Source organism: Oceanobacillus sp. B139/18, from assembly GCF_055524595.1.
Map to the genome: position 1 here is coordinate 230,685 of NZ_JBVFXI010000004.1, position 57,671 is coordinate 288,355.

Consider the following 57,671-nt stretch of genomic DNA (forward strand, 5'->3'; position numbering starts at 1 on the left):
GATGTAACAATTCTTCTTTGATATAAGTGTGTAGCGATTGGTTTCTTTCCATAGATTCCGTACTCCTTTAGCGACACTTTTAAAAAATCATACCCTTTTAAGTGTAAAAGTACAAGGGATAAAGCAATGAATAGGACTAAAGACACGAAAAAGTGATTTTATCCATAGCATTCTTTAAGAAATCAGTATCTAAATTCTTATGAAAGTTTCTACTATAAAGATAGTTTACTAGATAATTGATAAAAACACAATTGTTACAACAATTATATTTTATTTTATATAGACAAATAAAAATTTGTATGATACATTTAAAACAGGTAATACAGATAAAACAATTAAAGCGATTACAAAATAGAATTAAAGGAGCAGTCGATTATGTCTTTAAAAGTAGTAATTATCGGTGGAGGTTCCAGTTATACGCCAGAAATTTTAGAAGGACTTATCGAGCGGCAGCCGACACTTCCTGTTTCAGAAATTGTTCTGGTGGATGTGGAAGCCGGGAAAGAAAAGGTAGCTACAATTTGTCAATTAGGAAACAGGATGATAGAAGAGGCGGGTGCAGCTATTGAGTTAACTTGGACGCTGGACCGGAGAAGTGCTTTAAAAGGAGCAGATTTTGTCTCGACACAGATTCGGGTTGGCGGATTAGCAGCAAGAGCCCAAGACGAGCGAATTCCGTTGAAGCATGGAATGATTGGGCAAGAAACAAACGGTGCTGGCGGAATAATGAAAGCGTTTCGAACGATTCCAGTATTAATGGAAGTAGCTAAAGAAGTCCAGGAGCTTTGTCCAGATGCGTGGATGATTAATTTTACCAATCCGGCAGGTATCGTTACGGAAGCGCTGCTGAATCATTCGGCACATAAAAAGGTTATTGGTGTCTGTAATATTCCATTTAATATGCGACATTCTACGGCTGAACTATTACAGGTCCCTCCTGAGGATGTATGGATTCAATTTATCGGGCTGAATCATTTTGTGTTTGGAGACAAGGTCTATGTCAGCGGAGAGGATCGGACAGAAGATGTATTCCAAAAGCTGCTTCAAAAAGAGTTTGATTACAGTCCGGCGAATATTATGCCATTAGATTGGTCGGAAACATTTATTCAATCTGCCAGACTGCTGCCGAATCCATACCATCAATATTACTTTCAATCAGAAAAAGTATTGGAAAAAGATCTAAAAGCTTATGAAGAGAATGGGACACGTGCGGAAGTTGTTCAAGCGTTAGAAGAATCTCTGTTTGATCTATATAAACAAGAAAGTCTCCGAGAGAAGCCAAAAGAGCTGGAACAGCGCGGCGGTGCATTTTACAGTCAAGTTGCCTGTAGTTTAATGGATTCTATTTATAATAACAAAGAAGATATCCAAACGGTAAATACGTGGAATCATGGCACGATTCCTGATTTACCTTATGACGCAGTGATTGAAGCAAATTGCGTGATTACAAAGAATGGTCCGAAGCCGATTGCGATTGGGGAAATTCCTGCACCGATGCGGGGGATGATTCAAAATATGAAAGCAATGGAAGAGCTGGTAATCAAGGCGAGTATGTCAGGAGATTACAAGGACGCCTACAATGCCTTTCTGGTAAATCCGTTAATTCAAGATGAGAAAAAAGCAAAAGTGGTTTTAGATGAACTGTTGGAAGCACATGAAGATTACTTGCCACAATTTAAACGCTAGGGGGAAGAAAAATGAATAATACATTTATGCAAAAATTTATTGAAATTGCCGGCCGCATCGGCTCACAACGTCATTTAGTTGCTGTTCGTGATGGTTTTGTAGCGATTATGCCTTTAATTATTATCGGTTCGTTAGCCGTATTGATTAATAATTTCCCTGCCTTTGGAAGCTTTGATATGGTGAAGATTTTAAATAATATTTTTGGGGAAGGGAACTGGCAGACGCTGGGCGGAAGTGTTTGGAATGGAACATTTGCCGTAATTGGACTACTCATTTCCTTTACAATCGCTTATAATTTAGCTAAGTCATATGAAATAGATGGATTATCGGTAGGTTTAATCTCTATTGCTTCCTATATTATCTTAGTACCAGAAACAGCAGATTGGGGATTGAATTTTGCCTGGCTGGGTGCGCAAGGATTATTTGTAGCCATTATTATTGCGCTGCTGATAACCGAGTTATTCCGTCTTCTGGTGAAGGCGAATATTACAATCAAAATGCCGGATGGCGTTCCGGAAGGGGTAACCCGTTCCTTTGCTGCATTGATTCCAGCAATGATTATTCTTGCATTAGTCGGTTTATTCCAGGCACTTATCAGTGTATTCGTAGGAATCAGCATGTTTGAGGTTATCTTTAATGCAATACAAGAACCGCTGCAAGGTCTGGGAAATACATTACCTGCAGCACTGGTTGTTTCGTTCTTAAATCATTTGCTTTGGTTCTTTGGTTTACACGGTACCAATATTATTGGATCGGTTATTGAGCCGGTTTATCTGCCGTTGATTGAGCAAAATGCAAGCCTTTTCCAGCAGGGGATGTCTGCGTTTGATGTACCGAATGTTGTGACCAAGCCATTTTTAGATTCTTTTGTCTTCATGGGAGGTTCAGGTACAACGATTGCGCTCTTGATAGCTATCTTTATTGTGATAAGAAGAGAAAAGAACCATCCATATCGGGAGGTCGCCAAGGTATCTGCTCCAGCAGGGTTGTTTAATATCAATGAACCGGTGATTTTTGGGCTGCCGATCGTTTTAAACCCAATTTTCTTGATTCCGTTCATTCTTGTACCAGTTACATTAACCGTTATTTCTTATATCGCGTTATCCACAGGACTGGTACCAAAAACAGTGGCTATTCTGCCGTGGACGACTCCACCGATTCTAAGCGGATATCTGGTAACGGGCGGCAGCGCCAGAGGAATTATTCTTCAGCTTATTAACCTGACTGTTGCGGTGGTTATCTATATCCCGTTCATTATGGCAGGCGTACGTGCGATGAAAGAGAAAATGGGAGGTCAATAAAACATGACAATGACAAAAGAAGAAGTGCAAATGCTTTCCTTTCAAATTATTTTACATGCAGGGAATGCCAAATCCGATGCAATGGAGGCGTTATTGCTAGCTAAAAAAGGGGAATTTGAAGAAGCGGCTAAAAAAATGGATGCAGCGGATGAGGCATTTGCAGAGGCGCATTATATGCAGACAAGCCTGTTGCATGACGAGGCGAATGGGAAAGCAACTCCGCTTTCCGTAATCCTGATTCATGCGCAGGACCATTTAATGAACGCATTAACGGTGAAGGATTTAGCCGTTGAAATGATAGATATGCATCAAAAAATAATTCGTCTGGAGGAGAAATAATATGAAAATACGTTTAGTTTGTTCAGCGGGGATGTCTACGTCGATGCTTGTAAAGAAAATGAAGGAAGCAGCAGAAGCACAGAATGTAGCTGCTGATATTGAAGCGGTTGCAGAATCGCAGCTGAAGAATCATTTAGATCAGTTAGATGTTGTTCTTATCGGGCCCCAAGTTCGCTATCTAGAGGGGAAAATCAAAGAAAAGGTAGAACCTCAAGGTGTTAAGGTAGCTGTCATTGATCAGATGGCATACGGAATGATGCAGGGGGATAAAGTTCTGAAGCAGGCCATTGAATTAAATGGAGAAAACTAGAATAGATATAAAAACTCGTATCTGCGTCTTTGCAGGTACGAGTTTTTGTGTTTGAAGATATTTTCAGCGTACCAGTACATTACCCTTCCACTATAAACAATTCCGTTCTATGATAGAGAAGCAGCTAAAAAGATGGAAGGTTCTTTTGTTACATCAAAAAATAGATGAACAGCTTATTTTAAAATATAATAGAACGATAGCTATGTATTGGAAAAGATAGAAGGAGATACCTGAATAACGTTGCCTACATCGGGAAAGGTTGAAACATAATTTGAAAATAAAAAAGCAGAACTGAGGAGACAGATCATGAAGCCAAAAGCCATATTATTAGATTTAGACGGGACCTTACTGACAAATGAAAAAGTAATTTCGCCAAGAACAAAGAAAGTATTAATGGCGGCGCAGAGGCAAGGGATAAAGCTTGTTTTAGCATCCGGAAGACCATCAAAAGGGATGAAAGATATTGCGCATGAATTAGAAATGAGTGCTTATCAGGGGTTGATAGTATCTTATAATGGAGCGAGAGTAGTTGAGTGTGAAACAGGGAAAGAATTATTCAGCCAGCCTTTGCCTGTCAAATATACAAAAGCTGTTTTAGAGCATCTGCGGAAATTTACAGTTAAAACAATGATTGACCGGGACGATTATCTGTATGTAGAAGATGTGTATGACAATGTGATTCATTATGAAGGAGAAGCAATCAATATTATTAGATATGAAGCCAGAGGGGCTGGACTGAAATTATGCGAGGTGGATGATCTAGCTGATTTTGTGGATTTTCCAGTACATAAAATTTTAGTAGCAGGAGAGCAGGATTACCTGCAAGCCCATTACCAGCAAATGCAAGAGCCGTTTCAAGGCGAAGTAACAGCAGCATTTTCTGCTCCATTTTATTTTGAATTCACGGACAAGGATATTGATAAAGCCAACGCGATTGAGCAGTCACTTTCTTCCTTAGGGGTTGCGGCAAAAGATACTATCGCATTCGGTGATGGACAAAATGATTATACGATGCTGCAGTACGCTGGCAGAAGTATCGCCATGGGGAATGCAAAGGATGAACTGAAACGTGCAGCAGATGAAATTACTTTAACGAATGAAGAGGATGGCATTGCGGTTGTGCTGGAAAAGTTAATAGACGAATGACTCCGGACAGGATGGTGAGCGGTGATGAGAAAAGCGGTAAAATATATTTTGGTATTTTTGCTGGGGATGCTGACTTATTTCATAATTTCAAGCATTTATTTTGTCTTTTTCGGGTGATTTTATAATTTATCACGGAGAACCGCCCGTAAAATTCCCGCTGAATGAAGTTTCGTTTTATGGTCGCATGAGCGTTTGCAGTTAATTCTTACTGGGCATATGGTATAATAGATTGGTAGACAGAGTGTGTTTGCTGAAAAAATAGGTGTATTTAACTAGGTGTGTATTTCATTTAGTGAAAGCAAACTCTGCCTTTTATAAGAAAAATTATAGAATGGGAGAGAGTTTCTATGAAGGCAGCAAGAATTTATGCCGAAAAAGATGTCCGTGTAGAGGATGTCGAAGTAAAAGAAGTCGGGGCAAAAGATGTGAAAGTAGAAGTAGCATGGACTGGTATCTGTGGTTCAGACTTACATGCTTATTCTCATTTTGTTGGTATTCCGACAGAAGAGCATCCAATATCAAAAAGACAAGCTCCGCTGACATTGGGTCATGAGTTTAGCGGAACGGTGACAGAGGTAGGCAGCAGTGTTACCTCGTTCAAGCCTGGCGACCGCGTTTGTATCGAGCCAAACCTTCGCTGCGGAGAATGCAAGGAATGCCGGGAAGGAAATTACCACCTTTGCAGAAATAGTAATGCCGCATTTATCGGCCTTGCTGATGATGGCGGGTTCGCAGAATACTGTGTCATGGAAGAACAATATTGTCATCAAATCCCGGATCATATGACATTGGAGCAGGCAGCGCTTGTAGAGCCGACTGCAGTAACGTATCATGGGGTTGAGATGGCAGGTGTGAAAGCAGGGGATGCGGTACTGGTTACCGGTGCAGGACCAATTGGCCTATTAACGGTTTTGTCAGCTCGTGCAGCAGGTGCGAGTAAAGTATTTGTCAGTGATGTTTCGAAAGAACGTTTAGCACTAGCGGAGACCTTTGGGTTTGTAAAAACATTAAATCCAGCGGAAGATGATGTGATTGGCACAATTATGGAAGATACGAATGGTGATGGTGTTGACGTGGCATTAGAATGTGCAGGCGTTCAGCCGACATTTGATACATGTCTGGAAGCTATTAAACGTACAGGTACCGTTTGTGTGTTAGCGATTTTTGGGAAAAATCCGGAAATCAATGCCTTTGCATCAACAATTAAAGAAGCTAACATTAAATTTTCCCTGGCATATTCCAATATCTACGATCGTGTGATTAATTTAATTGCCAGCGGACAAATCCCTGCTGAAAAAGTAGTGACGAATAAAATTAAATTAGATAATATCGTAGAAGAAGGATTTGACTTACTTCTTAACGATAAAAGTCAATCTAAAATTCTGGTCAGTGCAAAATAAGAGGATTTATAATTGAAAGGTCCACAGGCGAATCATGTCTGTGGACTTTTGCTTTTCATCTGTTATCGCTGTTCAGCCATCCGGAACCGCCAAAGCAGAGGTTTTTTATAAGAACCTGGTTGTTTAAAGGCTCACTTTATTTCTATATTGGGGTTTTGTTTTAATAAATGATGGATTAATGTCTGCTTATCTTTGGGAGAAATGGCAATAACCTTAAATGAATCGTAATTAATTTCAAGTTTGTCCATAGATAGAGCTGGAGCAGTAAATGGATCTTTCGTTTGCCGAATGCTGCGGATATCATCTATTTTTACTTTTTTCTTAAAAGGTCCGCAAGTTATTTTTAGTGTTTTTTCTTCAACCGTGTAATTGGTTTTGAACCAAATCCATAATAAAAGAATGCCAGTAAAGCCCAAGATGATTACTTTTATCCATTGCTTATCTAAAAATGCAGGAGTCATCCAAACACCGAAGTTTGGGAAGAAAACAGGCGGTATAATAAGAAGCAGAGCCGCTCCCCAGATAACAATTCTCATCCACCAATCTTTTTTTGACGGAAATACCATATAAGGTTCCCCCTTCCTACTACATCTACGTTTGTCAGGATGGTAAGTTTCATTTTTATTTTTTGTGCTATAAGAAAGGATAGTGCAAAGTTTCCTCCCTGTTTTAGTAAAGCGGTCCCATGTGAAGGGTACATTGAAAGCATTCGCGTTTTCCGTTTTCTAAAAAAACTAGATATGGAATTCACCCCAATTGGACGAGGGGATGTTTAGAATCGTTAACGGAAAAATAATGCCCCCATATAATCAACTCCCGCGTACAATCATTCTAAAATAAATATATGGCAAAGAACCCTATAAAACAGAATAGAGTGGTTGTTTTTTTACCGTATCTGTTTTATAGGGGCCAGTTTATGAAGCATGATTTATCTGCATTTTATTTATTTATTTATTTAAACTTTTTTATTGCCACGGAATTAATTTACCTTCCAGCCATTTAAGAACTTTATTAAAGGTCAATCCTAGTAATGATAAAATCAAAACGCCGACCATCAGTTTTGATATAATCATCAGGTTTCCATAGTGGAGAACCATGGATCCAAGCCCCTCCTGAGCAGCAATCATTTCAGCAGATACAAGTAAAAGCAGGGAAGTCCCGGCAGCAAGCTTGAGTCCTGCAAAAATCATCGGCAATGCACCGGGAAGGATCACCTTGCGAATAACATTGAAACGGCTGGAACCGAATGTGACAGCAGCTTTAACCAAGAGCGGGTCAACATTCTTTACCCCGGAAAAGGTATTGATAACAACTGGGAAAAAGACCCCAAGCGCAATAATGGTTACCTTGGATAGCTCGCCAATTCCAAGCCACAGGATAAATAATGGCAGTAAGGCAATTTTGGGAATCGGGTAAATGGAATAGACAATTGGCGTTCCGATAGCATCAGCAGTTCGAAAGAAACCAAGAATTAACCCAACTAAAATACCGAAAACGGAACCAAGCGCATACCCCATTAGAATCCGGTATAAACTGGCGCTCAAGTTACTTATAATTTCCCCGTTAGTGAGCATTTCCCACCCAGTTGTTATAATCACTGACGGGGCAGGAAGAAAGAGCGGGGAAACAAATCCCAGCTGCGCAATCAGCTCCCACAATAGGAGCAATCCAAGGATACCTACAAAAGGAGTGTAGAAAGGAACTTGTTTATCGAGATAAGCAACACGGTTTTTAATGACTTTTCGATTTGTTTTTTGAGATGTTTGTTCTATTGATTTTTCCATAACGAATCACTCCTTCAAGGCTTTCTGGGCATCGTGCCGGATGAGCTCCCAAATCTCTTCGGAATAGCGGTTAAATTGCTGTATATGCTCTTCGCTATTTCGTTTTGTCTTTGGCAGATCAATATGAATAATTTGTTTTATTTGCCCGGGATGCCGGGATAAAACAATAACACGGTCGGCAAGATAGACAGCCTCCTGGATGTTATGCGTTACATAAAGCGTGCTTAGACGGGTGCGATTCCAAATGGTAAGTAATTCTTCCTGCATTAATGTCCTTGTCTGAGCATCGAGCGCAGAAAATGGTTCATCCATCAGGAGTAAATCCGGTTCTACAGCAAGAGCCCGGGCGATTCCTGCCCGCTGTTTCATCCCACCGGACAGCTGTTTAGGATAGGCATCTCTAAAGTCAGCTAAGCCGACCATATCAAGGTAGTGATTACCGATTTCCTTCTGCTCTTTTTTGCTTGCACCCCGTTCTTCCAGTCCATAGACAACATTCTGAAAAACGGTTCGCCAAGGAAATAGGGCGTTTTCCTGGAACACGATGCCAAGTGTTGGGTCCTGTTCGATTCCATCAAAGTATACATCACCGGAAGTAGGCGACAATAAGCCGCCTACAATATTCAAAAGCGTCGATTTTCCACAGCCGCTTGGTCCGACCAGTACGACGAATTCCTCTTCATTGATGGAGAAATTGATATCGTTCAATGCGGTCACTTCATTTTTTTTGGCATCGATAAATTTTTTTATAACATTTTCAATGACGATTTTCATACGGTCACTACTCCAATTCGTTTAAAGCTTGTTCAAGGAACTCGGTATTTACGATATCTTCGGCATTGACATTCGCATCTATTAAGTTTTCCTTTGCGTACCAGTCGATTTGTGTTTGGATATCTTCTGAGAGCAGTACGCCGTCCCGATCCATATAAGGCAGCCCGCTTTCAATCAATTGCGGCTCTTGATCTGTATATTCTGCAATAATATTAATGACTTCCTCATAATTTTCCCCTGGAACGATTTCCCCGTCTTCTTTGACAAGAACAGCCTCATAATAATATTGGGTTGCTTTTGCATAAGCTTTCATGAAATTAACTGCCGTTTCCTCATCCTCTGCAAAGGCATTGGAGAAAAAGATTCCGGATGTCTGATAGTCAAAAGCATCGCCAATTTGTTCAATCACTTTCCCGTAGCCTTCTTCCAGCACAAGCGAAATATTCGGTTCATTTAAAAGGACAGCATCTACTTGTTCACTTTCCAATGTTTCCATTAATCCAGGAATGCTGTTTAATGGAACAAGTTCCACATCATCTGTTGTCAGACCGTGTTCCTCAAGCAATCTCCCGGCCATGTAGTGGTAAGTCGACCCGGTTTGAGTAATTCCAATTTGTTTCCCTTTCAGTTCCTCAACAGATTCGATATCTGAATCATTATGTACTAATAATGCAGTGGAGGAATAGCCTTCCTGTTCTCTTCCTTTATCAGCTACGATTAATAATTCCTCTCCGCCCGCAACCATATTGTATAGGCTTGCAGTAATTCCCGTTGCACCGACGTCAATATCCCCGCCGGTTACAGCGACAGCAATTGGCTGTGCCGCATCGAACCAATTTACTTGAAGATCGATTCCTTCTTCTTCAAATAATCCGTGCTCTATTCCAATAAATAGTGGTGCTGAGCTCGTCAGTTTTAGCATTCCGAGTTCAACAGTAGTTAATCCTTCTGAGTCCGATTGCTGTGCATCATCCGAATTTGTACCAGATGCATTATCTCCACAGGCAGCAAGCAAAACTAGCAATGCTAAGAGTGCCATCCATAACAGACTTTTTTTCTTTCTCATTAATATTTCCCCCTTCATAATTAAGTACCAGCACTTGTCCGAATTTTTGAAAAACCGTATGTATGCTTGATATATAGATAATAGAATAGCACAAATAAGTGCTTAATTCTATACGAATTTTTGGAAAATTACAGAAGGAAGATGCCTCTATTTATCGCCATGTAATAAAAATCAGCAAATCACGTAAGGAGCACGTCCATACGGGCAAGCTCTTTTTTCTATATCTTAAATGGAGGGAGGAATTCTATATGGCGAAGATTTACTTGGATCCTGGACATGGAGGAAGTGATACAGGAGCTGTAGGGCAAGGACTCCAAGAAAAAAATGTCACGCTGGCGATTGCTTTGAAAATACGAAATATCTTGAACAATCGTTATCAGGGGCATCAAATTCGGATGAGCCGTACGTCGGATCGAACCGTTTCATTGACTGCACGGACCAATGATGCGAACCAGTGGGGCGCAGATTATTTTGTTTCCATTCATATCAATGCCGGGGGAGGTTCTGGGTACGAAGACTTTATTCACTCCAGTCTTTCTAATCAAGGAGTAACCGGAAGATATCGGCAAATCATGCATGAAGAAGTCATGAAGCAGGTGAACTTTCAAAATCGAGGGAGAAAACAAGCGAATTTTCATGTACTGCGCGAGTCGGCAATGTCAGCTGTTTTAACAGAAAATGGATTCATCGATCATGCGGCAGATGCAGCAAAATTGAAATCGGATGCATTTTTGGAGCAAATTGCTTTAGGACATGCAAGAGGAATCGCGAGGTTATTTCAATTATCCTCTAAAAGCAGCTCAGGGTCTTCCGGTAATTCCGGCGGCTCCAGTAATAACCAGGGAGGCGCTTCATCAGGTGCAGGCAAAACAAATTCCATTGTAGATTACTTGAAATCCATTGGAGCAGATTCCAGCTTTGCCAATCGTGCCAGGCTGGCTGGCTCTTATGGTATTCAAAATTATACGGGAACAGCTGCACAGAATACACGGCTATTAAATGCCATCCGATCTGGAGGGAATTCTGGTAATACTTCTACCGGTTCCTCAGCCAAACGTGTTCATTTGCCAGCATCTGCATCCACCTGGCGAACGTATCCGTTAAATGTTACTCCTGTAAAGAAAAACAGTGATTGGAGCCTTACACCGTCAGCTTTTGGAGGCTTGACTTATACGATTTTAGCAGAGCCGTATCCAAATGTCGTGACGATTCAAACAGGCCGGGGAAGACGTAATATTTATATTGGACCAGATACGAGCGCACGCAGATTATAAAATAAAACTTCATTCAGCAGAGACGTTGATTCTCTGCTGAATGAAGTTTTATTCTTCCTGATCTATAAAGTATTTTGAAACAGGTTCTAAATTGTCATCTAATTCATAAACAAGTGGAACTCCGGTAGGGATGGAAACATTTACAATATCCTCATCGCTGATATCTTCAAGGTATTTCATTAAACCTCTTAAACTGTTCCCGTGTGCAGCGATAATAACACTTTTCCCTGCTCTTACAGATGGTTTTATTACTTCCTCCCAGTAAGGGATAACGCGTTTGATGGTAGTTTCCAGACTTTCACCGAGAGGGATTTCATCTTCGGGTATTTCTTTATATTTTTGCTCATGTCCAGGATAACGTTCATCTTCTTTTTCTAAAAGCGGAGGAGCTGTATCAAAGCTGCGGCGCCAGATATGCACCTGCTCGGCTCCGTATTTCTCTGCCACTTCCTGCTTGTTTAATCCTTGTAAAGCGCCGTAATGCCTTTCGTTCAGCTTCCAGGATTTATGGACGGGGACCCACAGGCTGTCTGTTTCCTCTAAAACATAATTCAGTGTTTTAATGGCTCTTTTTAAATAGGATGTATAGGCCACATCAAAGTGGAATCCATGCTGCTTCAATGCTTGACCTGCATGCTTCGCATCTGCAGCTCCATGATCTGTTAAATCCACATCTGTCCATCCAGTGAAAAGATTGGCCAAATTCCATTCACTTTGTCCATGTCTGATCAGTACAAGCTTCATATATAATCCCTCACTATCCTTTTACATATAACATACCACTGTTTGGAAGGATTTACACATTATGCGAAGGAATAACTTCTAAAAAATTTCTGAAAAAAACAGGGAAAATTTGCAGAAAGGAGAGAATACGATAAGCTAGTAAATAAAAGAGAGATGGAGGTTGCAGGTAATGGTAAAAGTTAATCCAATTGAACAGCTGCTGGATCAATTTGATACATTAATTTTAGACGGTGCATTGGCAACAGAGTTAGAAAAACTGGATTGTGATTTAGAGGATCCCTTGTGGTCAGCTCGTGTTTTGCTGGACGAGCCTGAAAAAATCAGAAAGGTTCATTATGCTTATTTTGAGGCGGGGGCAGATATTGCAATCACAGCAAGCTATCAGGCAAGTATAGATGGTTTTAAAAAGCGCGGAATAAGTGAAGCGGATGCGAGAGCACTTATGAAAAAAACAGTAGAATTAGCACAACAGGCGCGGGAAGATTACTGGATGAAAAAAAAAGAAGCATTCCGTCCCTACCCATTGATAGCCGGTTCTGTCGGGCCATACGGTGCTTATCTTGCAGATGGGTCAGAGTACATCGGGAACTACGGCGTAAGTGATTCGTTTTTATATGAGTTTCACAAGCCGCGTATAGAAGCTTTGGTGGAAGCGGGAGCGGATTTATTAGCGGTGGAAACCATCCCATCACTTCAGGAAGCTCGAGTTATCTGTGATGTACTGAAAGAATTTCCTGATATTTCTGCATGGATGACGTTTTCGTTGAGAGATGCGGTTCATATAAGTGAAGGAACGTCTCTGAAAGAATGTGCAGAAGTTTTAAACGCATGCAGCCAGATTGCAGCTGTAGGGGTAAACTGTGTGACAACGGAATTTGTCAGTGATGCCGTTCAAGCATTGCATGCCAGTACACAAAAACCTATTATCATCTATCCGAATTCTGGCGAACATTATAATCCGGAAACGAAAACATGGAATGGAGATAACGATGTACATATGGATGCCGCGGCTGCTGATTGGGCTAAAAAAGGAGCGAAAATTATCGGCGGCTGCTGCCGGACAGGACCAGAGGATATTAGAGGTATCCATAAGATATTGAGGGGAAATCAGTAGAGATCAGACTTCTTTTCATCATAAAAGCAACGGACAAAAATAATGGCTTTCCAAACAAGGAGAGTCATTATTTTTTATCTAATCCCCCCTTGACAATTTCAGTAATAAAATGTATAGTTACCTAGGTTAATAGTTACTCTTGTTAATTATGTGTGGAGGTTAGCAAATGGAAGGATTATTTCGGCATTATATACGTACACACCGGTTGTTAATGAAACATTTGAATGACCTTTTAGAAAAATATCAGCTTTCTTATTCCCTGTGGCAGGTTATTGTTTATTTAAAGGATAGCGGTACTTCAACGCTCGTTGATATTTCCAATTATTATCAAGTAGAAAAACCGGGTATTACCAGGCGGGTTCATCGCCTGCAGGAATCTGGCCTGATTAAGGAAGTACCAAGTACCAACCGCAGAGAAAAAATTATTGAGCTGACCTCGGAAGGAAAGCGTGTCTATCAAGTATGCAGAGAAGAGATTACGGCATTAGAGCATAGCATTTCCGAAGGGTTGACAGAAGAAGAGAAGCAAATTGCTTTTCAATTTTTAATGAAAATCCAAGATAATATTTTAAGTAAAGAAGGGTTTCGTAGTGAGTAGTGAATCGAAGTTATGGACAAAAGATTTTATTATTGTGTCCGCAGTTAATTTTTTATTAACACTTGTTTTTTATCTGCTTGTCGTTGTGATGGGAGTATACGCAGCAGAAGAATTTAATGCAACTGCAAGTCAATCCGGACTAGTAGTCGGGATTTTTATTGTCGGTGCACTGATTGGACGCCTGTTTATTGGTCGTTATATTGAAAAATTTGGTCAGAAAAAAACACTGTTTATCGGGGTTATTATATTTATTGTAGCTACATCTTTATATTTCTTTAATTTTGGTATCGGCTTTTTACTCTTTAATCGATTTATTCATGGGATTGGACTTGGTTTTGGAAGTACGGCAACGGGTACGATTGTAGCGCAGATCATTCCGGCAGCACGCAAGGGAGAGGGAATCGGCTATTATAGTATGAGTGCGACCTTATCTACTGCATTAGGACCGTTTGTCGGTCTGTATATGAGTCAGCATACCAGCATGCAAGGAATTTTTGGGCTCTGTTTAGCAATTGGTGTTATCAGTTTCTTTACAGTCTTTTTTGTGAAAATCCCGGTTATTGAGGAAACAAAAGCGGAAAAAGAGATAGAAAAAGAGGAAGAAAAGCATTTTATTGCTCAGTTTGTAGAGCCTAGAGCTGTGCCGATTGCAATTATCACATTGATTTTAGCTCTTTGCTACTCCAGTGTGCTGTCTTTCCTTAATTCCTATGCGATAGAACTGGATTTGGTAAGCGCAGCAAGTGTATTCTTCCTTGTTTATTCCATTGCTGTATTACTTTCCCGTCCTTTTACTGGCCGTTTAATTGATTTAAAAGGGTCAAATATTGTAATGTATCCTGCATTTGTCCTGTTTACGATTGGTATGATTGTTTTAGGGTTTGCACATAGCAGCTTTACACTATTATTAGCGGGTGTATTGATTGGTCTTGGTTTTGGTAATATGCAATCCTGTACACAGGCGATTGCAGTCAAACTGACGCCCCCGCATCGGATGGGGCTGGCAACATCCACTTTCTTCATCTTTTTAGATGGAGGATTAGGCTTTGGACCATATATCCTCGGATTTATTGCGCCAGCCATTGGGTTTAGCACGCTTTATATCGTGTTAGGCCTGGTTGTACTTGTAACAGCAGGGCTGTATACCATTTTACATGGCAAAAAAGCCGCTTCTGCTCAAAAGCAAGCATTAGCATATAAATAAAAAAACCTTCATTCCAAAAAGAGACTCTTTTTGGAATGAAGGTTTTTTACATTAATATCTCAACTTTCACACATTAAAAAGTAACTTCATTTCCATAGAAACAGGAGTTGATCATTCCTTTGATAACACCCTTGACAAAGATATAGAAGGCGAAGTGTAAAGCGCCGCTGCGGCGGAAAGCGGAGTGGTTGTCCGGAGCGAAGCTATGCACCATCACCAATTTTAAAATGGCCGGATAGTTCACCAAAATGCAAGCACGGTAATGGAGAACATGTTCACCCTGGAATAGCAAGATATATATGCTTATTCTTAGGTGCGAAAGTTGAGTTAATATCTAGTATTTTTGAGACGGCTGCTAAAAACCATAATGACATCGAATTTGTCAACGATAGATTTTGGCGAAAAATGTTTTAAGTGTACTGTGAAAATTTGTAGAAAATATACGATAAAAGTCGGTTGCTGTTATGTAAGATAATAAAAGTAAATTGATTCCAATGGATTATGATAAAAATATGAACTTTACTCCTTTTTCTTAAATTCAATGTATAATTATGTAAGGATCTATAGTATAATGAACTCAAGTAACCTTCTTACTGCTATATAAAAATGAATAGATTCTAGTTATATGATAAGTTGGTTTTTAAAATCAGATTTTAGAAAATTTAGTTATTTCATCTAGAACGTAAATAAAAGTGAAAGTAACAGCAGCAGACAATAGAATAGACTATATTTTAAGAGACATTTATTATATAAACGTAAATAAAAACATCGCAGTCATGTGTTATCAATTTATAACATAGAACCATTCCATATATATGCAATATATAATGATGGGTTACAGCGATGTTTTTTTATATCAATTTTATTTGTCTGCGCAGGAATATAGAGTTACTGTTACTTGGCAGTAAGATTGTGCATAGATTTTAATGTAGAAGGGGGCATGTTTATGTCATATCAAGATACCTATGAACAATGGAAGAATGAAGAGACTCTGGATAGAGAACTAAAAACAGAATTAGAGGGTCTTTTAAACAATGAAACAGAATTGGAAGATGCTTTCTCACACCCTTTAGAATTTGGAACTGCGGGTATGCGCGGAATATTGGGCCCGGGCATCAATCGGATGAACATTTATACGGTGAGACAAGCTACAGAAGGTCTGGCCCGATTTATGGAAAGTCAGTCAGAAGAGGATAAAAAAAGGGGAGTGGCGATTGCCTATGATTCCAGACATAAGTCTCCTGAGTTTGCGTTAGAAGCAGCAAGAACACTCGCAAACCACGGGATTCCGTCCTATGTATTCGAATCATTGCGTCCGACACCGGAGCTCTCCTTTGCGGTGAGACATTTAAATACATTTACCGGCATTATGATCACGGCATCCCATAATCCTGCAAATTATAATGGCTACAAAATTTATGGAGAGAGCGGTGGACAAATGCCGCCGAAAGATGCGGATGCTTTAACATCATATGTCCGTTCTGTAGAAAATCCGCTGCAAATAGATGTATTATCCGAAGAAGAAGCGAAAGAAAAAGGGCTTCTGACAATTATCGGAAAAGAAGTGGATGATGCCTATTTACAGGAAGTAGATACAGTAACGATTAATAGAGAGCTGGTAGCGAAAGAAGGAAAAGATTTAAAGCTTGTTTTTACACCGCTGCATGGCGCCGGAAAAATGCTTGGTGAAAAAGCGTTGGAGCAAGCAGGATTTACAGGATTTTCTTTCGTCCCTGAGCAAAGTATTGCTGATCCGGATTTTACGACTGTCAAATCTCCTAACCCGGAGGAACACTCTGCATTTGAATATGCGATTTCCCTGGGGGAAAAAGACGGTGCTGATTTGCTGGTGGCAACAGACCCGGATGCGGACCGCTTAGGTGTTGCTGTGAAGCTGCCGGACGAAACCTATAGAGTTCTCAGCGGTAATCAAATTGGAGCCTTGATGCTGGATTATATTTTAAAAGCGCGAAAAGATGATGGTACACTGCCAGACAATGCAGTGGCATTGAAATCAATTGTTTCCAGCGAGCTTTCCACTGCTATTGCTGAAAATTATCAAACTAAAATGGTTAATGTACTGACAGGCTTTAAATTTATCGCTGAAAAAATTCAGGCATATCAAGAGGACGGCTCGCAGACATTTCTGTTTGGTTTTGAAGAAAGCTATGGTTATCTGGTAAAACCCTTTGTCAGAGATAAAGATGCCATTCAGGCGCTGGTGTTGATTGCCGAAGTAGCTGCTTTCTACAAGCAAAAGGGCGAAAACCTTTACGACGCATTACAAACGATTTTTGAGGAATATGGCTATTATCAGGAAAAAACAATTTCTATTACCATGAGCGGTTTAGAAGGTTCGGCGAAAATAGCTTCCTTAATGAGACAGCTTCGTGAAGAATCTCCGATAACTTTTGGAGGAATAAAGGTTGTCAGCACAGAGGATTATAAATTACAGGAAAAAGTACATGCAGATGGTTCCGTAACTGCGTTGAACACGCCGCCCTCAGACGTATTGAAATATTTCTTGGAAGACGAAAGCTGGATAGCTGCACGCCCTTCCGGAACAGAGCCTAAAATCAAGTTTTATATCGGTGTTAAAGCTGGGAGTGAAGAAGCGGCTGAAGAAAAAATCAAAGCCTTTTCAGCAGCTATTTGGGAAATAACCAATGTAACCAGCTGAAAATCACTTCAGGGACAAGCTTCAAGAGATGTTCAAAAATCATCAGCTCCTTTCGATGAGGGGAGTAATCGAAAGCATCGGCAGCTTTTTGAACACGCACTTCAATAGGTGGTGAATGAAGAAATGCAAACGAATGAGTATTTGGAATTGGAAACAGAAGATGCAATAAAAAGATTTCACTCGGGTGAGAACTTTTATAGTCAGCATGTTTTCGGATATCACCAGGAAGAGCAGGACGGGGAGACAGGATTTGTCTTCCGTGTCTGGGCTCCGAATGCACAGCAGATATGGTTGGTAGGAACGTTTAATGACTGGGACGAATCCTTGCCAATGGAAAAAAATGAAGCATATGGCTATTGGGAAGTGTTCACCGGCAAGCCTTCCGAGAATGATTTGTATAAATACAAGGTGCGTCAGGCAGACGGCAGAGTAGTTTATAAAATTGATCCATTTGCCATTGCATTTGAGAAGCGTCCGGATAATGCAGCTTTGATTCATCATGTTCCGGAGAAAAAATGGAAGGATGGTTTATGGTACGGGAGAAAGAAGCGTTCTAATTTCTTTCAGCGTCCCATAAATATCTATGAGGTACATGCCAGTTCCTGGAAGCATCATGAGGACGGGACGCCTTACTCCTTTGCGGATTTAAAGGAAGAATTAATTCCATATGTCAAGAAAATGGGATATACCCATATTGAATTTATGCCGTTAATGGAGCATCCTCTCGGGGCGTCTTGGGGATATCAATTGATAGGTTATTTTGCTTTAAGCTCTTATTACGGCAAGCCGGAAGAATTTCAAGATTTTGTGGAAGCATGTCATAAGGAAAATATAGGAGTATTTGTGGACTGGGTCCCCGGTCACTGCTGTATTAATGATGATGCTCTTCCGAAATATGACGGCACACCTCAATTTGAATATGAGAATCCGGACCGGGCAGCAAATATTCGCTGGGGCTCTGTTAATTTCGATTTAGGTAAACCAGAGGTACAATCATTTCTAATCTCCAGTGCTCTATTCTGGTTAGAAATGTACCATATTGATGGAATACGTGTCGATGCGGTTTCCAGTATGCTTTATTTAGATTATGACGATGGGCCTTGGGAACCGAACCATGAAGGCGGGAATCGTAACTATGAAGGATACTACTTCCTGCAAAAGCTGAATGCAGTTGTCAAGCTGGCTCATCCGGAAGTGATTATGATTGCGGAGGAGAGTTCATCTGACACACAGATTACTGGATTAATTGAATCAGGCGCATTGGGCTTTGATTATAAATGGAACATGGGCTGGATGAATGATGTGCTGGACTTTTATAAAATGGATCCAGCTTTTCGGAAGGACCATTTTAACTTAATCACCTTCTCCTTTATGTATATGATGCAGGAAAACTATATCCTTCCGCTTTCTCATGATGAAGTTGTACATGGAAAAAGGAGTTTAATGCATAAGATGTGGGGAGACAGGTATAAACAATTTTCGCAATTGCGTAATTTATATACGTATATGATTGCTCATCCTGGAAAAAAGCTTTTATTCATGGGAAGTGAATGGGGACAATTCTTAGAGTGGAAGTACGATGAAGGATTGGAATGGCGTGATTTAGATGATCCAATGAACAACAGCATGCAGCATTTTACTACTAGTTTAAATGCTTTGTATAAAGAACAGCCGGCATTATGGGAACTGGAGGAAAGCTATGACACGATTTCAATTATCGATGCCGACAATCGAAATGATTCGGTTCTTAGTTTTATCCGGAAAAGTAAGAAGAAAAAGGATTTTCTGATTATTATTTTAAATATGACCCCTGTAGAGCGTCAGGATTTTCCGATTGGTGTTCCATACCAAGGGAGCTACAAGGAAATTTGGAATACAGAAATGCAAGAATTCGGCGGGACGTGGAAAGAGCATAATCCTGACCAATTAACGGAGGAAGTTCCTTTTAAGGAATATCCTTATCGTATTAAAACGGTTGTACCGGCATTGGGAGCGTTGATCTTACAGCCTGATAAAATAAAAATACCAAGAAAACGTCCATCTGCTAAGTAATTTTTCATCATGGGAAATATCATTTTTATTGGAATTTTTTGTATCCTCTAAAAATATATTATAGAAACACACCAGGTTTTACTTTTTAACGTAAATTTTTGAAGAAGTAATCGAAAGGGGGACAGGTGAAAGGCTGCTTTCACCGAATATATGAAAAATGAGATGCTAGCAATGATTCTTGCAGGAGGTAAGGGATCGCGATTAGGAAAACTGACAAAAAATATCGCTAAACCAGCTGTTCCTTTTGGAGGAAGATATCGTATTATTGATTTCACATTAAGTAATTGTGCCAACTCTGGGATTAAAAATGTGGGTGTAGTCACCCAATATCAGCCACTCGCTTTAAATAACCACGTAGACAATGGGACAAGCTGGGGGCTGGATGGAATTAATTCCGGCGTCACGATTCTTCAGCCTTATGCTGGTTCAGAAGGCGGTAAATGGTTTGAAGGAACTGCACATGCGATTTACCAGAATATTGCTTATATCGATGAGATGAACCCCGAATATTTACTTGTATTATCAGGAGACCATATTTATAAGATGGATTATGAAGAGATGCTTGAGACACACAAAGCAAATGAAGCTTCTTTAACAGTTGCCGTGCTGGAAGTCCCTGAAAAAGAAGCATCTCGTTTCGGAATTATGAATACAGACGAAAATGACCGGATTATAGAATTTGAAGAAAAACCGGAAAATCCTAAAAGTAACCTGGCCTCGATGGGAATTTACATTTTTGACTGGAGCCGGTTACGGGAGGTGCTGTTAAGCAGCTATTCCAAAGATGACCATATGCTGGATTTTGGCAAGCACGTTATACCCTCTTATTTAGAAGGCGGGGAGAATGTATTTGTCTACCGATTTGCTGGATATTGGAAGGATGTTGGAACCATTGATTCGCTCTGGGAAGCAAACATGGAATTTATTAATCCTGAAATGAATCTGGATATCCGGGATAAATCATGGCGTGTCTATTCCAGAAATACAATTTCACCGCCAAACTTTTTAACAGATACCGCTTCGGTGACAGACTCTCTAATCGTTGATGGATGCTATGTAGCTGGGCAGATTGAAAATAGTATTCTATCGAATGATGTGCAGGTAAAAGAAGGCTCGAAAATAACGGATAGTTTTATTATGCCGGGAGCAAGTATCGGCAGGGACGTAACCATCCATCGGGCAATTATTGGAGAAGGCGCGGTCGTGGGTGACAATACAGTAATTGACGGAACGGAAGAGGTCGGCGTAGTAGGCTATTCTGAAGTGATTGGAGTGACGATGGATGAGGGCTAATAAAATTTGTGCGGTTTTAGGGAATATTCAACGCTATAATGCTTTACTTCCATTAACAAATGAGAGACCACTGGCAACCTTGCCGTTTGCTTGTAAATACAGACTGATTGATTTTCCGCTTTCCAGCATTGTCAATGCGAATATAAATACGGTTTATATGATTTTTAATGAAGGAGAAACACAATCTGTATTTGATCATATCGGCGGAGGGAAAGAATGGAATTTAGACGGCGTGCATAATCGTTTCTTTATCCACCTCTATCAAGACTTTTTGAAATTAAAAGCACATAACCAAAGCTATTATCGTCCGCTGATCGACTATCTTGAAAAATCAAAATCAGAGTATACGGTTTATATGAGCAGTAAAATGATTTGTAATATCGACTTGCGAGCTGTTTTAAAAATTCACCAGCAGCAAAACAATGAAATGACGGTAGTTTATAAAAAGGTAGAATCTGAAAAAATATGCCAGACAGATGCTGTATTATCTCTGACAGATAATGGCCAAATTACCGAAGTGCGCCCATATATGGAGCATTTGCAGACATCCGAGCAGGAGAATCTCTGCATGGATATTTATATCGTCCAGACAGATTGGCTGATTCGGGAATTAAAAGAAGGACAGCAGGAAGGAACTCCCGCGGATATCCAAGATTTTCTGCGTAAAAAAATCCATACCGTAAAAAGCTCTACCTACGAGCATACGGGTTATTTAAGTAATATTTTTGATATCAATTCATACTATAATGCATCACTTGATATGCTGAACCAGCAAAAATTCAGTTCGCTTCTCTATTCTAATCAAAAAATATATACAAAATTAAAAAATGAAGTTCCAACCTATTACTCAGAGTCTTCTGAGGTGAATAACAGCCAATTTGCAACAGGATGTATCATTGAAGGAAAAGTAGAAGGATCCTCTATTTCTCGTGGAACAGTGATAGATAAAGGGACAGAAATCATCGATTCAATCATTATGCCAAGTGCAAAAATATGTGCCGGAGCCAGGGTGCAAAACGCTATCTTGGATAAGGAAGTTGTTGTGGATCCAGGGGTACAAATAATAGGGACAAGAGAAAATCCGGTAGTCATTGAAAAATATCAGCACGTAACCAATGATATCCTTGCGAATGGGGTAGCAGTTGGCGATATAGAGAGATAGGAGGAAAAATATGAAATTATTATTTGCTAGTGCAGAGTGTGCACCGTTTTTCAAAACAGGCGGACTCGGAGACGTTATTGGTGCACTCCCGAAAGAATTAGCAAAAAAAGATGTGGAAGTGGCAGTTGTACTGCCGCTTCACAAAAAAATGCCGGCTGCATATAGAGAGAACTTAGAGCATGTGACGTCCTTCTCGATAGACGTCGGCTGGAGAAGTCAATTTTGTGGAATCGAACGTTTAAAAATGGATCATGTCACCTATTATTTTATCGATAATCTCTACTATTTTGACCGCGATGATTTATATGGTTTTTATGATGATGGGGAACGCTTTGCTTTCTTTCAGATGGCTCTGATTGAAATGATGGAGGCAGTTGATTATATTCCGGATATCCTTCATGTACATGATTTTCATACAGCAATGGTACCATTTCTCTTAAAAGAAAAATATCATTGGATTGAAGCATATCAAAACATTCGAACCGTGCTGACCATTCATAATATTGAGTTTCAAGGTCGGTATCACCCGGAAGTGCTGTCTGATTTATTCGGAGTCGGCGACAGAAAATATCATGATGGTACCATTCGCTTCAAAGATGACATTAATTTTCTGAAGTCGGGTATTGTATATGCAGACAGAGTAAATACGGTCAGCCATTCTTATGCAAGAGAAATCCAGACTGCTGAATTTGGCAATGGCTTAGAAGGCATTCTCAGACAGGAGCAGGGAAAGCTGTCAGGTATTGTGAACGGGATAGACTATGAGATAAATAATCCGGAAACAGATCTGGCGCTCAAGTCTACCTATTCTTCCGCTGACTTATCAGGCAAAAAAGAGTGTAAGCAAGAATTACAGGAACGAATGGGACTTCCTGTGAAGAAGGATGTTCCGGTCATTGCGGTGGTCAGCCGTCTGACACATCAGAAGGGTTTTCATCTTGTTTTGGAAGAGCTGGAGAATCTATTACAATATGATGTCCAGTTTGTTCTGTTAGGGACCGGAGATCCAGCCTTAGAGCATCCATTCCAGCTGATTTCTGAATGGTATCCAAATAAGTGCGCAGTGAACATTACATTCGATGTAACACTGGCTCAAAAGATTTATGCCGGCGCGGATATCTTCCTGATGCCTTCAAAATTCGAGCCATGTGGATTATCACAGCTGATTTCCATGCGGTATGGCACGTTGCCGGTGGTTCATGAAATAGGCGGATTGAAAGATACGGTAGAACCATATAATCCGATTGAAAAAACAGGGACAGGGTTTGGCTTCTCCTTATTTACACCATACTACATGATGGAAGCATTGAAAAAAGCAATCCATGTCTATCAGGAAGAGAAGGATGTATGGGACAGCCTGATTCAGTCTGCAATGGTACAGGACTTCAGCTGGGAGACGTCCAGTGAGCAGTACTATTTGCTTTATAAAGAAATTTTATAGGAAGCGGTGTGTGTTCAAAGAGCTCAAGAAATAATGCATGTTATTGAGTTTTTTGAACACCTTCTTATAGGCCCAAAACATAAACGCATCGGTTTAAGTGAGATGAGCAGCTTCTTCCCTAAAATGTAGTGTGTAATTACATTTTCAGGGAAGAAGAACTTTAAGCTAAACTTAGATAATGCAGAGAAGGAGCTTAATACATGGCTTTAGATAAGGAAATTTTCAAAGAAGAATTGAAACAGAGACTGAGAGAGAATTATGCAATGGAATTGGAGGACGCAAGCGAGCAAGAGATTTTCTATACATTAGGAGCGCTGGTAAAAGCACGTTATTCGGATGCATGGAGAGATACATGGAAGTATTATGTGGATAAAAATAAAAAACAGGTTTATTATTTTTCCATTGAATTTTTACCTGGCAGAATGCTGAAAAGTAATTTATTGAATCTGGGAATATTGGACACTGCAAGAGAGGCTTTAACGGATCTTGGTATTCATTTAGATGATCTGGCAGAAGTGGAAAAGGATATGGCATTAGGAAACGGTGGCCTTGGACGATTGGCTTCCTGTTTTATGGATTCGATCGCATCTGGCGGATTTCCAGGTAACGGAAATGGCATCCGGTATGACTATGGGCTTTTTAAACAACGCTTCGTAGATGGATACCAGGTAGAGCTTCCGGATGAGTGGCTGCAGAGCGGGAATATCTGGGAAGTTCGCAGAGAAAGTAAAGCGGTAGATGTCCGTGTCGGCGGGCATGTTTATTTAGCAGAGACAAACGATGGGAAATTAAAGCCGGTGTATGAGAATGAAAGAGTTCTCCGGGCCGTCCCTTACGATACCGGGATGGTAGGCTATGAAAATAATGTTGTCAACACACTACGGCTCTGGGCAGTAGAGATTCCTGATTCGGAAGAGGATAAATACCAAAGTATTCAGGGACGCAGAGAATTGGAGGATTTAACAGCTGTTCTTTATCCGGATGATTCCAATGAGCAGGGACGCTTAATCCGTTTAACACAGGAATATTTCTTTGTGTCAGCAGGCATCCAAAGTATTATCCGTCATTATAAAAAGTGGTTTCAAAAACCGATTTCCAAGCTCAGCGAATATGTTTCTATCCATATCAATGATACACATCCTGCTTTATGCGTGCCGGAGATGATGCGGATTTTGATTGATGAAGAAGAATTGTCCTGGGAACAGGCCTGGGATATTACTGTAAAAGTAATGAGTTATACGAACCATACCATTATGGCGGAAGCATTAGAGAAATGGTCCATTGATTTAATGCAGCGCACATTGCCGCGGATGTATCAAATTATGGAAGAAATCGATGCACGTTATGTGCAGACGATGCAGGAGCTGCACCCGCATGATTTAGTAGAACGTACGCGGATTATCCGTAACGGGCAGGTACATATGGCGCACTTATCTATTATTGGCAGCCATAGTACAAATGGTGTGGCCAAATTGCATTCTGATTTGCTCAAATCAGTTGTTCTGCATGATTTCTATATTATTTATCCCGACCGGTTTAATAATAAGACGAATGGAATTGCACAGCGCAGATGGTCACAAATTGTGAATGAACCGATGTCAAACGTGTTAGATGAAACGATTGGAAAGACATGGAGACAGGATTCTGGCGATTTGAAATTACTGAGGAACTATCAATCGGATCAGGCCGTTTTAGAGAAACTGGCAGAAGCAAAGAAAATAAATAAACAAAAATTAGCTGATTATATTTTGGAAACAACAGATATTGAGGTTTCCGCAGATGCCATTTTTGATGTGCAGATTAAAAGACTGCATGCCTATAAACGTCAGCTGTTAAATCTATTGCATATTATTAAGCTGTATCAGGATTTAAAAGAAAATCCAAGCTTAGAAATGCAAAAGCGTGTGTTTATTTTCGGGGCAAAGGCAGCGCCAAGCTATCATTATGCCAAAGTAATTATTAAATGTATTAATGAAACAGCGAATCTAATTAATAATGACCCGGATATCAAAGACCGGATTAAAATTGTTTTCCTGCCAAATTACAATGTCAGCCTAGCAGAGAAAATTATCCCCGCAGCAGACGTCAGTGAGCAGATTTCCCTTGCATCAAAGGAAGCTTCGGGTACGAGTAATATGAAGCTGATGCTGAATGGTGCGATTACACTTGCGACGCTGGATGGCGCTAATGTTGAAATCAGAGATGCAGTCGGCGATGATAATATTTATATCTTCGGTCTCACCGAGAAAGAGGTTTATGAATATTATGAGAATCAGGAGTACTCCGCCCAAAGGCTATATGATGAAAATGCCGTTATCCGCCGTGTATTAAATGCATTTATTGATGGTACGATTCCAAACATTGTTTATGAAGGACGTGAAATTTTTGATTCCCTCATAAAATATAATGATGAGTACTTCCTGCTGCGCGACTTTGATTCTTATGTAGAAGCGCAGGAAGAAATTGATAAAGCTTATGGAGATCAAACCTTCTGGCAGAAAATGAGCCTCATCAATATTGCGAATGCCGGCAGATTCTCCTCTGATGAGACAGTCAGCCGTTATGCAGAGGATATTTGGAAAATCGAGTCAAAAGATTCATTTGTTACTGAGAAAGGATAGTATTATGCCACATGTTTATTATAATTCATGGATAAGCGATTATAAAAAACCATTTGGAGCGGTACAGCCGAACGAAAAGATTACCTTTCAAGTGGATGTCCATGAAAGTCATAGAAGCGAAGTACAATTTATGGTTCGAAAAGAAAATGGGGCGCATGATGAAAAAGCTTATTTAATGAAGGGTATAGGCGATAATCGTTTCTCTTATAGCTATGCGCCTCATGAAGGAAAGGGTCTCTATTTTTACTATTTTGCTGTGAAGTGGAAGGATGATAAAGGGGAGGAAATGTCTGCTTTTTGGGGTGCGTCATCTGTAAAAGGGGAAGGGAAACTATATCATAATCTGCATGAGGTGATTCCTTACCAGCTGACCTGCTTTGAAAAAAAAGAAAATACACCGGATTGGTATCGGGAGGCTGTTTTTTATCAGATTTTTCCTGACCGCTTTTATAATGGCAATCCAGACGGGCAAGTAAATGCGCCAAAGCGGAATAGTTTCCTATATGGGGATACGCGTGATACACCGCTGTATGTGCGCGGTCAAAAAGGAGAGATTCTCCGTTGGGATTTTTACGGCGGGAATTTAGAAGGAATCCGGCAAAAGATACCTTACCTGAAGGATTTAGGAATCAATGCCATATATCTGAATCCCATTTTCCAAGCAGCAAGTAATCACCGTTATGATACGGCAGATTATATGAAAATCGATCCAATGCTCGGTGATGAGAAGCTATTTAAAGAAATCATAGAAAAGTTGCATGCGGAAGGCATTCATGTCATTTTGGACGGCGTATTCAGCCATGTAGGAAGAAATAGCATTTATTTCAACTATGATGGTACGTATGGAGAGGATGAGGGAGCCTGCCGAAATCAAGAGAGTCCGTATTATCCCTGGTTTACATTCACTGACTATCCGAATAAGTATGCGTCGTGGTGGGGGATTGATGACCTGCCGGAAGTGGATAAGTTTAATAAAGAATTTCAAGATTATATTTATCAGGATGACGGCAGTGTAATTGATAAATGGAGCAAACTGGGTGTAGATGGATGGCGTTTAGATGTAGCTGATGAGCTCCCGGATGAATTTATTGCCGGCATCCGTCATAAGCTGGAACAATATCCAGAAAAAGTGCTGATTGGCGAGGTTTGGGAGGACGCATCAAATAAGATTTCTTATGACGAACGCAGGCAATATATCCTGGGAAATCATTTGCATGGTGTAATGAACTATCCGTTCCGAAACACGGTCTTAGATCTGCTGCAATTAGAAAAAACGCCAAAAGAGCTCTGTCAGCGATTAACGCAGCTTCACGAAAATTATCCCAAAGATATTCTTTTTAATAATTTAAATAATATCGGGACACATGATACGAAACGAATCTATACATTTCTTGGAGAGGATAAGGCAAGGCTGAAGCTTGCGCTGAGCTTTTTATTGATTGCTCCGGGAATTCCTTGTATTTATTATGGGGATGAAGCTGGTGTGACAGGAGAACAGGACCCCGATAACCGTAAATTCTTCCCATGGGAGGATATCGACCAGGATATTTTCAAGCATTGTCAAAGGTGGATTACGGAAAGAAAACAAAACAGTACGTTAAAATACGGTGATTTTGTTCTTTTTCATACCGATGATATGTTAGGAATGCTTCGTTTTACAGATGAGGAATATACCATTTATATGATTAATCCGCATGATGAAGAAAAGACCTGTCATGCTGATAAGCTTCATTTCTTGCGGAAAGTACCATTAACCGAGGAAGTGATAAAGGGTATTTTGAAGGATGTCACGATAGACGGAAAAAGTGATTTCTTTGTAACAGGAAAAATATAGTTGTGTATTTAATAAAAGCAGGCTGTCTCGATACAGCCTGCTTTTAAAGTTATTAATCTACCTTTTCAAAGCCTTGTTCTTCCAAGGTTTCTACCGCATCATCCAAATTTAAATTCCCTTCTTCATTTTCTAGCAGTTCATCAAGCCCCGGCAGCTCTGAAATATCTACCACGGCGAAATCAATGGTAATTGTTTCAGTGAAATGATCTTCTTCAAAAGCGAGGTTATATTCCAGCCCCTCAATCCCTTGTAATGGTTCAGCAGAAGGGACAAGAAGCGCCTCTGCATCCTCTTTTGATTCAATGCCTCGGATACTATCATAAGAGGTGATGCTCTGACTGGATTGTTCAATGATTTCTCCATCATCAGCTACAAAGGTTGTTTCGATCGAATTATTGTCTTCCTCTAATTTATATGTTACGGTTTCCTGTTCGGAGCTGCAGGCAGCCAAGGTGAGAAAGGAAATCAACAAGACGAAAAAACCGGTCATTTTAAAGTTATTATTCTGTATCATCTTTGTTTCTCCTATTCTTATGTAATTAACTCAACTTTCGCACATTAAAAGTAACTTTATCTCTATAGAAACAGGAGTCAATCGTTCCTTCGATAACACCCTTGACAAAGAACAGAAGGTGAAGTGTAAAGCACCGCTGCGGAAAAACACTACGCTTTCCATGGGCTTGCGCTCAGCCTCCTCAAAAAAAGAAGTTCGCTTTTTTCTGCGGGATCTTCCCACTGGGACTGCGATTACTCGCCCCACCGAAGAACATTGCGCTTTCCCATAGGAGTCTCTGTGTTTTTCCTCCGCTAGTAGGATATTCTGTACATGGAAAACACCTCACCAAAATGCAAGCATGGTAATGAAGAACATGTTCATCTTGGAATATAAGATATATTTGCTTATTCTTAGGTGCGAAAGTTGAGTAATTAAGCTAATCGTATCGAATTAGAATAGGAAAGTCAAAATCGAAATTCGTGAATAATAGACTAGTAAAAATAGTGGAAAGATAAAAATAAAGCCGTATCTGCGCTCAGATACGGCTTTACTTTCTTCCTATTCTTCTTCTACTACTTCTAAACCGTTATCTTCCAATTCGCTGACCATTTTTTCTAAGCTTAAATCTTCCTCATCAAAAGCATCTTCATCGATACCGAAGCCTAGCGTGTTCAGTTCTTCTGGGCCAGCTGTTGTCAGATCGATATTGATGGCTACCACAATTTCTTCTTCTTCATAAGTAAGTTCAACCTCTACACCATCTGCTTCATTTGCATCCTCAAATTCGGATTGAAGCATCTCATCCATAGACTCTGCTTCTTCCTTTGACTCGACTCCGATTAAGGCATATGGTATGGTCATTTCAGCTGCCATGGATTGAACTTCATCGCCCTTTGCCTCTAATGTAATTTTCTGCTGCTGCCCCATTTCTTCTCCTTGAAGCGTTACCGTTTCGTTAGATCCGCATGCTGCCAATCCAAAAATAGCAATCAATAAAACTAATAGTCCAGTAATTCTGAAATTTTTCTTTTTCATCTGTGTCATTGCTCCTATCCATTTTTTAATACAGTTGCCATCGTACCGAATTAAACGATTAAAGTCAAACGAAAACCGTACCTCCGGGTACGGTTTTACTCTCAAACTATTCTTCTACTACTTCAAATCCTTGCTCTTCAAAATCGCTCACTGTTTCTTCCAGACTAATATACTCATCGTCTCCAGTGTCTGGGAAACTAGCGCCAGGAATACTGTTGATTTCTTCAATATCGGCAACAGTTAAATCAACAGAAATTGTTTGAGTTAATTCTTCTTCACCATAATCCAAATCAAATTCGATGCCATCGATATCCTCAAATGGTTCAAATTCTGAACGGAAAAGTTCATCCATCGATTCTGCTTCTTCCTGTGAAGCGGCACCTACCATAGAATAAGGAATGTTAGCTTTAACCGTTTGTTTTGTCATTTCATCATCTTTTGCATCCATGGTTACTTCCATGGTCATTCCCATTTGTTCCCCTTGAAGTGTTACTGTTTCTTCTTTCCCGCAAGCCATTAGTCCAGCTATAGCAATAAATAAAAATAATAATCCGGTAATTCTAAAAATTCTTTTTTTCATTATGAAATTTGCCCCAATCTATTTATTTGTAAAATTAGCGTACCGAATTAAACAGTCAAAGTCAAAGCAAATTGGATAAAAAATAAAGAATTAGACTATTATCCTGCGCTTGAAGTAGGTTTTATTTGCTTTTTTTGGATGTTCATTATGAAATTTGGTTTGTTTTGGATATTACTGGATTTAGCGGTTTAGAGGCTGGGATAAGCTTTACTTTATCATGAACTATTTTCAGTGAAACTTCCGTCAAAGGAGGTTCGTTTTATTAAGCTATTGTAAGTTCCTTTAATGAAAAATGAAGTATTGATATTGGTTTGGTAAATTTCCCGATTTCATGAAAAAGATATGTTTTAATGTACTTGAATGAAGGGAGGAAAAGAATGAGTTATATCGAGTTAAAAGATATCACGAAGTCGTATCATGCGGGAAATAACATATTAGAGCAAATCAACTTAACAATCGAGAAGGGGGAATTCTTTGTATTGGTAGGGCCCTCCGGATCTGGGAAAAGTACCTTGCTGCGGATGATTGCCGGACTGGAGGATATTACAGACGGCGTATTGAAAATGAATGAAAAAGTAGTCAATCACCTGCAGCCGAAAGACAGAAATCTTTCGATGGTTTTTCAAAATTATGCTTTATATCCGCATTTATCGGTCGAACAAAATATCCTGTTTGGTTTGAAGGCGAAAAAGGTTTCTAAAGCGGAACAGCAGAAAAGGCTGAAGGAAACAGCAGAAATGATGGGATTATCGGAGCTTTTAGACAGGAAGCCGCGTCAGCTTTCAGGAGGACAGCGACAGCGAGTTGCTTTGGCCAGGTCGGTTGTCAGTGAAGCGCCGCTTTGTTTAATGGATGAGCCGCTATCTAATTTAGACGCTAAATTGCGTGCGCAGATGCGTGTGGAAATTAGAAGGCTGCAGAAGCAATTAGGCTTAACCTTGATTTATGTAACACATGATCAGGTCGAAGCGATGACGATGGGAGACCGGATTATGGTTTTAAATGATGGAGAAATCCAACAGGTAGGTAAACCAATTACATTATATAATGAACCGGCCAATTTATTTGTCGCTTCTTTTATCGGTTCTCCCAAAATGAATATGGGAAAAACGGAAATAAAGGATGTCTCGAATTTTCTTGTGAACAAGACACTGTCCTTTTCGGCAGATGCCAGGATGCAGAAGGCGTTTCAGGTACATAAAAACATCATCGCAGGAATAAGACCGGAGCATATCCAGCCGGCAATCCATCAGGAAGCAACGCATTCTTTAGAAGTGATTCATGTAGAGCAGTTAGGGAATGAGACATCGCTCGCTTTGGATGTCGGCGGCGAATTATGGACAGCAAAATGGCCGGGGCAATGGGATATCACAGCAGGTAACCAGCTGGAGGTGTATATATCGACAGAGCACCTGAGTTTTTTTGATGCACAGACGGAAGCATTAATTCGTCCAGCTTCCTTCAGCGGGCATGGGGAGGTTCAGGCGATATGACGAATATGACTGCGGTCATTACACAAGAGGACCAAGCTTTATTTGTGCGGACGAAGCGGAAACAGCGTTACAAGCAATTTATCAAAGGTATCCTATTTCTATTGCCATCCATTGCTCTTTTTTCTGTATTTTTATTCTATCCTTTGCTCCGGACGATTTATTTAAGCTTTTTCCTTACTGATGCGAGCGGGGCCACAACGGTATTTGTAGGATGGGATAACTTCGTGACATTATTTCAATCAACTATTTTTCAGCAAAGCATCAAATCGACGTTTCTATTTGTTCTTTATACAGTGCCGCTGACCATTGTGATCAGTTTATTTCTAGCTATTATTGCAAATGAAAAATTAAAAGGGATTGGCTTCTTTCGGACGATATTTTCCTCTACCATGGGAATCTCCGTAGCCGCGGCATCTGTATTCTGGCTGTACTTATTTCATCCGACAATCGGCTTTTTAAATATTATCATGGACACCTTTGGGCTGGAGAAGGTTGGCTGGCTGACAGACCCTTCCTGGGCACTGATTGCGGTAGCTGTGACAACCATATGGATGAATATCGGTTTTACCTTTTTGATATTGCTGGGCGGATTACAATCGATTGATAAATATCTTTATGAAAGTGCGGATGTGGATGGTGCAGGGTATTTTTATAAATTAAGAAGGATTACGATTCCCATGCTGTCACCAACCCTGTTCTTTGTTGTGACGGTAACAATTATCAATGCCTTTCAAACGTTTGGGCAGGTGGATATTTTAACGCAGGGCGGTCCGCAAAATGCAACCAATTTAATGGTCTACTCGATTTACCGGGAAGCCTTTACTAACTATCAATTTGGCTCGGCGAGTGCGCAGGCAATCATTTTGTTTATTATCATTCTATTAATGACAATCATCCAATTTAAATTGGGAGAAAGGAAGGTTCATTATCAATGAGAATTCCTTTCGGACGAAAAATTGTAACCTATCTTTTATTGATTGCTGCAGCATTTCTTGTTTTCACACCGACGATGATGGCTGTTGTCATGAGCTTTATGACAAATCAGGATATTATGACGGGAAGCTTGCCTTCTGCTTTTTCACTCGATAACTATCGTCGGGCATTTGAACAATTTCCGCTGCTGCATTATGTCATCAACAGCTTTTTAGTTTCGATTGCCATCATGATTGGCCAGCTGATTTTAGCCAGCTTAGCAGCGTACGCCTTTGTTTTTTTAGAATTTAAAGGCCGGGATTTCTTGTTTTATCTTTTTATCGCAACGATGATGGTGCCATTTGAAGCTTCGATTATTCCAAACTTCCATACGATTCGCGACCTTGGCTGGATTGATCAATATACCGGACTGACGATTCCATTCTTTGCGATGGCTTTTGGAACATTCTTGTTACGGCAGAATTTCAAACAAATTCCTAAGGAACTGCGCGAAGCAAGTCAGATTGCCGGTATGGGAGATGTGAAGTTTTATTTGAAAGTGGTCCTGCCGGTAGCGAAAACAAGCCTGATCACCTTAGGCGTGTATGGCTTTTTAACGTCCTGGAATATGTATCTGTGGCCGCTGTTAGCTACAACCAATGATAATGTCAGAACCGTACAGATTGGTCTGCGCCAATTACAATCACAAGAGCAGATGAACGATTGGGGAGTGATTATGGCGGGAGCGGTCATTGTCATTATTCCAACATTGATTTTATTATTTTTAGGACAGAAGAAGTTGCAGCGTGGTTTAACAGAGGGAGCGCTAAAATAAAAAAGAATGTGAAAAAGGAGTCGTTTTTTTTGAAGAAAATGTTGTTATTCGTCGTTTTGAGTATGACTATTTTTATGGCAGCCTGCGGTTCCAATGATGCAGAAGGGTCTAGTGAAGCAACAGAAACAGAAGATGGCAAGCAAATCGTCACCTTTTGGCATGCAATGGGAGGTGCTTCACAAGAAGCGTTGGACAAAATTGTCGCATCCTACAATGAATCGCAGGATGAGGTAGAGGTCCGGGCGGAGTTTCAGGGAACCTATGATGAGGCATTAACGAAGTTTCATAGTGTAGCTGGGACAGATAGTGCGCCGACGATGATTCAAGTATTTGAGATAGGCACGATGTCGATGGTAAACAGCGGTCATATTGAGCCGATTCAAAAGTTTATTGATGAGGACGGCTATGATATGGGGCATTTAGAAGAGAATATCGTTAACTATTATAAAATAGACGATCAATTCTATTCGATGCCATTTAATTCTTCGACGCCGGTGATGTTTTATAATAAAGATGCTTTTGAGGAAGCTGGTTTAGACCCGGAAAATCCGCCTCAGACATTTGAAGAGGTAGAAGCAGCTAGTAAAGCTATTGTCGAATCAAATCCTGAGATGAAAGGTTTTGCGCTTCAGGCGTATGGCTGGTTATTTGAACAATTATTGGCAAACCAAGGAGCATTATTATTGAATGAAGATAATGGACGTTCAGGAGTAGCAACAGAAATCGGCTTTACCGAAGAACAAGGAAAATCAATCTTTGAATGGGTAGAGCGGATGAATACAGATGGAACATTTGCAAACTATGGCACCAATGGCGATAATATGCTGGCTGGATTCTTAGCAGAAGATGTATCGATGTTTTTGCAATCCTCTGCTAATTCTCGTGATTTAATCGATAATGCACCATTTGAGGTAGGCGTCGCGTTTTTACCGCATCCGGAAAATGTGGAACGGGAAGGTGTGGTTATCGGTGGAGCAAGTCTTTGGATGAGTGAGGGCAAGGAGGAAGCAGAGCAAAAAGCAGCGTGGGATTTTATGAAGTACCTGCAATCGCCTGAAATTCAGGCACAGTGGCATACAGATACAGGCTATTTTGCCATTAATCCGGCAGCTTATGAAGAGGAGCTGGCTGTAGAAATGCATGAAGAAAACCCACAATTAAAGGTGACAGTGGAACAGCTGCAAGCAACCAACCCATCTTATGCAACACAGGGGGCTGTCATGGATATGATACCGGAAGAACGTAAGATTATTGAAACGGCATTGGAGAGCGTATTTAATGGCGGAGATGTAGATACCACGTATCAGACAGCAATCGAACAATTGAATGCAGCCATTGAAACAGCAAATAAAGCTCGTGGAGAGTAATAAGTAACAGAGGAAAGCACGATGTAAGTAAGAGGTTCATTCAGCGGAGGTTTTGGGCTGAACAGAAGCAGGGAGCCTCCGCTGAACAAAAGGATACTTCATGATAACAACTCAATTTTCAGGAGGGATTTTCTTGACAAAAGTATATGGACATCGCGGCATGATGGGATTATATCCGGAGAATACGCTGCTAAGTTTTGAAAAAGCACTGGAAGCTGGAGTGGATGGTTTGGAAATAGATGTGCACATGACAAAGGACGGTGAATTTGCGGTAATGCATGATGCTACACTAAATCGGACAACGAATGGAATTGGATCCATAGCAGAATATACCTTTTCAGAAATTCGGGAATTACATTGGAATCCAGCCTATCTATCCTCATTCCAGACTTATGATAAGAGCTGGGAGGAAGAAAAGGTTCCCTCCTTAGCAGAAGTCCTTCAGCTGGTTAGTCCATATCCAGATGTTGCATTGAATATTGAATTAAAAACGTGTAAAAATTTATATGAAAATATCGAAGAAAAGCTGCTAGACTATGTTGCTAAATATCCGGATGTAAAGAATCGTGTCATTTACTCCAGCTTTCATCTGCCTACACTGATTCGTTTACGTCATTATGACAGGGATGCCCGGCTGGCATGGATTATTAACCAGCCGATTTCCCACCCGGAGGATTATATTGATATTTTGGGTTTAGAGGCACTGCATGTTGAGGCGGATACATTTTTAAAGCATATTTATCATTGGAGTAAATGGAAGAGACTGCTGCGTGTGTGGACTGTCAATGATAAGGATACGCTGAAGCAATTACTGGACGTGAAAGTAAAAGCCATTGTGACGGATTATCCGGATCGTGCCATCTTTTATCGGTGTGAGCGCTATGCCATGGCGTAGTATCTTACTTACTTTGGTAATTGCCGTCTTTATAATATCTGGTTTTTTTGAAGCAAAGCCGCAGGTACTTAAGGATTCGGAAACATATGGTGCGGAGACATTATATGCAAGTGCAGCAGGAAGGCCTGAAGCAGTTTCAACTGATTTAGAGGTGATTGCCCATCGTGGTGCGAATAATTTCTTTAATGAACATACGCTGACTGCTTACGAAATTGCTTCGGAGGCTGATGCAGACTCAATAGAGATTGATTTACGGATGACCAAAGATCATGAATTAATCGCACTTCATGACACGACCTTAGATCGTACAACAACAGGAGCAGGCGTCCCAGAAGAATTTACGTTGAACGAAATCAAGCAATTCGATACCGTAGCCGTATTTGGGCAGAAAACCTATAAAGAGCCCGTCCCGACATTAGAAGAAATCGTTACGGCATTTAAACAGGAAGAGCATTATTATATTGAGACACGTCTGGTTGATGGGGAAACAAAAATGGAAGAACCGTTAATCAATCTGCTTCAGGAAAATGATTTGCTGGATCCAAAATATGTGAGCTTTCAATCCTTTTCTAAGGAGAGCTTGAAAAAATTGCAGGAATTCGCACCGGAAATCCGTTCGACGCTGTTATATGGCACAGATAAATTTGATTTAGAGGATGGGCTTGAAGCAGACGCAGATGTAATTGGAATCGAATCAAGAAATGTGACGAAATGTGTTGTTGATACGCTTCATCAGCAGGGGAAGGAAGTTCATGTGTTTTTTACGGATGAGCGTACGCAGCTTGTTGAACAGCAGCGTGTCATGATGTATGGAGTGGATGGGATTTTTACAGATGATATTGATTTTACGAAGCAGGTATTGAAGGAGTAGAGTATGTCATTATTTATATAGAACCTTGCAGAGTAGGCTATTTGACTTTGTGAGGTTTTTAAAATAGCCATTAGCTGCAGTACGATAAAAAATCACAGCTAACGGCTATTTTAAAAAATAAAAGCGAATTTACTTTTTTTGTACAGGAATCCAAATCTCCGTTTTCATATCATGGATGCTTTTTACAATCTCAGGAGCTTCTGCAAGTTCATATCCCGATGTTGGAAACCAGTCTGTGTAAATTCTACTCCAAGTGCTTGTTAAGGCATGAGGCATCTCACCCTCCGCATCAAAAACAGCCCATTGTTGTTTAGGTATTTCTAACGCAGCGAGATGATCTGGAGCAGTTTGATTTGTTACAACAGCAATATAGTATTCCAAGGCTTCTTCGCTCTGCTCTGGACCGTGGCAGGTATTGACGGTGATATTTAGTATGCCGCTTAAATCCGGATCTTCTCTCTCAAGTGTTCCAAGTTTTGCATAATCTGCATCGGTAAGTGTATTCCAAAGAGCAGGGTTAAAATCTCCATCCTCTGGATACATGGCTTCCTTATGCCCCACAATATGAAAAGCATCTTTTTCGACAAAACGATATTTCATCTCAACATCTCCTTTAATAGAAATTTGGAAGAAAATCGGTGGATAAGCTTTAAGAGAAACTCCTGTCTGCTTTACTGTACTAGGCAAGGTATGGTGCAATTCCTGAAAGGCTCTGGAGAACGAATCAGGGGACTGGTAACCATATTTCAATGCTATATCAATTACCTTCATGTTATTCTCCTGCAGTTCTAATGCTGCCAATGTTAGTCGACGCCTGCGTACGTACTCGGATAAAGGGATACCGGCAAGAAAAGAAAACATTCGTTTGAAATGATGTTCCGAAAAACAGGCGATTTGAGCCGCATGCTGGTAATTGATTTTTTTATCTAAATGCTCCTCTATATATTCGATAGCAGCATTCATGGAATCAAGCGTATTCATGTGATAACCTCCTCTTCTCATTTTAAGGATACCAATTGAAATCAGCTGTTTCCCGACAATATGCGTTCCAATTTGTCGCAGGGTAACTGGTTGCAAGACTCCCATTTCAAGAAATGAGTAAAAAATTATATTTCTGAGTGGAAGATCCAACAACCAGTAACGGCCCGGTTTGTTCCTTTCAAATTCAGTGGGGAATGAAAGAAAACCCCTACTGAAGGAAGCTTCACTTTATCGGTAAGCCGGTAAAGCAGTATACTATTCAGAAAATGCTTCCGAATAGTGAACCACACCACTGGCATCCTTTAACGCACCCGGTGTTAACTCCAAAGCCATAAATGCTCCATCTGGAACATCGAATGGAGCTTGAATTCCCCATAGACTAGCTGGTTTAAAGCCGAAGCGGGAATAATAATCGGCATGACCAAGTACAATCACAGAGGGATATCCAGCTGCCTTTACCTTTTCTAATCCTTCTTTTATCAACATAGACCCAATCCCTTGCTTTTGATAGTCTGGATGAACAGAGACGGGTGCAAGAGCCAGCGATGCTGTTGTTTTTTCGTTGTTTTCAACCGTTATTTTTGAAAAAAGAATTTGGCCAAGGATGTTATTTTGTTGATTTACTGCAATGATAGATAACTCTGGAATAAAAGCGTTGGACGTGCGGATACGTTGTACAAGCAAATGCTCTTGTTGATCACTCATCTCTTCGTTTCGGAAAGCTTGTTCAATGAGCGCTTCTGTTTTTTGATAATCTGTTGGTTGTTCTTTACGAAGGTTTATATTCAAGGAAATCCTTCTTTCTTATATAATGGATTGTAGTAATGGCTTCTTGCTTATCTTACTATATAAGATGGAAATAATAAATGATGGTGAGGGACAGCGAAGATGGAAAACGAAAATACATTTACCGTACAAGTCCAAGTTTATTTAGATAATCTGTTTCATGAGATAAAGCAAATTACAGGAAATCAATTTGTTATAATTCAAAAGATAGTGTTATGATTTGAATTATTCCAATAAGAAGTAAAGTTTACGTTAAGAGGAGGAATAATAGATGAGCAATCAGTATCCTATTATCAATGGAGCAGAATCGTTTTATTTTGAAGGGAATCGTGCAGGGGTTCTAATAATCCATGGTTTTATTGGAACGCCTCAAGCGATGTATCCGATTGGAAAAGCTTTCGCAGACGCAGGATATACTGTTTGTGGACCGAGGTTAAAGGGTCACGGGACAGCTCCTGAGGATCTGGAAAAATATACATACCAAGATTGGATAGATTCTGTTGAGGAAGCATATAACTGGCTTAAAGAACGATGCGATAAGATTTTTGTTTGCGGTTTATCTATGGGAGGCACATTGACGCTATATACCGCAGCAAAGTACCCGCTTGCCGGGATAATTACCGTCAACGCAGCAGTGGAATTACCTGCAATGTATGAAAATCTCAAAGAGCGTTTTATTGCGGATGATGGACCAGATATCAAAAAGGCAGATGCTATGGAAATCACTTATGAAAAAATATCAGTTAAATCAATTAAAGAGTTAGAAAGCCTGATAAAAGAAACAAAGGAAAATCTGGAGAAAATAACCTGTCCTACACTTATTTTTAGTTCCGAACAAGACCATGTTGTCTCACCTGATAATGCTCAGAAGATATTGGACAGCATATCTGCTAATTCAAAAGAAATCGTCACTCTGAAGGAGAGCTATCATGTAGCAACCTTGGATAATGATCAAGGTTTGATTATTGAAAAGTCTCTGCATGCATTGCAGTCATGGGAAGAAGATGGAGAATTATAACAATTTAATAAGGGATGACATCGAAGCTGATGTCATCCCTTTTGTCATCTTAAAAGTAAATGCTTCTGCACTTGCATCTAAGACGATTGTGTTTGATTCTGTCCTCCGCTAGCACCTTGATTCATTGCTTGGCCGCCGCTTGCAAGCATATCCTGAAGCGGTTTAGCAATATCCTGCATGGTGGAGCTATTCATGGAATTGGAAAGCTTTTGTGACATGTTTTGAAAGGAACCATTTTGCATTCCCATGCTTATACCATAGGCTGCCGCACCTGCTACACCTGCAGCGATCAGTGACGTGGTCATTCCTTTTTTATTATTCATCATTAATTATCATCCCTATCCATTTAGAATGTGAATCAACAACGATACTTAGTTTGGGATTAAATTTGAAAAATATACAGGGGTTTTGATTTTTAATTGGATATTTCAATAGCTGTCGTTAAAAAAAAGTTAAAGAAATAGCGAGTTTTCTGAACTAAAAAAGGAATTTAGAACATTTGTTTCTTTTGGAGGGCTGTGTTAATATAATTCAGAACTTATTTTCGATTCAGTCATTCAATGATACCAATGAAAGGACTTGATCACTTTGCAGATTCAAAACCCGCATGATAGAATTTTTAAAGAAACATTTTCTAATGTGGATGTTGCTAAGGATTTTATTACCTATTTTTTACCGCCCTCTGTGCACGAAACCATTGATGTAGCATCTATTCAGCCTCAAAAAGACAGCTTCGCCACGGAGAACCGTCCGTAAAACCCCCGCCTCGAAATAGAGAGTGAAAATAAATTCATTTAAGCGGGGGATAACGGACGCTAACTCCCTGAATCACTCAACTAACATTCTGTGGGAGAAGAGCGAAAACCCCACAGAAAGAAGTTTCGTTTTATCAGTCACGACCTTCAAGAATATTTCTCCGATTTGCTATTCCAGACAAAAATTCACCAAAAACCAGCCTACGTCTATTTTCTATTCGAGCATAAAAGCTATCATGATTACTATACTGCTCTACAGTTACTGCGATATATGGTGGAGATATGGGAAATCAAACGGGATAATAAAGAAGACAATAAGCTGCCCATCATTATGCCGATTGTGCTGTATCATGGCGATACGGATTGGTATGCCGGTACTTCCTTTCAACATCTGCTGGAAGGGTATAAGGATTTCCCGCCCGATCTGCAGAAATATGTCCCTGATTATGAATTTTTTCTATACGATGTATCTGGTTATAAAGACGAAAATGTCCAATTGAATGTGTTCCTGCGAATTATTCTGATGGTGTTTCGGGATATCCGCAAAAAGGATATCCACGCCGTGGTAAATACCATCTATCAGGCAGTCGATTTCCTGCGGCAGCTGCAGAATCAAACAAGGGCAATAGCGTACCTGAAGACGTTGTTTTATTATATTTTCCGTGTCCAGCGGCATCTTACCAAAAAACAATTTTATGATATAATCGACCATATAGGAAACACTTATCAAGAAGGGAGCGAATTGACAATGACATTAGCAGAGATTTTTCGGAATGAAGGAAAGGAAGAAGGCAGAGCAGAAGGAAAAGCAGAAGCAAAAGCAGAAGCATTAGCCAATACCACAATTCGATTAATCACAAAGTTTGTAGCTCCACCTTCAGAAGATATAAAGAAAAAGATATACGAACAGGAAATAAACACACTGGAAGCAATAGTGGATCACATAGATGAATTGAAAACCATAGAAGACGTCAAACAATACTTGAAATAGAAAAAACACGGGGGAAATCCGTGTTTTTTCTATTAACAACAAGGAAGAGAGCTCCCTGCCTCTTATCAAGTTTGCTGGATTCATTTGCTGAAAATAACTTTAGGAAGCTGCCTGTATCGCCGTGTTTTTGTCAGCAAAATGAATCGCGTGGTTTTGGCACAGAAAGACCGAATAGCGGGCGCAAATATAAAGCAAGGAAGGTACCTGCAAGAGCCATTACTCCCCAAATGTAACCATGTGCACTAAAGGAAGCAATGCCGCTGAAATAAGCGCCGACGTTACAGCCGAATGCAAGGCGCGCGCCATAACCCATCAGAAGACCGCCAATAATGGAAGCGGCAGTATTTCCTTTTGTAACTCTTGTAAATTTGAATAGGCCTCCTGCTGCGGAAGCGATGAAAGCTCCTAAGATGACACCGAAATTAAGAGCGGTTGTTGTATCTGCGAAAATAGAAGCATGGAGAGCTTCTGTATTTCCGGCCCAGTAGCCCCAGCTTTCCACATTAAAGCCAAGTGCTCCTGCTGCTTTTGAACCCCATAGTGTAAATGCAGCTGTCACGCCCCATGGGCTGTCACGAGTGAGCAGCGTAAGAGCGTTCAAAACAGCTAGTGCAGCACCCGCTGCGAAAAGAGGCCAGGAACCCCGGAAAATTCGTTTCCATCCCTTTTCGGAAGGGAGTGCCGCCATTTTAGGAGGCTTGCGTTTTTTCTCAATCAGAATAGTTATCCCGGCAATGATGGCAAAAATCAATAAAGAAACAACCCATGCTCCGCCGTAACCAAGCCCTGTTGAGGTTGCCAGAGAAAAAGGTTCTGCAGCTGGTAAATCGTCCATCCAGAATGTGGAATGGGCTGCACCAATAGTTGAGCCGACAATAAAAAATAACAGGGTAATAAACATAACAGTCCGGCCGCCGCCGACTGCGTAAAGTGTGCCAGAAGCACAGCCGCCGCCAAGCTGCATGCCGATGCCGAACATAAATGCCCCGACAATCAGGCTAATGCCGATCGGTGAAATATTACCGGCAGGTGTTCCTCCAAAAAAGGAAAACCCGAATGCTAAAATAGGTGCAAATAATGTACATGCAATAGCCAGCATGAACATATGCGCCCGCAGAGACTGGCCATTCCCTACTGAAGCTAGTCTCCGGAAGGCTGAAGTAAAACCGAAACGTGCATGAAACAATGTATATCCAAGCAGTAATCCAATCAATAACAACAATGGCTGAACGACATGCTGTGTGGCTGCTAAATAAATCGTCAAAATAAATGTAACAATGATTCCGCCAGCAACCAGTTTTTTCTGTGGAGGATTTAATTTTGGCGCATCTTCCACTTTTGCTGGTTGATCAGAAACCGGTTGTGCCAATGTAGACATTTAAAAACACCTCTAATTCCTATCAATTTAGTTTGTTATGATTTTTTAGTGTATGCCTCTTTGGAAAAAATGTCAATGGGTTATTAAAAATGATTGAAATGCACTTTAAAGCCGGGAAAGGTTTTAACTACTTTTTGAAAAATCGATAAAGAGAAGTGGAGTTTTGATGAAAATGTAGATAAGGTAGAGGATAAAATAAAAACATTTATAAAATGAAAAAGGGCCCTTCGAAATACATCATGAAAAACTGTATCTCGAAGGGTTCTTTTCATCATGAAGCGTTGAGAACAATTGAAAGAAAATACGGCAGCTCAATCAAACAAACGGTTTTACCAGTTTCCCTTCACTGCCAACCATTTTGATTTTAGAAGCAACCATTTCTATTGCCGCATCTTTTGCTTTTTGTAAATATTGTCTTGGGTCTAATTGGTCTGGATATTCTTTAAAATGATCAGCAATTGCTTGGGAATAAGCGTTTTTTAATTCGGTAGAAACATTTACCTTTGCCATACCGAGTGAGACACATTGACGGACATCTTTATCAGGCACAGCGGAACCGCCATGTAATACAAGAGGAACGTCGACAATCTCAGCAATTTTTTGGATACGGTCAAAATCAATATCCGGATCCCCTTTATAGATTCCGTGTGCTGTACCGATGGCTGGAGCGAGTGTCGGTACGCCAGTTTGTTCTACAAAGGCAACACATTCTTCAGGCACTGCTTTTTGAGCATCTTTCTCGTCTACCACGATATCGTCTTCTACGCCGCCTACTTTGCCGAGCTCTGCTTCAATGTTGACATGTAATGATTTTGCTAAATCCACTACTTCTTTGGTTCGCGTTACATTTTCGTCAAATGAATGCATCGAGGCATCGATCATAACAGAAGTATAGCCTGCACGGACGCATTGCTTGATCAGCTCATAGTCTGTGCAATGGTCCAGATGTAAGCCGACAGGAACATCAAAATAGTTTGATGCAGCAGTTGCCGCTTCGACAATATTTTTTGCGCCTAAGGATTTGACCGTTCCCATCGTTGTCTGCAAAATAACAGGGGAATATAATTGCGCTGCTCCTTCCACTACCCAGAAAATACTGTCAAAGGAATGGACGTTAAATGCGACAATGCCATAGCCTTCCTTTTTTGCTTTATTTAGCATTGGTGTTGTAGAGTATAAAGTCATTGAAATCTCTCCTCATTAGTTTATAGTTCTTCCAATGTAATCTGTTCTTTTATTGCATTTACATCGTTTATATCAATATGCGGGTACCAATATAAGCAGTTTGAAGCAGCAAAACTGCTTGCCTCTATGAGAGCAGTCTGGATTACTTTATTCGATTGAAACGCTTCTAACAATTTTCCTAGAAAAATATCACCGGAGGCCGTTGCATTTTTTGCTGTGATGTTTGGCAAAGTAATGCGATAGCATTTTCTGTGAATTTTTGCAATGGAGCCATCTCCTCCCAATGTAATAATAATATTTTCCAGTGCTGTATCATTCTTTAAGAGGGTAATGATTTCTTCCGTTGTTTCCGCTGTTTTGTTTTTTAACTCTAAATATTCCGATTCATTGACTTTTAGCAGCCATGGCTTCGCTTCGATGCTTTTGGATAGAGCTTCCCCGCTGCTGTCTATCACGCATTTTGCTCCTTTATCCTGCAAAGAAATAATTAAATCCCGATAAAATGATGAGGGTAATCCATCTGGCAGCGATCCGGAAAAGACAACATAATCTTCCGGTTTTACCGAATCCAGTAAGGTATCCTCAAATGCCTGTTTTTCAGATGTGGAGATAACCGGTCCTTTTTCATTAATTAAATGTGCGTGCCCTTTTTCGTTATCTACAATAATGGAACAGATACGCGTATTTTCTTTAATAGGTGTTACTGTCGTAGAGATATGCTGGTCATTTGCCAAGCTTTGCAAATGTTTGCCAATATATCCGCCTAAAAAAGCGTGTGCTGTGAAAGCGCTGTTTGGATTTTGAAAAGAAAAAGAACGAATCACATTAAACCCTTTTCCTCCTAATAGCTCCTTCGCCTGATGTGACCTGCTGACACCGTTAACATCAAATTTCTCTAAAAAAATTGTTCGATCTAATGCGGGGTTCGGACAAACAACATGCAACAAACTATCACCTCATTTTCATGTTCGATAGATTTATCATAAATCCTAAAGCAAAAAAAAGCAAAGAAAAATTTAAATAAAGCAAAAAAATAATAAAAATATGTTTGCATTATTTTGTTTTATGTCTTATAATCAATTTAAAGCGTTTGCAAGTTATCCTTTAGGAGGTGTTTAGATGCTCTCACAAGATCGTCAAGAAATTATCATGCAGTATCTGCAAACAAATAAAAGCGTGAGAATTGCAGATTTAAGTAATGATTTAGGAGTAACTCGGGAAACCATCCGCAAAGATCTCTATGAAATGGAACAGGAAGGCATTGTTCGGAAGGTTCATGGGGGAGCGATACTTAATAAAGCCAATCTGGAGACAAAGTATGTAACGAGAAAAACAGTGAATGAAGAGGAAAAGAAGGCTATTGCTAAAAAAGCTGCTGAACTCGTGGAAGACGGGGATACCATTTATATAGACTATGGAACAACCGCTTTATACTTCTCCAGAGAAATAAATAACAAGAAAGATTTAACGATTATTACCAATTCGTTGCCGATTGCACAGGAGCTCATCGATTATTCTGATTTTGATGTCATTATTATCGGCGGGAATGTAAGGAAAAATGAAAACTCTTTATTTGGACCAATTGCTTATCGTGGGATTGAAAAGCTTTTTGTAGATAAAGGATTTTTTGGAATAGGCGGTTTAGATTTGCAGGCAGGCTATACCAATATGCATATGGGAGAGTCGGAAGTATCCCGGTTGATGATGAAACATAGCCAGCTAAAAATTATGATGGCTGATTTCTCCAAATTCCATTCTACTTCGATGAACCAAGTAGCTGCCATTGATGAAGTCGATATTTTAATCACAGACACAACATCTGATGCAGAAGCAGTAGAAACCATCAAATCACTGCAAACGAAAGTCTATACCGTTGAAGCGGAGAGGAGTTATAAAGATGAATAATTATCTTGATAAAGGTTTGATTCTTTTAAATAGCAGCGCAGATTCAACAGCTGCCATTTTTGAAGAGATTGGAAGCGTTATGATTACGAAGGGTTATGCCAACAGTGAATATGTCGAGGGATTAAAAGCAAGGGAAAAAGAATTCCCGACTGGTGTTCCGACAGGCGTAATCGGAGTAGCACTTCCACACACAGATGCAAGTTATGTAAATGAAAGTAAAATCGGTTTAATGACGCTGAAGGAGCCCGTTTCTTTTCGGATTATGGGGAGCGACTCTGACGAAATTGAAGTGAAAGTCGTCTTTCTGCTTGGGTGCTCTGATGGAGAAGAACATATTCAAGTATTGCAAAAAATAGTGGAGCTGGTGCAGCAGCAAGCATTTTTAGATCAGCTATTACAGCTTCAAACAGTAGAGGAAGCGTATCAATTACTGGAATCAAATTTAGATTTATAAATAAAAATATTATTTAACCAAAATTGGAGGAATTTAAAATGAAAAAAGTATTAGTAGCATGTGGTGGAGCAGTAGCAACGTCAACGGTGGCAGCAAATAAAATCAGAGCTTTATTAAAGGAAAATAACATTGATGCAGATGTATCACAATGCCGTGTAAGTGAATTAGGGTCGAAAGTCAGCGGTACAGATTTGATTGTAACCACAGCTAAGGTGGACAAGGATTACGGTGTTCCGGTTATTCATGGATTGGCATTTATCTCAGGAGTAGGGTTAGACAAAACAAAAAAAGAAATTTTAGAGGTTCTGCAGTAGAGCAATCTCTTTATTAAAAGGAGGAAATTCCGTCCATGCAAATCTTACAATATATATTAGATCTTGGGCCGACCGTAATGCTTCCATTAGTTATTTTTATATTGGGAATTTGTTTAAAACAAGGCATTGGAAAATCCCTTCGTTCCGGGATAACCATTGGTGTCGGATTTGTCGGGATTAATTTGGTCATTGGTCTCTTAACAGATAATTTAGGACCAGCTGCACAGGAAATGGCGGACCGCTTTAATTTAGGCCTTTCCGTGGTTGATGTCGGCTGGCCGGGAGCTTCCCCGATGGCATGGTCATCAACGATTGCTATGGTAGCTATTCCTGTAGCCATTCTTGTCAACGTGCTAATGCTTGTAACGAAAATGACCCGTGTGGTTAACGTCGATATCTGGAATATCTGGCATATGACGTTTACAGGAGCCATTATTTTGGCAGCAACCGGAAACTTCTGGTTTGCAATTATTGGTGTTGTTGTTCACTCTGCCTTTGTTTACAAGCTGGGTGATTGGTTTGCACCGACAGTGAATAAGCATTTTGGCTTGGAAGGGATAGCGATTCCGCATGGTTCCGGAACCTGGTCCGCTCCATTTGCAGTGGTCATTGATGCCATTATCGATAAAATTCCAGGTGTAAAAAAAGTGAATATTAATTCCAGTAAGATTGAAGAGCGTTTTGGGGTTGTCGGCGAGCCAGTCATTATTGGCGCTGTATTAGGTATCGTCATTGGATTTTTGGCAGGCTACCCTGTATCTGACGTGCTGCAGTTAGGTATTCAAATGGCTGCTGTTATGGTCTTGATGCCGACAGTTGTTAAATTTATTATGGAAGGTTTAATGCCGATAGCAGAAGCTGCGCAGGCTATATTAGACAAACGCTTCCAAGGACAGCAATACTATATTGGGCTGGATCCAGCATTACTATTAGGCAATTCCCAAGTAGTAGCAGCAAGCCTGATTTTTGTTCCATTAACATTGGTTATTGCTATTTTGATTCCTGGCAACCAAGTCCTGCCGTTTGGTGACTTGGCTACCATTGGATTTTTTGTATCGATGGCAGTAGGGATCCATAAAGGAAACTTATTCCGGACGGTTATTTCCGGAGCGTTTATCATGAGTATCACTATCTGGATCGCGAATATGATGGTAGGCGTGCATACGAAGCTGGCAACAGATACAGGAAATATTTCAAGCGGCCAAGTTGCTTCTCTGGACCAAGGCGGAGCACCAATCACATTTATTTTGAAAGAATTATTCCAGCTTCAAAATTTAGTCCCATTGTTAATCATTGGCGGAATTTATGTATTCAGTATTATTTTTACGTACGTTCAATTTAAAAGAGAGAAAATATGAGGGAAATTTTAGATAGGAGATGTCGTTGAAATGAAGGCGTTAGTGCTGGAAAGTAAAGCAAACTTCTCCGTAAAGGATATGGAAATACCAGTTATTAAACCTAATCAAGTGTTAGTGAAAGTAGCTTATGTGGGAATTTGCGGTTCCGATTTAGCCCGTTATTTTGATGGGAAGGTGCATCATTACCCGACCATTTTAGGGCATGAATTTTCAGGTGTTATTACGGAAACAGGAAGCGAAGTGCAGGGATTAAATGAAGGAGACCGCGTGGCAGTAGCTCCATTAGTTCCGTGTGAACAGTGTTCCAGCTGTGCGAGCGGCCATCCGGCGCTTTGCGAGAATTATAGTTTTATTGGTTCCCGAGAGCAGGGGGCAATGGCTGAATACGTTGCGGTAAATGCCAAAAATATCCTGACTTTACCGGATGAAATTACAGACCAGGAAGCGGCGTTAATTGAGCCATTAACTGTTGCTATCCATGGAATTGAAAAAGTCGATATTCACGCCGGGGCAAGCGCCGTTGTTTTTGGAGCAGGTACAATCGGCATGATGTCACTGCTCGCACTGCAGGCAAAGGGTGCAGGAGAGATAACGGTTATAGATATTGACAACGCAAAGCTGGAAATGGCGAAAGCGTTAGGAGCTACAGTTATCGTCAATTCATTAGAAGTTGATTTAGATGATTATTTTAAAGAAAATCAAAGACCGGAAATCGTAGTCGAAACAGCAGGGGTGCCGCAGACTCAGGTTCAGTCATTGAGTGTAGTGGAGAAGCTTGGTCAGGTTGTATATGTTGGCACAGCCAAGAAAGAGATTACATTCCCAGCAGATGTATTTGAAAGAATTCTAAGAGCAGAATTAAAAGTATACGGTTCTTGGATGTCCTATTCCGCTCCTTTTCCAGGATTTGAATGGACAGCAGCTTTACAATACATGAAGGATGGAAAAATCGATGTAAAAGCCTTGATTCATGAAGTGAACCCGCTGGAGGTCAAAGAAGAACCATTCCAGAAAATGATTGATCCGGATAATCATTCGATTAAGTTTTTATATGATGTAAGACAGTAGGAAGGAAGCCTTGAAGGGTACAGTTTCATTGTATCTTTCAAGTTTTTTTCGTCACCACAACTTTAAGATATAGAAACTCCAGAAGAAAGATGTACAACCAAATAGATGCGGCCAGCTTACTTAATAAATTAAATTAACTATGGTATGATATTTCTAAAACGATGAACGGAGAATCTGGATGCAGCGAGGCACTTTTCAATTAATGAAATCGGTCAACAAATCACTTGTTTTAAATAAAATTCGTACCTTTGAACCGATATCAAGAGCACAAATAGCGAAAGAAACAAAACTCACCCCGCCGACCGTCAGCAGCATTGTCAAAGAATTAATAGAGGAAGGGCTGGTGATCGAAAAAGAATTGGGAGCTTCGCAAGGCGGAAGAAAACCAACCTTGCTTTATGTGAACAGCAGTGCGTTTTACGTCATTGGAGTAGATGCAGGACCAGAAACAATCCGATGCATCCTTTCTAATTTATCCGGAGAAATTTTGGAGCAGTCATCTGCCATCATTCAAAAGCCGATAACCAATCAAGCCTTTATGACGATGCTAAAAGACGGTATTCACAACGTATTACAAGCCTCCTCTGTTGAAGACGATAAAATTATCGGCATCGGTGTAGCCATGCATGGGGTAGTCGAAGTTGAAACAGGCATCGCTTTATTTGCGCCGAACCTGGAGCTGAAAAATATTCAAATAAAAGCAGAGCTGGAGGAAGCATTCAATCTGAACGTCAAAGTGGAAAATGACGGCCGTGCCATGGCTTTAGGAGAATCCTGGTTTGGCGGTCATGCGAATGTGGAAAGCATGGTAGCTGTTAATCTTGGACGCGGTGTAGGTGCGGGTATCGTTATCAATGGGAAATTATATCATGGAGCACAGGATATTGCCGGCGAACTGGGTCATATGATCATCGATCTTCATGGAGAACGCTGTACCTGCGGGAATAGAGGATGCTTACAGACTTTTGCGACCGGATCAGCAATTGTTGCGTATGCGCATAAAAAAATAAAAGGTGCTTCCCAGGATGCAGATACAGCGGAAACTATCTATGAACGTGCGATAGCAGGCGAGCAAGAATATATCGAGGTTTTTCAAGAAATTGCGGAAATTATCGGCATTGGCTTGACCAATTTAATTCATATTCTGAATCCGGATAAAATTATTCTGGGCGGAGGCGTTATGAACAGCCGGGAAATAATGCTTCCTGTTATTAAACAAACGATTCATCAGCGTGCCTTGACAGGGAAAGCAAAGGAAACACAGGTTGAGGCGACGAATCTTTATGATAATGCCACGGTGCTTGGAGCTATATCCTTACTTTTGATTGAATTATTTAATCCAGTATAAAAAACGGACTGCATTTTATCAGCAGTCCGTCCGGTTTTTATATGAATGATTCACGTATCCAATGCCGCAATAAACCTGCCAAACGCAGCTTTTTCTTTAAATACCCCGGCATCTTCCAGTACCCGCTTGAATTTCAAGCCGAGTTCCTGTTGTAATATATCTTCTGCTTGTTCCTCGCTGGAAATCGTACCGTATTTATCTTTTATTTGATTGGCCCATTCCTGATGGTAGTCAGCGATATTACTTGGCTTTCCGCATAAATCATTTTTGATCTCCTGCAATTCATCCTTTAACCTTGCTGGAAGAACGGCAAGCCCCATGACTTCAATCAGGCCGATATTTTCTTTTTTAATATGATGGACATCTGCATGCGGATGGAAAATCCCCAGCGGATAGTCGCTGGATGTCCGGTTATTGCGTAATACCAGGTCCAGTTCATAGCTGCCTTCGCGTATTCTGGCAATTGGTGTAATAGTATTATGCGGTGTATCGTCCGTAAATGCGTGTACTGCTGCTTGTTCATCTGAATAATTTTTCCATGTTTGCAGAATATGATCGGCAGCTTCAAGCAAGGATGATTTATTCTCGCTCTGCAGCCGAATCACAGATAATGGCCATTTTAACACGGCTGCTGAGACGTGATCGAAGTCTGGAATCAAAAATGAAAAAGCATTTTCAGCATGCGTCATCGCGAATTCGTAATTTCCAGCCTGATAATGGTCATGGCTTAAAATAGAGCCTCCGACAATGGGCAGGTCTGCATTGGAGCCAATAAAGTAATGTGGGAACTTTTCCGTAAACGTAACCAGGCGTTCAAATGCTTGCTTATCGATTTTCATATCACGATGCTCTTCTGCGAGTAAAATACTGTGCTCGTTGTAATAAACATAAGGCGAATACTGAAAATACCAGTTTTCATCTCCTAACGGAACCTTGATTACACGATGATTTGCTCTTGCCGGATAACCAGTCCGTCCGGCATATCCCTCATTTTCAATACATAAAAGACATTTAGGATAGGAAATCGTCTGCTTAAGTGCGCGTTCTCTTTTGATTTGCTCCGGATCTTTTTCAGGTTTGGACAGGTTGATGGTAATATCAAGATTGCCATAACCTGTTTCCGCTTTAAAATGAATATTTTTACGGATACGGTTCATCTGGATATAGTTATTATTTTTGCTTAAGGCATAGAAATAATCCGTCGCTGCTTTTGGTGATGCTGCATATTTTTCTTTAAAAATAGCATTTACAACAGAAGGGCGGGCGACAAAGCAATTCATCACATTAGCTGATAGGATTTCCTTCGCATCAAAAACATCCTCAATGATGTGATTTTCTACCGCGTAGTCTACGATTTTATCGATCAGGTTAGGGATGGAATCTTCTGTCGGCTCTACTGTCTGATCCGGAAAATCCGCTATTTTTAGCAAGGACATGACTTGATTTCGTGCATAAATTTCATCGGAGCCTTCGATTAATTCTTTTTCTATCGCTTTGTCGATTAATCCTTGGATATCATGGTAAATCATTTTAAATCGTCTCCTCCTGCATAGCCATTTGGATTACTGCTGTGCCAATTCCATGCGTCTGCTATAATTTTTTCAATTGAGGTGCGGGAAGGCTGCCAATGCAATATTTCCTTTGCTTTATCAGAGCTGGCAATAAGAACACTTGGATCACCGGCACGGCGGCTGCTGATTTGGGAAGGAATTACTTTTCCAGTTACTTTACGAGCAGCTTCAATCATTTCCTTCACAGAAAACCCTTGATTGCTTCCGAGGTTGAAAATATCGCTTTGCCCGTTTTCTTTTAAATAATCTAATGCCAGAAGATGTGCTTGAATAAGATCCTCCACATGGATATAATCTCGTATGCAGGTGCCATCCGGTGTATCGTAGTCGTCTCCGAATATAGTGATTGCTTCACGCTGCCCAAGAGCTGTCTCTAAAATAATGGGAATCAGATGCGTTTCGGGAGAGTGGTCCTCGCCGATTTCTGCTGTCTCTCTTGCTCCGGCCACATTAAAATAGCGTAAGGAAACGTAACGGATGCCATGTGCATGTTCTGTCCATTTCATGAGCTTTTCCATTGTCAGCTTGGTTTCTCCATAAGCATTGGTCGGATTGGCAGGCAATTTTTCCGTTATCGGAATTGTTTCCGGTTCTCCATATGTAGCGGCAGTGGAAGAAAAGACGATTTTATCCACTCCGAATTCGACCATGGCCTGGAGCAGCACCTGCGTACCGTAAACGTTGTTATCAAAGTATTTAAGCGGATTTTCCATGGATTCTCCAACGAGTGAATTGGCTGCAAAATGAACAACGGCATCAATCGATTCTTTTGCAAAGACGCTTCGTAAAAAATCGATATCCCGGATATCTCCTTGGTAAAAAGAAGCGTCAGGGTGGATTGCTTCTTGATGTCCTGTTTCCAGACTATCCACGACGACGACATGCTCGCCGCGGTCGATTAATTGGTAGACGGCGTGAGAACCGATATATCCTGCTCCACCTAAAACGAATATGCTCATTTTATCTCCTCCTCCGTTACTTCTTTGGCGCCATCTGCAATAGAAGCAGTGTAAAATGTTGGTTCATAGCCGATTTTGTCCTGATAAATTTGCTTGAGATGATGTTTGAAGTCCCTTACTGCATCCTGATGGACAATAGCGATGGCACATCCTCCAAATCCGGCGCCGGTCATACGTGCACCAATGACGCCCTCCTGTTCCCAAGCCGCAGCTGCAATCGTATCTAATTCGATTCCAGTCACCTCATAATCCGATTGGAGCGAAAGATGCGATGCATTCATGAGCTGGCCAAAAGCATGTAAGTCGCCGTTACGCAGTTTCTCTAATGCTTCCAGTGTCCGCGCATTTTCATATACAATGTGTTTGGCCCGTTTTTGATTAACTGGATCTGTGATCAGGTGCTTCGCTGCTTCAAATTGTTCCGTCGATAATTCACCAAGGTGCTGGATGGAAAGTTCCTTTTGCAAATCCTGGAGCGCCTGCCGGCATTGCGCAAACCGTTCATTGTATTTAGAATCTGCCAAGGATCGCTGTTTATTGGTGTTGATAATGATAATCTCATAATCCTGTAAATGCATTGGTGCATAGCTGTATTCCAGTGTTTGGCAGTTTAAGAGAATGGCATGATTTGTTTTTCCCATCCCGACAGCAAACTGATCCATAATCCCGCTGTTGACCCCAATATAATTATTTTCTACTTTTTGCCCGATTTGAATCAGCTGAAGCCGGTCTATTTCCAAATTAAAAAGTCCTTCCAGCAATACACCGGTCGCTAATTCTAAAGAAGCGGATGAAGAAAGACCGGCACCATTTGGGATATTTCCATAAAATAAGATATCTGCACCGGACGTGATGGCATAGCCTTCTTGTTTCATATATTGGACCATTCCTTTTGGATAATTCGCCCAGCCGTGCGCTTTCTGGTAAGAAAGATGATCGAGGTCACGTTCTATTATTCCGTTTTCAGAAGCGTTTAAAGAATAGAAACGTAATTTTTGATCATTTCTTTTTCTGGCAAGTGCGTACGTTCCAAATGAGATAGAAGCAGGCAGGACATAACCACCGTTATAATCCGTATGTTCACCAATGAGATTGATTCGCCCAGGGGCGAAAAAGCGGCGAGGGGCTTCGGATGTATCAAAAATCTGGTGAAATGCTTGGGTTAGATTTGTCATAAGGACCTCCTGATTTATATTTTTTATTGGTATGCTTATCCATATTGCAACTTTATTAATTTAATTAACTAAGTTCATTTTATAGTTTTTCCTCCTATTCTGCAAATGTTTCTATTAAAAAATTCATCAAATGAAAATAGATATCCCGAAGAAAGCTCCCTACGATAGAAATTATCGCAAGAAGCTTTCTTTTATTCTTTTACCGATCCTGCTGCAAGTCCTTGTACAAAGTGTTTTTGCAGAAGGAGGAACAGGATTGCCATTGGTAAGGTAGCAATAATTGCAGCGGCAGCAACTAAGTTTAAATTATTCGCATTTTCTCCAAAGAATTTGGATAAAGCAACTGTCATGGTTTGAACGGACTCATCCTGAAGGAAGAAAATCGCAAATTGATAATCATTCCAAATATACACACAAGCAATAATCAGAATCGAAGCAGTGATTGGTTTTAATAACGGAAATACAATTTGAAAGAAAATCCGAAATGTCCCTGCTCCATCGATTCGAGCCGCTTCTTCTAATGATTTTGGTATGGTAGACCGGATAAATCCAGCGTATAAAAAGATAGTTAAAGGCAGATAAGAAGCAACATTATTAAATATGGCAACCTGGTGTGTATTCATCAACCCTAAGTTGACTACTAATTGATACAGTGGAACTAACGCAGCCAAAGGCGGTACAACCATAATAGCGATAAAAAACATGTACATAAAACGATTCAGCTTTGTCTGTCTGCGTGCTAATGGATAGGCGGCCAAAGAACCGACAATAATCAATATGGCCGCTGCAAAAAATGTAATGATACCTGTATTTAATAGGGCATTCCCTAGATTTGCTGCCTCCCAGGCTTCCCTGAAATTAGACCAGCTAATATCGAAAGGGAAGACCCACTTTGAACTGAAGTCACTTTTTTCCTTCAGCGCAGTGGTGATTAGCACATAAAAAGGAAGAAAATGAAGCACCGTAATGAATAAGGCGAGTGTCGATAAAGCAATTTTTTTTCTATTTGAACTATAATCCATTATGCTTCAACCTCCTTGCGTCGGAAATAAATCAATGCAGATAAACTCAGGATGAGAATAATAACCATCATCAGAACACCTTGTGTAGCAGCATAGCCGGCATCTTCTCTTCCAAAATATAGATCGTACATAAACGTAGACATCGATTGAGATGAATTTCCGGGACCGCCGCCTGTTAATGAAATAATGACATCAAACAGCTTGAGGCCGCCGATAATGTTAATCACCATATTGATCGTAATGGAAGGCATCAATAAGGGAAACGTAATATTTTTGAACTTCTGGAAGGAAGAAGCACCATCAATTTCTGCTGCTTCATAAAAATCTCTCGATACACTTTGCAGTCCGGCCAGATAGATAATCATTGCGATACCTACGAATTGGAACGTGTTTACGAAAACAATAACCCATATGTTGATATCTACATTACCAAGCACATTGATTCTTTCTAATCCTAATCCAATCAGGACATCGTTTAAAGCTCCCCCTTGATAGGAAAAGAAGAAGTACCAGATATAGCCCATAATCAAAGGACTGATAATAACAGGCAAATAAACAATGGTTCGTGTAAGGGTCTTAAAATGGACACTTTGATTAAGTAATAAAGCATAGGCGAGTCCAAGAACATTTTGGAAAATGGTGCTGCCGATGCCGTATATTAATGTGTTGCGGACTACCGTCCAGGTATCGGGGTCAGTCAACATTCTTGTATATTGTCTAAATCCGATATAATCAAAAGTTTGTGAAAACCCGTTCCAGTTTGTAAATGAAATACGAATCCCGTTTAAGAAAGGATATACAATAAAAAAGACAACAAACAGGAGGGCTGGTAAATACATCCACCAAAGGGATGAATTTTGCTTCGTTCTTCCTATTTTTTTCGTACTTACCGTCATTTATATTCAACTCCTATAAAAACAAATTGATTTCCAGCTCCGAACGCCACAAACTAAGAGATTTCCCGTTGTGCCCTACGATAAGTCATCATCAGTTCGTTACCTCATTGTGATTCCTTTATCTCTTTAAGTAATGGAAGTTCGACCAAGGTCGAACCACCCCAAAGTTCGGGGCGCAATCTCTACGCTTTTGTTATTTATTCAAAGCCCGCCTGTTCTATTAAACGTAAGTATTCATTTTTCATTTTTTGAGAGACGCCTTCAGGAGAAAGGGCGCCAGATAGTAACTCTTGTCCGCTCATTCCCAGTGGTTTCCACATGCCATTTGGTAAATAAACTCGATCAAAATATGGCTCTACCAAGATGTCATCATATTGCTCATAGTAATCCTGGTAATAGATATCAGCAGTAGCGTTGGTAAGTCCAGCTGCTAAAGAGGTTCCTTCTGCAACAGCTTTTACATTCTCAGGTCTAGCTAAAAAATCAATAAACTTTTTTGCTTCCTCAGGATGCGCTGTATCCTTCCAGATGGCAACCGTATGCCGCTCGCCGCCAATCCAGGTCGGGTCATCACCTTCATGGATAGCCGGTACAGGCATGATGCCCAGTTCGATATCCGGGTTTAACTCTTGAATCACATGGATAGGTACAGTTTGCATAACAAAAGCAATTTTGCCTTGAGCAAGTAATTGATTTTTTTCGTATGGTCTTGCAGTGAGCACGTCTATATTTAATAATTCTTTTTCATGCATTTCTAACAATTTTTCAGATAAGTAGTCATAAGGTTCCCAATCAAAACTGCCATCTAGTAATTCTTCACTGTAATCATGGTCAGGATGGGTGATAAGCAATGGGCTGGCAAATTGATCATAGTACTGACCAAAAGCATTTTCATTAGAGCCCTCGAACCAAAGAGGCGCAATTTCTCCGTTGCTTTTTTCTTTTACTGTTTCTAAAGCTTCCATAAATTCATCAAATGTTTCTGGTACTTCAATATCGTACGCATCAAGAATCTCTTTATTATAAGTTAACCCATCCATTGCCTGATTGAGCGGGTAGGCGTACACCTTGCCTTCCTCATCTACAAAGTTTTGCTCCAGTGTGGGATCCATGTCGTCTACCCAGTCCATGTCCCGCAAATCCATGGTATATTCTCCATATCTGTTCTGGGCCCAGCCATGCGTATCGAATAAATCGGGCAAATCATTTGCTGCCATTCGAATTCGCAGCTGACTTTCATAGTCTTGTCCCGGCATATTTAAATTAATATTGATGTCCGGATATTCTGCTTCAAAATCGTTGACAACGCTCTGCATCGCTTCTTGCTCTGCTTCATTGGATACAGTAGAGAAAAAGGTTAACGTTACTTGGTTTCCCGGTTGTGTACTCTCCTCCGAATCGGTTTTATTTTCAGCATCATCATTCGAACAGCCTGCTATAATAAGGCCGGTCAGCATCAACAACAATAATGTTTTAAGGCATAATCGCATAAGGATACTCCTTTTATCAGTAATTTGAATCGGTACAGTTGCAAGGAGTACGAAATATTTCCTATAATAGATGAAATAGCGTACGCTTGCTATTAGTATGCTATGGATAGACCTAGATCTGTTCCGCCAAAAACGATTCTAGGTCTATTGCTTGTTTAGCAGGTAAGAAAGTATAAACTTTTTTACTGCATAAGTGTAACTAAGGTTGTCACCTAAAGGCTTGGTGACAACCAAGTTTTCTAACAAATTATGAAAAAATGCGTCTTGATAGAAAAATAGGTTTCCTTGATATATCGAAAGCTAGTTTGGAACATGCCGTGTTTTTGCTAGTGCACCGCAGCTTTCGCGCTGCACAAATGTGGTAGGGACATTCACTTTTAATGGAATGTCTCTGCCCTGTAATCGGTCAAGCAGCAGCTTTACGCTTGTTTTTCCCATCGTATCTGTTGGAACATGAATGGTTGACAACGGACAGCTGGCAAATTGGGCCATTTCTACATTATCAAAGCTGACAATAGCGACATCTTCAGGGACTTTTATTGCTGCTTCCTGTAAAGCTCTTAATGCACCTACTGCCATCGGGTCACTTGCAATAAAATAGGCTTCCGGTAAATTTCCTTTTTGGATGGCTTCTTTCATTAAACGGTAGCCATCAGACATCGTAAACTCTCCTACAAATACATGAGCATCATTATAGTTACCCAGTTCCT

Annotated in this window: 53 protein-coding genes and 1 pseudogene (2 of these 54 cut by a window edge); 32 read left to right on the forward strand and 22 right to left on the reverse strand. The window is 40.4% G+C overall.

Annotation, left to right across the window (positions count from 1 at the left end; genetic code table 11):
* Nucleotides 1-52, reverse strand: the 5' end (the start) of a protein-coding gene (locus ACZSMY_RS13800) for a GntR family transcriptional regulator (RefSeq protein WP_042531552.1). Its footprint begins 671 nt before the window's first position; only the first 52 of its 723 coding nucleotides appear in the window; it begins with the start codon at nucleotides 50-52; its stop codon lies off the left edge, out of view.
* 323 nt (nucleotides 53-375) lie between these two features.
* On the opposite strand from ACZSMY_RS13800, the gene ACZSMY_RS13805 reads away from it, so the two are divergent.
* The 6 genes from ACZSMY_RS13805 (at nucleotide 376) to ACZSMY_RS13830 (ending at nucleotide 6,182) form a co-directional block, all read left to right on the forward strand.
* Nucleotides 376-1,686, forward strand: coding sequence for a 6-phospho-beta-glucosidase (locus tag ACZSMY_RS13805; RefSeq protein WP_212928526.1), 1,311 nt, complete (start codon nucleotides 376-378; stop codon nucleotides 1,684-1,686).
* 11 nt (nucleotides 1,687-1,697) lie between these two features.
* Nucleotides 1,698-2,987, forward strand: coding sequence for a PTS sugar transporter subunit IIC (locus tag ACZSMY_RS13810; protein WP_084612899.1), 1,290 nt, complete (start codon nucleotides 1,698-1,700; stop codon nucleotides 2,985-2,987).
* A gap of 3 nt (nucleotides 2,988-2,990) precedes the next feature.
* Nucleotides 2,991-3,326 carry a PTS lactose/cellobiose transporter subunit IIA gene (locus tag ACZSMY_RS13815; RefSeq protein WP_042531556.1) on the forward strand — a complete coding sequence of 112 codons (336 nt, stop codon included), beginning with the start codon at nucleotides 2,991-2,993 and terminating at the stop codon, nucleotides 3,324-3,326.
* 1 nt (nucleotide 3,327) lies between these two features.
* On the forward strand, nucleotides 3,328-3,636 hold the full coding sequence (locus ACZSMY_RS13820) for a PTS sugar transporter subunit IIB (protein ID WP_042531558.1): 309 nt from the start codon (nucleotides 3,328-3,330) through the stop codon (nucleotides 3,634-3,636).
* A gap of 306 nt (nucleotides 3,637-3,942) precedes the next feature.
* Complete coding sequence (locus ACZSMY_RS13825) at nucleotides 3,943-4,782, forward strand: Cof-type HAD-IIB family hydrolase (RefSeq protein WP_465147899.1); 840 nt, start codon at nucleotides 3,943-3,945, stop codon at nucleotides 4,780-4,782.
* 347 nt (nucleotides 4,783-5,129) lie between these two features.
* Nucleotides 5,130-6,182 carry a 2,3-butanediol dehydrogenase gene (locus ACZSMY_RS13830; protein ID WP_042531562.1) on the forward strand — a complete coding sequence of 351 codons (1,053 nt, stop codon included), beginning with the start codon at nucleotides 5,130-5,132 and terminating at the stop codon, nucleotides 6,180-6,182.
* A gap of 131 nt (nucleotides 6,183-6,313) precedes the next feature.
* On the opposite strand, the gene ACZSMY_RS13835 is transcribed toward ACZSMY_RS13830, so the two are convergent.
* From ACZSMY_RS13835 to ACZSMY_RS13850, 4 genes are all read right to left on the reverse strand, one after another.
* Entirely contained in the window at nucleotides 6,314-6,748 is a 435-nt protein-coding gene (locus ACZSMY_RS13835) for a PH domain-containing protein (protein WP_042531564.1), read from the reverse strand.
* Nucleotides 6,749-7,147: 399 nt separating this feature from the next.
* Nucleotides 7,148-7,966, reverse strand: a complete 819-nt coding sequence (locus tag ACZSMY_RS13840; RefSeq protein ID WP_042531566.1) for an ABC transporter permease — start codon at nucleotides 7,964-7,966, stop codon at nucleotides 7,148-7,150.
* Between the two features lie 6 nt (nucleotides 7,967-7,972).
* Nucleotides 7,973-8,740, reverse strand: a complete 768-nt coding sequence (locus tag ACZSMY_RS13845) for an ABC transporter ATP-binding protein (RefSeq protein WP_042531568.1) — start codon at nucleotides 8,738-8,740, stop codon at nucleotides 7,973-7,975.
* A 7-nt stretch (nucleotides 8,741-8,747) separates the two neighbouring features.
* The gene (locus tag ACZSMY_RS13850; protein ID WP_042531570.1) at nucleotides 8,748-9,806 is read right to left on the reverse strand and encodes an ABC transporter substrate-binding protein; all 1,059 of its coding nucleotides are present in this window, start codon (nucleotides 9,804-9,806) and stop codon (nucleotides 8,748-8,750) included.
* A 248-nt stretch (nucleotides 9,807-10,054) separates the two neighbouring features.
* On the opposite strand from ACZSMY_RS13850, the pseudogene ACZSMY_RS13855 reads away from it, so the two are divergent.
* A pseudogene (locus ACZSMY_RS13855) lies at nucleotides 10,055-10,609 on the forward strand (N-acetylmuramoyl-L-alanine amidase family protein); the annotation flags it as partial.
* Nucleotides 10,610-11,128: 519 nt separating this feature from the next.
* Here the strand turns inward: ACZSMY_RS13855 and gpmA are convergent.
* Nucleotides 11,129-11,824 (reverse strand): 2,3-diphosphoglycerate-dependent phosphoglycerate mutase, encoded by a 696-nt coding sequence (gpmA, locus tag ACZSMY_RS13860; protein WP_042531572.1) that lies wholly within the window; start codon nucleotides 11,822-11,824, stop codon nucleotides 11,129-11,131.
* Between the two features lie 169 nt (nucleotides 11,825-11,993).
* Between gpmA and mmuM the strand changes: the two genes are divergently transcribed.
* The 10 genes from mmuM (at nucleotide 11,994) to ACZSMY_RS13910 (ending at nucleotide 27,823) form a co-directional block, all read left to right on the forward strand.
* Entirely contained in the window at nucleotides 11,994-12,938 is a 945-nt protein-coding gene (gene mmuM, locus ACZSMY_RS13865; RefSeq protein ID WP_193062776.1) for a homocysteine S-methyltransferase, read from the forward strand.
* 166 nt (nucleotides 12,939-13,104) lie between these two features.
* On the forward strand, nucleotides 13,105-13,536 hold the full coding sequence (locus tag ACZSMY_RS13870) for a MarR family winged helix-turn-helix transcriptional regulator (RefSeq protein ID WP_193062778.1): 432 nt from the start codon (nucleotides 13,105-13,107) through the stop codon (nucleotides 13,534-13,536).
* A complete protein-coding gene (locus ACZSMY_RS13875) occupies nucleotides 13,529-14,740 on the forward strand; it encodes an MFS transporter (RefSeq protein WP_042531578.1) in 1,212 nt (403 codons plus the stop codon). Before ACZSMY_RS13870 ends, ACZSMY_RS13875 begins: the two co-directional genes overlap by 8 nt.
* Before the next feature lie 946 nt (nucleotides 14,741-15,686).
* Entirely contained in the window at nucleotides 15,687-17,420 is a 1,734-nt protein-coding gene (locus ACZSMY_RS13880) for a phospho-sugar mutase (RefSeq protein WP_465147900.1), read from the forward strand.
* A gap of 123 nt (nucleotides 17,421-17,543) precedes the next feature.
* The gene (gene glgB, locus ACZSMY_RS13885; RefSeq protein ID WP_465147901.1) at nucleotides 17,544-19,472 is read left to right on the forward strand and encodes a 1,4-alpha-glucan branching protein GlgB; all 1,929 of its coding nucleotides are present in this window, start codon (nucleotides 17,544-17,546) and stop codon (nucleotides 19,470-19,472) included.
* A 150-nt stretch (nucleotides 19,473-19,622) separates the two neighbouring features.
* Nucleotides 19,623-20,765: a glucose-1-phosphate adenylyltransferase gene (locus tag ACZSMY_RS13890; protein WP_042531584.1), complete on the forward strand. Its 1,143-nt coding sequence runs from the start codon at nucleotides 19,623-19,625 to the stop codon at nucleotides 20,763-20,765.
* Nucleotides 20,755-21,927 carry a glucose-1-phosphate adenylyltransferase subunit GlgD gene (gene glgD / locus ACZSMY_RS13895; RefSeq protein ID WP_042531586.1) on the forward strand — a complete coding sequence of 391 codons (1,173 nt, stop codon included), beginning with the start codon at nucleotides 20,755-20,757 and terminating at the stop codon, nucleotides 21,925-21,927. Before ACZSMY_RS13890 ends, glgD begins: the two co-directional genes overlap by 11 nt.
* A gap of 10 nt (nucleotides 21,928-21,937) precedes the next feature.
* Nucleotides 21,938-23,368, forward strand: coding sequence for a glycogen synthase GlgA (gene glgA, locus ACZSMY_RS13900; RefSeq protein WP_193062782.1), 1,431 nt, complete (start codon nucleotides 21,938-21,940; stop codon nucleotides 23,366-23,368).
* A 200-nt stretch (nucleotides 23,369-23,568) separates the two neighbouring features.
* The gene (locus ACZSMY_RS13905; protein WP_368901163.1) at nucleotides 23,569-25,989 is read left to right on the forward strand and encodes a glycogen/starch/alpha-glucan phosphorylase; all 2,421 of its coding nucleotides are present in this window, start codon (nucleotides 23,569-23,571) and stop codon (nucleotides 25,987-25,989) included.
* Between the two features lie 4 nt (nucleotides 25,990-25,993).
* On the forward strand, nucleotides 25,994-27,823 hold the full coding sequence (locus ACZSMY_RS13910; protein WP_465147902.1) for a glycoside hydrolase family 13 protein: 1,830 nt from the start codon (nucleotides 25,994-25,996) through the stop codon (nucleotides 27,821-27,823).
* A 52-nt stretch (nucleotides 27,824-27,875) separates the two neighbouring features.
* On the opposite strand, the gene ACZSMY_RS13915 is transcribed toward ACZSMY_RS13910, so the two are convergent.
* The 3 genes from ACZSMY_RS13915 to ACZSMY_RS13925 form a co-directional block, all read right to left on the reverse strand.
* Nucleotides 27,876-28,337 (reverse strand): DUF1307 domain-containing protein, encoded by a 462-nt coding sequence (locus ACZSMY_RS13915; protein WP_465147903.1) that lies wholly within the window; start codon nucleotides 28,335-28,337, stop codon nucleotides 27,876-27,878.
* A 540-nt stretch (nucleotides 28,338-28,877) separates the two neighbouring features.
* Nucleotides 28,878-29,354, reverse strand: coding sequence for a DUF1307 domain-containing protein (locus ACZSMY_RS13920; protein ID WP_212929547.1), 477 nt, complete (start codon nucleotides 29,352-29,354; stop codon nucleotides 28,878-28,880).
* Between the two features lie 106 nt (nucleotides 29,355-29,460).
* The gene (locus tag ACZSMY_RS13925; protein ID WP_212929435.1) at nucleotides 29,461-29,934 is read right to left on the reverse strand and encodes a DUF1307 domain-containing protein; all 474 of its coding nucleotides are present in this window, start codon (nucleotides 29,932-29,934) and stop codon (nucleotides 29,461-29,463) included.
* A 377-nt stretch (nucleotides 29,935-30,311) separates the two neighbouring features.
* Between ACZSMY_RS13925 and ACZSMY_RS13930 the strand changes: the two genes are divergently transcribed.
* From ACZSMY_RS13930 to ACZSMY_RS13955, 6 genes are all read left to right on the forward strand, one after another.
* Entirely contained in the window at nucleotides 30,312-31,427 is a 1,116-nt protein-coding gene (locus ACZSMY_RS13930) for an ABC transporter ATP-binding protein (protein WP_212929436.1), read from the forward strand.
* 5 nt (nucleotides 31,428-31,432) lie between these two features.
* Nucleotides 31,433-32,362: a carbohydrate ABC transporter permease gene (locus ACZSMY_RS13935; RefSeq protein ID WP_084613020.1), complete on the forward strand. Its 930-nt coding sequence runs from the start codon at nucleotides 31,433-31,435 to the stop codon at nucleotides 32,360-32,362.
* Nucleotides 32,359-33,174, forward strand: a complete 816-nt coding sequence (locus ACZSMY_RS13940; protein ID WP_042531606.1) for a carbohydrate ABC transporter permease — start codon at nucleotides 32,359-32,361, stop codon at nucleotides 33,172-33,174. Before ACZSMY_RS13935 ends, ACZSMY_RS13940 begins: the two co-directional genes overlap by 4 nt.
* A gap of 38 nt (nucleotides 33,175-33,212) precedes the next feature.
* A complete protein-coding gene (locus tag ACZSMY_RS13945; protein WP_052485112.1) occupies nucleotides 33,213-34,541 on the forward strand; it encodes an ABC transporter substrate-binding protein in 1,329 nt (442 codons plus the stop codon).
* A gap of 133 nt (nucleotides 34,542-34,674) precedes the next feature.
* Entirely contained in the window at nucleotides 34,675-35,436 is a 762-nt protein-coding gene (locus tag ACZSMY_RS13950) for a glycerophosphodiester phosphodiesterase family protein (RefSeq protein WP_226894742.1), read from the forward strand.
* The gene (locus ACZSMY_RS13955; protein ID WP_368901164.1) at nucleotides 35,423-36,307 is read left to right on the forward strand and encodes a glycerophosphodiester phosphodiesterase; all 885 of its coding nucleotides are present in this window, start codon (nucleotides 35,423-35,425) and stop codon (nucleotides 36,305-36,307) included. The genes ACZSMY_RS13950 and ACZSMY_RS13955 overlap by 14 nt, the downstream gene beginning before the upstream one ends.
* A gap of 129 nt (nucleotides 36,308-36,436) precedes the next feature.
* Here ACZSMY_RS13955 and ACZSMY_RS13960 read toward each other — a convergent pair whose 3' ends face one another.
* Nucleotides 36,437-37,288, reverse strand: a complete 852-nt coding sequence (locus ACZSMY_RS13960) for an AraC family transcriptional regulator (protein ID WP_465147904.1) — start codon at nucleotides 37,286-37,288, stop codon at nucleotides 36,437-36,439.
* A gap of 255 nt (nucleotides 37,289-37,543) precedes the next feature.
* Complete coding sequence (locus tag ACZSMY_RS13965) at nucleotides 37,544-38,077, reverse strand: GNAT family N-acetyltransferase (protein ID WP_256705609.1); 534 nt, start codon at nucleotides 38,075-38,077, stop codon at nucleotides 37,544-37,546.
* Nucleotides 38,078-38,345: 268 nt separating this feature from the next.
* Between ACZSMY_RS13965 and ACZSMY_RS13970 the strand changes: the two genes are divergently transcribed.
* Nucleotides 38,346-39,092 (forward strand): alpha/beta hydrolase, encoded by a 747-nt coding sequence (locus ACZSMY_RS13970; RefSeq protein WP_465147905.1) that lies wholly within the window; start codon nucleotides 38,346-38,348, stop codon nucleotides 39,090-39,092.
* Between the two features lie 77 nt (nucleotides 39,093-39,169).
* Here the strand turns inward: ACZSMY_RS13970 and ACZSMY_RS13975 are convergent, their stop codons facing one another.
* Nucleotides 39,170-39,418, reverse strand: a complete 249-nt coding sequence (locus ACZSMY_RS13975) for a hypothetical protein (RefSeq protein ID WP_042531617.1) — start codon at nucleotides 39,416-39,418, stop codon at nucleotides 39,170-39,172.
* A gap of 262 nt (nucleotides 39,419-39,680) precedes the next feature.
* Here ACZSMY_RS13975 and ACZSMY_RS13980 point away from each other — a divergent pair, with 262 nt between their 5' ends.
* Together ACZSMY_RS13980 and ACZSMY_RS13985 are read left to right on the forward strand one after the other, a co-directional pair.
* Nucleotides 39,681-39,848 carry an Rpn family recombination-promoting nuclease/putative transposase gene (locus ACZSMY_RS13980; protein ID WP_175297029.1) on the forward strand — a complete coding sequence of 56 codons (168 nt, stop codon included), beginning with the start codon at nucleotides 39,681-39,683 and terminating at the stop codon, nucleotides 39,846-39,848.
* 90 nt (nucleotides 39,849-39,938) lie between these two features.
* A complete protein-coding gene (locus ACZSMY_RS13985) occupies nucleotides 39,939-40,838 on the forward strand; it encodes an Rpn family recombination-promoting nuclease/putative transposase (RefSeq protein WP_084612903.1) in 900 nt (299 codons plus the stop codon).
* 130 nt (nucleotides 40,839-40,968) lie between these two features.
* Here the strand turns inward: ACZSMY_RS13985 and ACZSMY_RS13990 are convergent, their stop codons facing one another.
* The 3 genes from ACZSMY_RS13990 to ACZSMY_RS14000 all read right to left on the reverse strand — a co-directional run bounded on the left by ACZSMY_RS13990 (nucleotide 40,969) and on the right by ACZSMY_RS14000 (nucleotide 44,348).
* A complete protein-coding gene (locus ACZSMY_RS13990; RefSeq protein ID WP_042531619.1) occupies nucleotides 40,969-42,216 on the reverse strand; it encodes a YeeE/YedE family protein in 1,248 nt (415 codons plus the stop codon).
* Between the two features lie 315 nt (nucleotides 42,217-42,531).
* Nucleotides 42,532-43,401: a class II fructose-bisphosphate aldolase gene (locus ACZSMY_RS13995; protein WP_042531621.1), complete on the reverse strand. Its 870-nt coding sequence runs from the start codon at nucleotides 43,399-43,401 to the stop codon at nucleotides 42,532-42,534.
* A 20-nt stretch (nucleotides 43,402-43,421) separates the two neighbouring features.
* A complete protein-coding gene (locus tag ACZSMY_RS14000) occupies nucleotides 43,422-44,348 on the reverse strand; it encodes a 1-phosphofructokinase family hexose kinase (RefSeq protein WP_042531623.1) in 927 nt (308 codons plus the stop codon).
* 172 nt (nucleotides 44,349-44,520) lie between these two features.
* On the opposite strand from ACZSMY_RS14000, the gene ACZSMY_RS14005 reads away from it, so the two are divergent.
* From ACZSMY_RS14005 to ACZSMY_RS14030, 6 genes are all read left to right on the forward strand, one after another.
* Nucleotides 44,521-45,306 (forward strand): DeoR/GlpR family DNA-binding transcription regulator, encoded by a 786-nt coding sequence (locus tag ACZSMY_RS14005; protein ID WP_212929450.1) that lies wholly within the window; start codon nucleotides 44,521-44,523, stop codon nucleotides 45,304-45,306.
* Nucleotides 45,299-45,760, forward strand: a complete 462-nt coding sequence (locus ACZSMY_RS14010) for a PTS sugar transporter subunit IIA (RefSeq protein ID WP_042531627.1) — start codon at nucleotides 45,299-45,301, stop codon at nucleotides 45,758-45,760. Before ACZSMY_RS14005 ends, ACZSMY_RS14010 begins: the two co-directional genes overlap by 8 nt.
* Nucleotides 45,761-45,798: 38 nt before the next feature.
* Nucleotides 45,799-46,074 (forward strand): PTS galactitol transporter subunit IIB, encoded by a 276-nt coding sequence (gene gatB, locus ACZSMY_RS14015; RefSeq protein ID WP_042531629.1) that lies wholly within the window; start codon nucleotides 45,799-45,801, stop codon nucleotides 46,072-46,074.
* Nucleotides 46,075-46,109: 35 nt separating this feature from the next.
* Complete coding sequence (locus ACZSMY_RS14020; protein WP_042531631.1) at nucleotides 46,110-47,432, forward strand: PTS galactitol transporter subunit IIC; 1,323 nt, start codon at nucleotides 46,110-46,112, stop codon at nucleotides 47,430-47,432.
* A 30-nt stretch (nucleotides 47,433-47,462) separates the two neighbouring features.
* Nucleotides 47,463-48,500 (forward strand): galactitol-1-phosphate 5-dehydrogenase, encoded by a 1,038-nt coding sequence (locus ACZSMY_RS14025; RefSeq protein WP_193062784.1) that lies wholly within the window; start codon nucleotides 47,463-47,465, stop codon nucleotides 48,498-48,500.
* Between the two features lie 178 nt (nucleotides 48,501-48,678).
* Nucleotides 48,679-49,848: an ROK family transcriptional regulator gene (locus ACZSMY_RS14030; RefSeq protein ID WP_042531634.1), complete on the forward strand. Its 1,170-nt coding sequence runs from the start codon at nucleotides 48,679-48,681 to the stop codon at nucleotides 49,846-49,848.
* Between the two features lie 50 nt (nucleotides 49,849-49,898).
* Here the strand turns inward: ACZSMY_RS14030 and galT are convergent, their stop codons facing one another.
* The 7 genes from galT to ACZSMY_RS14065 form a co-directional block, all read right to left on the reverse strand.
* Nucleotides 49,899-51,377, reverse strand: coding sequence for a UDP-glucose--hexose-1-phosphate uridylyltransferase (gene galT, locus ACZSMY_RS14035; RefSeq protein WP_465147906.1), 1,479 nt, complete (start codon nucleotides 51,375-51,377; stop codon nucleotides 49,899-49,901).
* Complete coding sequence (galE, locus tag ACZSMY_RS14040) at nucleotides 51,374-52,378, reverse strand: UDP-glucose 4-epimerase GalE (protein ID WP_042531637.1); 1,005 nt, start codon at nucleotides 52,376-52,378, stop codon at nucleotides 51,374-51,376. The genes galT and galE overlap by 4 nt, the downstream gene beginning before the upstream one ends.
* The gene (locus ACZSMY_RS14045; protein WP_256705614.1) at nucleotides 52,375-53,553 is read right to left on the reverse strand and encodes a galactokinase; all 1,179 of its coding nucleotides are present in this window, start codon (nucleotides 53,551-53,553) and stop codon (nucleotides 52,375-52,377) included. Before ACZSMY_RS14045 ends, galE begins: the two co-directional genes overlap by 4 nt.
* 191 nt (nucleotides 53,554-53,744) lie before the next feature.
* Nucleotides 53,745-54,575, reverse strand: coding sequence for a carbohydrate ABC transporter permease (locus ACZSMY_RS14050; protein ID WP_042531641.1), 831 nt, complete (start codon nucleotides 54,573-54,575; stop codon nucleotides 53,745-53,747).
* Entirely contained in the window at nucleotides 54,575-55,471 is an 897-nt protein-coding gene (locus ACZSMY_RS14055) for a carbohydrate ABC transporter permease (RefSeq protein WP_465147907.1), read from the reverse strand. The genes ACZSMY_RS14050 and ACZSMY_RS14055 overlap by 1 nt, the downstream gene beginning before the upstream one ends.
* A 197-nt stretch (nucleotides 55,472-55,668) precedes the next feature.
* Nucleotides 55,669-56,961: an ABC transporter substrate-binding protein gene (locus ACZSMY_RS14060; RefSeq protein ID WP_042531645.1), complete on the reverse strand. Its 1,293-nt coding sequence runs from the start codon at nucleotides 56,959-56,961 to the stop codon at nucleotides 55,669-55,671.
* A 300-nt stretch (nucleotides 56,962-57,261) separates the two neighbouring features.
* Nucleotides 57,262-57,671 carry the end of a LacI family DNA-binding transcriptional regulator gene (locus ACZSMY_RS14065; RefSeq protein ID WP_042531647.1) on the reverse strand. Its footprint extends 637 nt past the window's final position, so only the last 410 of its 1,047 coding nucleotides appear in the window; the start codon falls outside the window, past its right edge; the stop codon is at nucleotides 57,262-57,264.

Bases quoted from the DNA above. Each gene is read 5' to 3' on its own strand.
- ACZSMY_RS13995 (WP_042531621.1), bottom strand. From the start codon at position 43,401: ATGACTTTATACTCTACAACACCAATGCTAAATAAAGCAAAAAAGGAA.
- ACZSMY_RS13945 (WP_052485112.1), top strand. From the start codon at position 33,213: ATGTTGTTATTCGTCGTTTTGAGTATGACTATTTTTATGGCAGCCTGC.
- ACZSMY_RS14010 (WP_042531627.1), top strand. From the start codon at position 45,299: ATGAATAATTATCTTGATAAAGGTTTGATTCTTTTAAATAGCAGCGCA.
- glgD (WP_042531586.1), top strand. From the start codon at position 20,755: ATGAGGGCTAATAAAATTTGTGCGGTTTTAGGGAATATTCAACGCTAT.
- ACZSMY_RS13970 (WP_465147905.1), top strand. From the start codon at position 38,346: ATGAGCAATCAGTATCCTATTATCAATGGAGCAGAATCGTTTTATTTT.
- mmuM (WP_193062776.1), top strand. From the start codon at position 11,994: ATGGTAAAAGTTAATCCAATTGAACAGCTGCTGGATCAATTTGATACA.
- ACZSMY_RS14055 (WP_465147907.1), bottom strand. From the start codon at position 55,471: ATGACGGTAAGTACGAAAAAAATAGGAAGAACGAAGCAAAATTCATCC.
- ACZSMY_RS13915 (WP_465147903.1), bottom strand. From the start codon at position 28,337: ATGATACAGAATAATAACTTTAAAATGACCGGTTTTTTCGTCTTGTTG.
- ACZSMY_RS13960 (WP_465147904.1), bottom strand. From the start codon at position 37,288: ATGAATACGCTTGATTCCATGAATGCTGCTATCGAATATATAGAGGAG.
- ACZSMY_RS13825 (WP_465147899.1), top strand. From the start codon at position 3,943: ATGAAGCCAAAAGCCATATTATTAGATTTAGACGGGACCTTACTGACA.
- ACZSMY_RS13810 (WP_084612899.1), top strand. From the start codon at position 1,698: ATGAATAATACATTTATGCAAAAATTTATTGAAATTGCCGGCCGCATC.
- ACZSMY_RS13820 (WP_042531558.1), top strand. From the start codon at position 3,328: ATGAAAATACGTTTAGTTTGTTCAGCGGGGATGTCTACGTCGATGCTT.
- ACZSMY_RS13850 (WP_042531570.1), bottom strand. From the start codon at position 9,806: ATGAGAAAGAAAAAAAGTCTGTTATGGATGGCACTCTTAGCATTGCTA.
- ACZSMY_RS14050 (WP_042531641.1), bottom strand. From the start codon at position 54,575: ATGGATTATAGTTCAAATAGAAAAAAAATTGCTTTATCGACACTCGCC.
- ACZSMY_RS13835 (WP_042531564.1), bottom strand. From the start codon at position 6,748: ATGGTATTTCCGTCAAAAAAAGATTGGTGGATGAGAATTGTTATCTGG.
- gatB (WP_042531629.1), top strand. From the start codon at position 45,799: ATGAAAAAAGTATTAGTAGCATGTGGTGGAGCAGTAGCAACGTCAACG.
- ACZSMY_RS13805 (WP_212928526.1), top strand. From the start codon at position 376: ATGTCTTTAAAAGTAGTAATTATCGGTGGAGGTTCCAGTTATACGCCA.
- ACZSMY_RS14045 (WP_256705614.1), bottom strand. From the start codon at position 53,553: ATGACAAATCTAACCCAAGCATTTCACCAGATTTTTGATACATCCGAA.
- ACZSMY_RS13815 (WP_042531556.1), top strand. From the start codon at position 2,991: ATGACAATGACAAAAGAAGAAGTGCAAATGCTTTCCTTTCAAATTATT.
- ACZSMY_RS14030 (WP_042531634.1), top strand. From the start codon at position 48,679: ATGCAGCGAGGCACTTTTCAATTAATGAAATCGGTCAACAAATCACTT.
- ACZSMY_RS13890 (WP_042531584.1), top strand. From the start codon at position 19,623: ATGAAAAATGAGATGCTAGCAATGATTCTTGCAGGAGGTAAGGGATCG.
- glgA (WP_193062782.1), top strand. From the start codon at position 21,938: ATGAAATTATTATTTGCTAGTGCAGAGTGTGCACCGTTTTTCAAAACA.
- ACZSMY_RS13845 (WP_042531568.1), bottom strand. From the start codon at position 8,740: ATGAAAATCGTCATTGAAAATGTTATAAAAAAATTTATCGATGCCAAA.
- ACZSMY_RS13840 (WP_042531566.1), bottom strand. From the start codon at position 7,966: ATGGAAAAATCAATAGAACAAACATCTCAAAAAACAAATCGAAAAGTC.
- ACZSMY_RS13940 (WP_042531606.1), top strand. From the start codon at position 32,359: ATGAGAATTCCTTTCGGACGAAAAATTGTAACCTATCTTTTATTGATT.
- galE (WP_042531637.1), bottom strand. From the start codon at position 52,378: ATGAGCATATTCGTTTTAGGTGGAGCAGGATATATCGGTTCTCACGCC.
- gpmA (WP_042531572.1), bottom strand. From the start codon at position 11,824: ATGAAGCTTGTACTGATCAGACATGGACAAAGTGAATGGAATTTGGCC.
- ACZSMY_RS13910 (WP_465147902.1), top strand. From the start codon at position 25,994: ATGCCACATGTTTATTATAATTCATGGATAAGCGATTATAAAAAACCA.
- ACZSMY_RS13830 (WP_042531562.1), top strand. From the start codon at position 5,130: ATGAAGGCAGCAAGAATTTATGCCGAAAAAGATGTCCGTGTAGAGGAT.
- ACZSMY_RS13920 (WP_212929547.1), bottom strand. From the start codon at position 29,354: ATGAAAAAGAAAAATTTCAGAATTACTGGACTATTAGTTTTATTGATT.
- ACZSMY_RS13955 (WP_368901164.1), top strand. From the start codon at position 35,423: ATGCCATGGCGTAGTATCTTACTTACTTTGGTAATTGCCGTCTTTATA.
- ACZSMY_RS14020 (WP_042531631.1), top strand. From the start codon at position 46,110: ATGCAAATCTTACAATATATATTAGATCTTGGGCCGACCGTAATGCTT.
- galT (WP_465147906.1), bottom strand. From the start codon at position 51,377: ATGATTTACCATGATATCCAAGGATTAATCGACAAAGCGATAGAAAAA.
- ACZSMY_RS13925 (WP_212929435.1), bottom strand. From the start codon at position 29,934: ATGAAAAAAAGAATTTTTAGAATTACCGGATTATTATTTTTATTTATT.
- glgB (WP_465147901.1), top strand. From the start codon at position 17,544: ATGCAAACGAATGAGTATTTGGAATTGGAAACAGAAGATGCAATAAAA.
- ACZSMY_RS13870 (WP_193062778.1), top strand. From the start codon at position 13,105: ATGGAAGGATTATTTCGGCATTATATACGTACACACCGGTTGTTAATG.
- ACZSMY_RS14025 (WP_193062784.1), top strand. From the start codon at position 47,463: ATGAAGGCGTTAGTGCTGGAAAGTAAAGCAAACTTCTCCGTAAAGGAT.
- ACZSMY_RS13935 (WP_084613020.1), top strand. From the start codon at position 31,433: ATGACTGCGGTCATTACACAAGAGGACCAAGCTTTATTTGTGCGGACG.
- ACZSMY_RS13930 (WP_212929436.1), top strand. From the start codon at position 30,312: ATGAGTTATATCGAGTTAAAAGATATCACGAAGTCGTATCATGCGGGA.
- ACZSMY_RS14005 (WP_212929450.1), top strand. From the start codon at position 44,521: ATGCTCTCACAAGATCGTCAAGAAATTATCATGCAGTATCTGCAAACA.
- ACZSMY_RS14060 (WP_042531645.1), bottom strand. From the start codon at position 56,961: ATGCGATTATGCCTTAAAACATTATTGTTGTTGATGCTGACCGGCCTT.
- ACZSMY_RS13975 (WP_042531617.1), bottom strand. From the start codon at position 39,418: ATGATGAATAATAAAAAAGGAATGACCACGTCACTGATCGCTGCAGGT.
- ACZSMY_RS13880 (WP_465147900.1), top strand. From the start codon at position 15,687: ATGTCATATCAAGATACCTATGAACAATGGAAGAATGAAGAGACTCTG.
- ACZSMY_RS13905 (WP_368901163.1), top strand. From the start codon at position 23,569: ATGGCTTTAGATAAGGAAATTTTCAAAGAAGAATTGAAACAGAGACTG.
- ACZSMY_RS13990 (WP_042531619.1), bottom strand. From the start codon at position 42,216: ATGTCTACATTGGCACAACCGGTTTCTGATCAACCAGCAAAAGTGGAA.